At 35.8% G+C, this 41016-nt stretch carries 26 protein-coding genes; 3 read left to right on the forward strand and 23 right to left on the reverse strand.

The annotated features are described in order from the left end of the window. The 15 genes from E7Z81_RS07670 to E7Z81_RS07740 all read right to left on the reverse strand — a co-directional run. A partial coding sequence (locus E7Z81_RS07670; RefSeq protein ID WP_292745989.1) for a hypothetical protein occupies positions 1-4880 on the reverse strand: 4880 nt, incomplete at its 3' end. Positions 4881-5200: 320 nt separating this feature from the next. Further along, on the reverse strand, positions 5201-8380 hold the full coding sequence (locus tag E7Z81_RS07675) for a right-handed parallel beta-helix repeat-containing protein (RefSeq protein ID WP_292745990.1): 3180 nt from the start codon (positions 8378-8380) through the stop codon (positions 5201-5203). A 1039-nt stretch (positions 8381-9419) separates the two neighbouring features. Continuing rightward, positions 9420-11084 carry an AMP-binding protein gene (locus E7Z81_RS07680; RefSeq protein WP_292745991.1) on the reverse strand — a complete coding sequence of 555 codons (1665 nt, stop codon included), beginning with the start codon at positions 11082-11084 and terminating at the stop codon, positions 9420-9422. A gap of 1 nt (position 11085) precedes the next feature. After that, the gene (locus E7Z81_RS07685) at positions 11086-11220 is read right to left on the reverse strand and encodes a hypothetical protein (RefSeq protein WP_292745992.1); all 135 of its coding nucleotides are present in this window, start codon (positions 11218-11220) and stop codon (positions 11086-11088) included. Positions 11221-11243: 23 nt separating this feature from the next. Beyond that, on the reverse strand, positions 11244-11816 hold the full coding sequence (locus E7Z81_RS07690; protein WP_292745994.1) for a helix-turn-helix domain-containing protein: 573 nt from the start codon (positions 11814-11816) through the stop codon (positions 11244-11246). A 179-nt stretch (positions 11817-11995) separates the two neighbouring features. Beyond that, positions 11996-12412, reverse strand: a complete 417-nt coding sequence (locus tag E7Z81_RS07695) for a hypothetical protein (RefSeq protein WP_292745995.1) — start codon at positions 12410-12412, stop codon at positions 11996-11998. A gap of 291 nt (positions 12413-12703) precedes the next feature. Next, positions 12704-13510 carry a tetratricopeptide repeat protein gene (locus E7Z81_RS07700; RefSeq protein ID WP_292745997.1) on the reverse strand — a complete coding sequence of 269 codons (807 nt, stop codon included), beginning with the start codon at positions 13508-13510 and terminating at the stop codon, positions 12704-12706. A 67-nt stretch (positions 13511-13577) separates the two neighbouring features. Continuing rightward, entirely contained in the window at positions 13578-14438 is an 861-nt protein-coding gene (locus E7Z81_RS07705) for a hypothetical protein (protein WP_292745998.1), read from the reverse strand. 280 nt (positions 14439-14718) lie between these two features. Next, entirely contained in the window at positions 14719-15582 is an 864-nt protein-coding gene (locus E7Z81_RS07710) for a hypothetical protein (RefSeq protein WP_292745999.1), read from the reverse strand. Positions 15583-15808: 226 nt separating this feature from the next. Beyond that, the gene (locus E7Z81_RS07715) at positions 15809-18385 is read right to left on the reverse strand and encodes a DUF3344 domain-containing protein (protein ID WP_292746001.1); all 2577 of its coding nucleotides are present in this window, start codon (positions 18383-18385) and stop codon (positions 15809-15811) included. A gap of 250 nt (positions 18386-18635) precedes the next feature. Beyond that, a complete protein-coding gene (locus E7Z81_RS07720; protein ID WP_292746003.1) occupies positions 18636-18971 on the reverse strand; it encodes a DUF2149 domain-containing protein in 336 nt (111 codons plus the stop codon). A gap of 13 nt (positions 18972-18984) precedes the next feature. Further along, positions 18985-19632: a MotA/TolQ/ExbB proton channel family protein gene (locus E7Z81_RS07725; RefSeq protein ID WP_292746005.1), complete on the reverse strand. Its 648-nt coding sequence runs from the start codon at positions 19630-19632 to the stop codon at positions 18985-18987. A gap of 6 nt (positions 19633-19638) precedes the next feature. Continuing rightward, a complete protein-coding gene (locus E7Z81_RS07730) occupies positions 19639-20346 on the reverse strand; it encodes a DUF2162 domain-containing protein (RefSeq protein WP_292746007.1) in 708 nt (235 codons plus the stop codon). A gap of 40 nt (positions 20347-20386) precedes the next feature. Further along, complete coding sequence (locus tag E7Z81_RS07735) at positions 20387-25423, reverse strand: cobaltochelatase subunit CobN (protein ID WP_292746009.1); 5037 nt, start codon at positions 25421-25423, stop codon at positions 20387-20389. Between the two features lie 246 nt (positions 25424-25669). After that, positions 25670-27037, reverse strand: coding sequence for an MATE family efflux transporter (locus E7Z81_RS07740; protein WP_292746011.1), 1368 nt, complete (start codon positions 27035-27037; stop codon positions 25670-25672). Positions 27038-27085: 48 nt separating this feature from the next. Here E7Z81_RS07740 and E7Z81_RS07745 point away from each other — a divergent pair, with 48 nt between their 5' ends. Next, entirely contained in the window at positions 27086-27493 is a 408-nt protein-coding gene (locus E7Z81_RS07745; RefSeq protein WP_292746013.1) for a flavodoxin family protein, read from the forward strand. On the opposite strand, the gene E7Z81_RS07750 is transcribed toward E7Z81_RS07745, so the two are convergent. Both E7Z81_RS07750 and E7Z81_RS07755 read right to left on the reverse strand, forming a co-directional pair. Beyond that, positions 27490-28308, reverse strand: coding sequence for a hypothetical protein (locus E7Z81_RS07750; RefSeq protein WP_292746015.1), 819 nt, complete (start codon positions 28306-28308; stop codon positions 27490-27492). The genes E7Z81_RS07745 and E7Z81_RS07750 overlap by 4 nt on opposite strands. Next, positions 28308-29087 carry a hypothetical protein gene (locus E7Z81_RS07755; RefSeq protein WP_292746017.1) on the reverse strand — a complete coding sequence of 260 codons (780 nt, stop codon included), beginning with the start codon at positions 29085-29087 and terminating at the stop codon, positions 28308-28310. The genes E7Z81_RS07750 and E7Z81_RS07755 overlap by 1 nt, the downstream gene beginning before the upstream one ends. A gap of 103 nt (positions 29088-29190) precedes the next feature. Between E7Z81_RS07755 and E7Z81_RS07760 the strand changes: the two genes are divergently transcribed. Next, entirely contained in the window at positions 29191-31029 is a 1839-nt protein-coding gene (locus tag E7Z81_RS07760) for a subtype A tannase (RefSeq protein WP_292746019.1), read from the forward strand. A gap of 228 nt (positions 31030-31257) precedes the next feature. Here the strand turns inward: E7Z81_RS07760 and E7Z81_RS07765 are convergent, their stop codons facing one another. The 5 genes from E7Z81_RS07765 to E7Z81_RS07785 all read right to left on the reverse strand — a co-directional run bounded on the left by E7Z81_RS07765 (position 31258) and on the right by E7Z81_RS07785 (position 37308). Next, positions 31258-32058 (reverse strand): SIS domain-containing protein, encoded by an 801-nt coding sequence (locus E7Z81_RS07765; protein ID WP_292746021.1) that lies wholly within the window; start codon positions 32056-32058, stop codon positions 31258-31260. Between the two features lie 79 nt (positions 32059-32137). After that, a complete protein-coding gene (locus E7Z81_RS07770; RefSeq protein WP_292746023.1) occupies positions 32138-34699 on the reverse strand; it encodes a BspA family leucine-rich repeat surface protein in 2562 nt (853 codons plus the stop codon). Between the two features lie 69 nt (positions 34700-34768). Next, entirely contained in the window at positions 34769-35269 is a 501-nt protein-coding gene (locus E7Z81_RS07775) for a nitroreductase family protein (protein WP_292746025.1), read from the reverse strand. Next, a complete protein-coding gene (locus E7Z81_RS07780) occupies positions 35270-36826 on the reverse strand; it encodes a ClC family H(+)/Cl(-) exchange transporter (protein ID WP_292746027.1) in 1557 nt (518 codons plus the stop codon). An 11-nt stretch (positions 36827-36837) separates the two neighbouring features. Then, positions 36838-37308, reverse strand: coding sequence for an MGMT family protein (locus E7Z81_RS07785; protein WP_292746029.1), 471 nt, complete (start codon positions 37306-37308; stop codon positions 36838-36840). A gap of 336 nt (positions 37309-37644) precedes the next feature. Between E7Z81_RS07785 and E7Z81_RS07790 the strand changes: the two genes are divergently transcribed. Then, the gene (locus E7Z81_RS07790; protein ID WP_292746031.1) at positions 37645-39060 is read left to right on the forward strand and encodes an alanine/glycine:cation symporter family protein; all 1416 of its coding nucleotides are present in this window, start codon (positions 37645-37647) and stop codon (positions 39058-39060) included. 75 nt (positions 39061-39135) lie between these two features. Here the strand turns inward: E7Z81_RS07790 and E7Z81_RS07795 are convergent. After that, the coding region (locus tag E7Z81_RS07795; protein WP_292746034.1) for an Ig-like domain-containing protein at positions 39136-41016 on the reverse strand (1881 nt) is incomplete at its 5' end.

The raw sequence follows: 41016 nt of genomic DNA on the forward strand, positions 1-41016 counted from the left end.
ACAGTCACATCACCAAGAACACAATCACCTGTATTAGTTACAGTAATATTAAACGCAACAGTGTCATTCACAACAACGAAATCTGTAATGTTCAAACTTACTTTTTCCACAGTCCTATTAGGATTGTACACAGTCACATTAGCAGAACTATTAGTATCATTGGTTACATTAGACCTAGCAGTAACGTTATTTACTAAAGTACCGTTAACTAAAGCTTTGAAGTAAATAGTAAATGTAGCATTAGCACCTTTGACAAGGTCATTTCCATAGAAGAAAGTCATATTGTCATCAGATGCAGTCCAATCAGCACCAACAATCTTGATAAACTCAAATTCGTCAGCATTGAATTGTTCAGTAACATTCATTTTACCTAAAGTACAATCACCAGTGTTGGTTACAGTAATATTAAACGCAACAGTGTTATCCACAACAACAAAGTCAGTAATGTTCAAGCTTACTTTTTCCACAGTCATATTAGGATTGTACACAGTCACATTAGCAGAACTATTAGTATCATTGGTTACATTAGACCTAGCAGTAACGTTATTTACTAAAGTACCGTTAACTAAAGCTTTGAAGTAAATAGTAAATGTAGCATTAGCACCTTTGACAAGGTCATTTCCATAGAAGAAAGTCATATTGTCATCAGATGCAGTCCAATCAGCACCAACAATCTTGATAAACTCAAATTCGTCAGCATTGAATTGTTCAGTAACATTCATTTTACCTAAAGTACAATCACCAGTGTTGGTTACAGTAATATTAAACGCAACAGTGTTATCCACAACAACAAAGTCAGTAATGTTCAAGCTTACTTTTTCCACAGTCATGTTAGGATTGTACACAGTCACATTAGCAGTATCATTAGTATTATTTGTTACATTGGATTTAGCAGTAACATTATTCACTAAAGTACCGTTAGTTAATGCTTTAAAGTAAACAGTGAATGTAGCATTTCCACCTTTGACAAGAGTTCCTTGATAAGTGAATACATCACCTGATTTGACCCAAACAGCCTTATCAGAATGATCAATATAACTCAATTCACCATCATCAAAGATTTCAGTAACAGTAACATTACCTAAATCACAATCACCAGTGTTGATTACAGTAATATTAAACGCAACAGTATCATTAACAATGACAAAGTCAGTAACGTTTAAACTTACTTTCTCAACAGTCATGTTAGGACTGTAAACAGTCACATTAGCAGTGTCATTAGTATCATTTGTTACATTAGATCTTGCAGTAACATTGTTTACTAAAGTACCATTAGTCAATGCTTTAAAGTAAACAGTAAATGTTGCATTTCCACCTTTGACAAGAGTTCCTTGATAAGTGAATACATCACCTGATTTGACCCAAACAGCCTTATCAGAATGATCAATATAACTCAATTCACCATCATCAAAGATTTCAGTAACAGTAACATTACCTAAATCACAATCACCAGTGTTGATTACAGTAATATTAAACGCAACAGTATCATTAACAATGACAAAGTCAGTAACGTTTAAACTTACTTTCTCAACAGTCATGTTAGGCTGATAAACAGTGACATTTGCAGTGTCATTCACAGGGTCAGTGACATTAGATTTAGCAGTTACATTGTTAAGTAAAGTACCGTTCACCTTAGTAATTAAACCGACAGTGAAGTTTGCACTGGAACCATTTGCTAAAACGTCACCATAAGTGAATATCAAGCCATTCATGGACCAGCCGTTAGGTACAACCAAACGTAGTGAGTCGAATTCAGATGAATTGAATATTTCAGTAACAGTTACGTTACTTAAATCACAGTCACCTACGTTTTTAACAACAATTGTAAAGAATGTTTCATTTCCGACATAAACAGTCTTGTTTAAAGCAATCTTTTCAACAGTTAAATTAGGTTGATATACTCTTGTAGTGTTTTCAGAAGTTTTGTTTTTGGTTACATTGGATGTTACGTTAACAGTGTTTAATAATGTTCCGTTAACTAATGTTTTGAATATTACAGTGAAGCTAGCGCTTTCACCAGGGGTTAAAATACCATTATATTCAAAGACATTTGTTGCTGTATTTGACCATTTATCCTTATTTGTGTAGTCTAAGTATTCTAATTCAGTAGAATCGAAGAATTCACGAACGACCACATCGGATAAATTGCAGTCCCCAACGTTTTTAACCACTATCTCGAATGTGACATTTTCTCCGACATAGACAGTCTTGTTCAAAGTAATCTTTTGAATGGTCATGTTCGGAAGATAAACAACAGTGGTATTGTTTGCCTTGTTGTTTGTAGTGTTTGTCTCATTGCTTGTAGTGTTTACAACAGCGACATTCACGAATGTACCATTAGTTAAAGCCTTTGTAATAATGACAATTGATCTTTGCTCTTTAGGCTGCATGGAACCGATATTCCAAATTACATTTTGTCCGTCAGCTGTACAACCTTCAGGCAATTTGGTCAAGTCAATTTCAAGACCATTTGGAACTGTGTCTTTAACATAAACATTTTCAGCAACTTTAGAACCGCTGTTTACTACAGTAATATTCCATGCGACTGAGTCTCCAACATATATTCCTGTTATGTTAACAGTCTTGTTGATAACAAGGTCACATTGATCATCAATAACAATAATGATCGTTTCATTGTTGATTTCTGTGTAGTATAATGTTTCGTTGTACCATGCTTTGATGAGATAAACTCCAACGCCTAAATCAGTAAGGTTAATATCTATGGAACCGTTGATATCGGTTCTTGCTGAACCATTTTTGATTAGCTTACCGGTTTCATTGTCATAAACTTCATAATAGATTACCTGATTGTCTTCCAAATCATCTAAGTAAATATTAGTACCATCGAAGTTTTCATAACCTAAAACTGGAATGAGGTCTTCGTTTGGAGTTGTTCTTATTTCCTCAACGCCATTGTGATAGAATGGGAATGTGATATTTCTTATTGTAATATCACTTGTACCTCCCCTATTATGAATTGCATTAGCTATATTGTCCCCACCAATGTGGCTGAAACTAACAATCTTATCGTCACCAACTTGATATGTTGTTCCGTTTTTAGGAGCAGCAAGCAAGTAGTAAGATTTTGCCTGGTTATCAAAGAAAGTTGAATTGTATACTCTTAATGTAGAATCCTCAACATAAATTGCAGAACCGTTTGTAGCAGTGTTATTGACGAAATCACCTTCAATATCAATATACTCTGTACTTGAAATGTGGAAAGCTCCACCTTCACCTCTATCTATGGATATATCACCAGTAGCACTGTTATTGATGAAAGCAGAGTCTGAAACATGCACATGGTCTGCCATCATAATATGACAGAACCCACCATTTTCTGCAGTGTTGTTAAATGCATATGTTTCATTAAAGTAAATGTCTCCACCCAGAGTAAAGATAAATACTCCACCACCGTTGTCCTGAGCATAATTAGATGAAATATTGTTATTGGTGAAATTCAATTCATTACCAAATAATGTTTGAATATAAATACCACCACCAGCAGGATAGGATGAATCTTCACTATCTATGGCTTTATTGAAGGTAATGTTATTGTTAACGAATGTAGTATAATCACCTTCAATGTTCACACCACCACCAAAAATAGCAGTGTTATTATGTACTGTTGAATTTTGTACAAGTGTGTAATCACCTACAATATATGTGGAACCACCGAAATCTGCAGTGTTGTTTACTGAAGTAACGTTTGTGAATGTGTTATGATTTCCATCAACATATACAGCTCCACCTTGACCATAATCTTCGGTAACATGATTGTTTGAAAGACTAGTATTTACAAAATTACATTCATTTCCTTCAACATACAATCCACCACCTGCAGTAGTAGCATTGTTACCGTCCAAGTCACAATTCTGAACTGTTACATTGTTTCCAGCAACATATGAAGAACCACCATACATAGCAGTGTTGTTGGTTGAGTTTACATTATCGAAGAATGCATGATCACCAACTACATATACTGCTCCACCTTCTTCGGAAGCACGGTTGTTTGACACACTGACATTAATTACCTTACAGTTGTCTCCTCCTCCGATGTTCAATGCTCCACCTCTGATTTCTGCGGTGTTGTTGTCCAGGTTACAGTTCTGAACAGTCACATTTGAACCTCTGATGAATGTGGAACCACCACGATAAGCAGTGTTGTTGTTTGAGTGAACATTGTCAACCAAGATGTTGTCACCGACAATGTCGAATCCACCACCTAAACCGGTGTTATCGGTACCGTTATAGATAGCCTTGTTGTTGTTCAATTCTCCGTTTTTAACAATCACATTAGTACCGTTGACAAATGCAGATCCTCCACGTTGAGCAGTGTTGTTGTCCGCAATGATTCCAGTAATGTTTGTACCGTTGGACATGATGTAGAGACCACCTCCCATGGTACCTGCCTTGTTATTGGATACACTAACATTGTTAACTGTACAGTTGTCACCTGCAATGTTCAAACCACCACCCCTGAGGGTTGCGGTGTTGTTGTCCAGGTTACAGTTATCAATCACTGTGTTGTCACCCCTAATGAATGTTGACCCACCACGGTAAGCGGTGTTGTTGTTGGAGTGTGTATTATTAATGTAACAGTTATTACCTGCAATGTCCAATGCTCCACCGAGACCGGTTGAGTTAGGATTGCTTGCATTGAAGATAGCCTTGTTGTTGTTGAATTCTGAATTCAAAATAGTTACATTGGTACCGTTAACGAAAGCTCCCCCACCACGTTCAGCCTGGTTGTTGTCAGCAGTGATATTTGTAAATTGAGCTCCATCGGAAACTACGTAAATACCACCACCCATAAGACCGGCCTGGTTGTTGATGATTTCAACGTTTGTAACAGTACAGTTTTCACATTCAGCAATGTTCAAACCACCACCCCTGAGGGTAGCGTTGTTACCGTCAAATTTAGAATCTTCAACACAGGTGTTGTTACCCCTAATGAAAGTGGATCCTCCACGGTAAGCACTGTTGTTAAATGATGTTACGTTTGTAACGTTACATCCATTACCTAAAATGTCCAGTGCTCCACCGAGACCTGATGAATTGGTTTGGCTTTCATTGTAGATAGCCCTATTGTTACTTAAGGTACAGTTGTCGATAATTACATTGTCACCATCAATGAATGCTCCACCACCATTTTTAGCAGCATTGTTATCAGCAGTTACATTCCTTAAGAGTGTTCCATCAGCTACAATGTAAATACCTCCACCGAGACCAGAATCTTTCTCATCACTGTCAAATGCATTGTATTGGATACATTAACATTGATGATTTGGCATCCGTCACCAGCAATGTTCAATCCTCCACCCCTGAGGGTAGCGTTGTTGTTGTCGAAACTGGAATCCATAACCAATATGTTGTTACCCCTGATGAATGCTGCTCCACCACGGTAAGCGATGTTGTTGTCTGATGTAACATTGAAAAGATGACAGTCGTTACCTACAATATCCAATGCCCCGCCAACACCTGAGTTCTCTTGTTCTGTTAAAATTGCCTTATTGTTGTTAAAAGTACAATTCTGGACTAAAGTATCATTACCTTCGATGTATGCGGAACCTCCTTTTGCAGCAGTGTTGTTTACTGAAGTCACGTTTTCAAATACAGCACCATTTGCAACAAGACAAATAGCTCCACCTTCAGTACCTGCATGGTTATTGGAGATTTCGGAATTGGTGAATGTACTTGGAGTATCGGTAGTGTTGATGTACAATCCACCACCTTCTGAGGTAGCGGTGTTGTTTTCAATAACGGAATTGTCCACATTAACTGTGTTAATAATATATAAGTCTATTGCTCCACCCCTGTCAGCAGTATTGTTGTAAAATTCACTGTCAAGGATTTCTACATGGTCAATTGAATACATGTGAACAGCTCCACCTTGAGCACGCTCATCGCCACGGTCTCCTTTTGCAGTATTGTTAACAAAAGTAGTGTTAACATATCTGAGAACAGGCGGTTGAACATAAGATGTATCGATAGTCACATCAATAGCACCACCGTTACCGTTGGTAGCCACATTGTCATAGAATTCGGAATCTTCAGTGATGAAAGGTCCTCTTAATGCACCACCATAGGTACCTTTGTTGGCTGTAAATGTAGAGTTATGTATTTCAACTTCACCATAACATGACCAAATAGCTCCTCCACCGTTTTCGATTCCTCTACCGGCATCTTCACCATTACCGTATGCAGTGTTGTTGATAAATGTGGAGTTATATACATTCCATTCATTACCGTTTTGGATTTTGACAGCTCCACCACCGATATCAGCAGTGTTGTTTGTGAAGCTCACATTGCTTATTACACCATTATTGGAACCTCCAGCAACATAAATTGCACCACCGTCACCGCCAGCGCCGTCCGCATGGTTGTTTGTGAAATTTGAATTGAGCACATTGAAGTTATTTGAATTTACCCCAACATAAATTGCTCCACCGTCGCCTTCAGCGACATTACCATTTATGAAATTAATATGGTCGAGAACCACATTATTGACACCACCATTGATTGTGAATATTCTTGATTCTTTTTCCGCATCCAAGACGGTTCCATCAGTACCTATTATTGAAATTGTTTTGTCAATGACCATAGTTCTATCAATATCATTTAGATAAGTGATATTTTTCAGGAAAATGATGTCTCCCGGTTGTGCGTTGTTGATTGCCCTTTGAATATCTGAAAATCCATTACCCTCAACTTCTATTATACCAAAAGTACCCTCTTTTGTTTTACCGCCTAAATAAGTTGCGGTATAAGTGTAGGTATCTTTTGGAAGATGTGAGTAATCATAGGTTATCTGTCCGTTACTGTCAGTTACACCTGAGACAGTGTCAACTAAATCACCATTACTATTACGGATTTCCACTTGAATCTCTTCGTCAGGTAATGGAACTTTAGAGCCGTTGCCACCAGATGCTCCATCAATATTTCCTACAACAATGTTTGAGTAGTCAATTGACAATGTAAATGTTAATTTTGGATATCCTCCACTAACGCTTAAATCAGTTACTCCTCCAAGATCACAGTTTGTTACTTTTCCGTCACCACTACCGTCAGCATAAATAGCCTTTCCAGTAATAGCATTGTTGTCTACAAAATTAGAATCTGTCATTTGCGCATTGTGACAGTCATCAGCAATATAGATAGCTCCACCTTGACTTGTAGCAGAGTTATCTGTAAAATCACAATTTGTTATAGTAGCATCATCATGGTAAACACTAATTGCACCACCAGTAGCAGCGCTATTATCAGTGAAATTACAGTTTTCAATAGCAACACCTGATGCCTCAATATTTACAGCACCACCGTGTCCTGCGCTGTTCTGTTCAAAATTACTGTTGGTAATTGTTGAATCTGAACCGTCGATTTCAACTGCACCACCAAATGCATATCCTGCAGTTACTTCGTTACCGATAAAGTTACAGTTGTCTATTAATGAATTATCCCCACCAGCATATACTGCACCACCATTAGATCGGGTTGCTTTATTACTGGTGAAGTTGGAATTTCTTGCTGTTATAGTTCCTCCACTATAAACTGCACCATAATTACTAGCACTGTTTTGGTTGAAATTGGAATTTGCAATTGCAAGGTTTCCGGCACTATAAACTGCACCATAACTACCTTCTGCAGAGTTTTTTTCAAAATTACAACCATCAATTTCATTATCGGAACCTGCAAAATAAATTGCTCCACCGGATCCGCCCCATCTAGCTTTATTATTTGTAAAGTTACAATCGGTAATCTTTGTATTTGAAGCGGTAGCGGATGCGTAAATAGCACCACCTTGAGCCACTTCACAATTGTCAAATACACAATTGTTTACTGTACAATCTGAAGCACCGATATTTATTGCAGACCCCGGTCCCTGCCCGCCATGGGCATTTATAATTTTAACATTGTTCAATGTTATTCCGGCAGCATTAAAGTTAAACACTTTAGCTGAATTAGCGTCAATTGTTGAAAATCCGTCTGGATTATCACTTGTTCCACCGGAAATAATCACATTAGCCACATTAACATTAATTACTTGGTTTGCATCCCATTCACTCCAACTGGATGAGATACTTTGGTTTCCCAAATATATGGTGTCCCCTTCCTGAACAGTTCCGGAATCAAATAAATTTCTTATGTCCTGAACTGTTGAACCGGACAAATCATGTGTGGCGGACAATTTATCATTATTAATGGATTGCAGCTCGAGCAGTGTTCCATCACCGCCCGTTGTCATCGATATCGTATTATTCATTGCTGAATCCTGAGATGCACTAACTACTCCCACTAAAGATACGAGCAAGAATAATATCAAAATAAACAAAATAGTTTTTTCTATTTTTTTATTGATATTATCTCCTCCTTTGTAATACAATTTTTTACTTACACATATAATAAATCAAATTTATCATACCTGTCTAGAACAAGTCCAGACAATTGTAAATTAACATATAATTTTTTACACAAATATTAACGAAATATATATTATTTGTATATGTTCATAAATATACGGTAAATATTGAATTATTGTCTTATTTTAAATAACATGAATAAAAAATATATATATAAATTTACATATTTTGTATTAGCTTTAACAGTAAATAAGCGTATATATATGACATATTTATTTTACATATATAATAGTCAGTTTTAACACCAACAACCCAAAAAAAATCAGATAAATGCCATATCTAATCCAAAATCAAAAGACAATTAAAATCCCTATTTAAACAAATAAAAACATTCATTAATTTTTTTCATTAAAACATAGTGAAACAGACATTCAAATAGCTTTATAATCTCTTAAATATCATATAATCCCTTATTTTAAAATTAAAGACAGATATTAAACAAAAGTCCAATAAATAAATATTAAAAATATACATTACTACAACATTTTTAAATATTTTAAAGACTGATTCATCAAAAAATAATTTCTCAATCAGATAGAATAAGATCAAAGACAAAAATAGTGATGTATGAAAATATTGGTTTAATGCGTTCCTGATGAAAAAACCTGTGATAAAAAAATTATAATGGAAAATAAATCCTCCAATACAATCATCCATTAAAATGCTTCATATAAATCAAAAAAAAATGCAGAATCACAAAATTAAGGGGATTTTTAAATCTGAAGTGCCATATTCAATTTCAAAAGTTTTTGAAGTGAAGTCAAATTCCTATCCTAATGAAATTTTTAAGGCAATATTCGCCAATATAATGAAATCTTTGCATTAAACACAAGTTAGTACAAACAAATAAAAAAGTAAACATAAACATCAATAATTTTTGAAAAAAAACAAGTTATCCTTTAAAAAAATAAAAATTTTGAATGACTTTCAATTTGGAATTTCAAATCTGAAAAGTCTTCATATTTAGGCTTGTCAAATAAAAAAATAAGAAAAATTAAAGAGCTACAGCTCTCCATTTTCCCTGCGTTTTTCAAGAAGTTCCAGACCTAAATCGCCCAGTTTGTACTTCTGGATTTTACCACTTGTTGTAAGCGGGAACTCATCTACAAAGAAAACGTATTTCGGAACCTTATATCTTGCAATGGAACCTATACAGAAGTCACGTATGTCCGCTTCTGTAACGTCATCAAATCCTTCTTCCTTGATGATGAATGCTCCGACGATTTCACCGTATTTTTCATCCGGAATTCCTGCAACCTGAACGTCCTGAACACATTCGTGAGTGAATAGGAACTCTTCGATTTCACGAGGGTAGATGTTTTCCCCTCCTCTGATAATCATGTCCTTGATACGTCCGACGATTGAGTAGTAACCGTCTTCATCAACTGTTGCAAGGTCTCCTGAGTGAAGCCATCCGTCGGGCTCGATTGTCTCGGCGGTTTTCTCAGGCATGTTGTAGTATCCTTTCATTACGTTGAAACCTCTGCACATTATCTCTCCGGTTTCACCAGGTCCAAGTTCCTCTCCGGTTTCAGGATCTACAATCTTTACTTCAATATTCGGGAACTTGCGCCCTACGGTATTGATTTTTTTCTCGAATGAATCGGAAGCATTTGTCTGTGTAAATCCTGGTGCAGCTTCTGTAAGGCCGTATACGCTTGTAATCTCTTTCATGTTCATCTTTTCGATTGCATCCTTCATTGTTTCAACAGGACATGTTGAACCTGCCATGATTCCAGTTCTAAGTGAGCTCATGTCAAACATCTCAAACATAGGATGGTTCATCATTCCTATAAACATTGTAGGAACTCCGTAGATTGATGTACATTTTTCCTTCTGGATTGAGGAAATGGCTAAAAGAGGGTCATACTCTTCCAGCACAACCATTGTGGAGCCGTGGGTTATGACTGCCATTACTCCTAAAACTGTACCGAAGCAGTGGAAAAGAGGTACCTGCAGTAATAATCTGTCATCAGGAGTGTAGTTCATGTTTTCTCCGATGTAGTAACCGTCGTTTACGATGTTACGGCTTGTAAGCATTACTCCTTTAGGGAATCCTTCTGTTCCTGATGTGTACTGCATGTTGATTACGTCATACTGTGAGACTGAATCCTTAATCTTCTGGTATTCATCGTCATCGTAGTTCATTCCTAATAAGATTAATTCATTTGTATTGTACATTCCCCTGTGCTTTTCCTGACCGACGTGGAAAATGAATTTCAGGCGAGGGAATTTCTCAGCAATAAGATGTCCTCTTGCACAGCTTTTAAGTTCCGGTACAAGTTCGTTTATAATGTCAAAGTAGCTTGTGTCCCTGAAGCCGTCGGTCATTGCCAGTGCCTTCATGTCTGACTGTTTTAGAACGTATTCAAGTTCGTGTGACTGGTATGCTGTGTTTACTGTTACGATTGTTGCACCTATTTTTGCTGTTGCAAACATGTATGTCAGCCATTCCGGAACGTTTTTTGCCCAGATTCCAACGTGGTCTCCTTTTTCAATTCCTATAGCTAGCATTCCTTTTGCAAGATTGTCTATTCTTTCATCAAATTCCTTGTATGTAAATCTTAAGTTTCTGTCTGGATAAACGATAAATTCATGATCTGGCTGTTTTTCAACCATTGATTCGAAAAATTTTCCTAGCGGTAATTCTGTAAATAGTTCACTCATTTTATACTCCTCCGTTAATGTTTGTTGTTTTCAATTCCTGGCCCAATATGTTTAAACGCAACTGCAACAATCCCAACTCATGAGTAAACAGGTTCATTTTGCCAAATACTTCATATTTTAATTCTGATTTAAACATATTATCAAGCCTCTCGTTAATGATTAGTATGGAGTGTAGAGTACTGCTAATATTTTAGCCTTGTCGTTTCCGCTTGCGTGAAGGTGGTGTGGCACTACTGAATCGTAAAAGATAGTGTCTCCTTTACCTATTGTGAATGTGTCCTTTCCGTAAATTACTTCTATTTCTCCTTCAAGTACATAGATGAACTCTTCGCCTTCGTGGGATGAAAGTTCCTTTTCGCCTTCTTCATAGTCAATGTCGATTATGAAAGGATCTATGTTTCTGTCTATTTTTCCCGCACCTAGGGAGTGGAACTCAAGATTTGTTGCGTTGGTTACGTCTTCACGTCCTGAAAAGTAAAGTGAGTTTTCGGTTTTTCCGCCTCTTGTAACTACCGGTCCGAGTTCAGGTGTGTCGTCGAGAAATGTTCCTAAACGGACTCCTAAAGCCCTTGCCATTTTTGTTAATGGTGTAAGTGAAGGGATTACCTCACCGTTTTCCATTGCCTTGAGGACTTCAAGCTTTACTCCGCTTCTCTCGGAAAGCTCTTCGATTGTCATGTCTTGTCTTGCTCTTATGTCTTTAATCTTTTGTGCAAAGTCTTCGTTTGTCATATATTTCACTCATTTTTGGATTGTTACTTAAATTATTTAAGTATTTATAAGTATATTCAAAAAGATATATAAAAGTTACCTTAAAATTGGAATTATTAAAAATTTTTTAATTAAAATTAAAAAACAAATATAGAAAATAGCTTTTCATTCAAAAAAAAATAATGTTAAGAAAAAATTAGTTATAAAAAGTCACTTTTCGGCCTTGATTCAATGTTGAACTGCCTGTAGGTCAAACGGGAGTATCTGTTTGACTCGATGGAGAGCAGCTTTTCAGTATCATCACCGAATCTTGGAATTATTTCCTCTTCAAGCCAGTATTTTTTCAATGCCGGAGGATGACGTCCGAAGTTCCAGTATGCTTCATCAGGTTTATATCCTGTCTTTTCCTTGAGGTGCCTGAGGGCCTTGAATGACTTGGAATACGGACATGCTGAAATTATTATCACATAATTATCCTTGATTAAGTCAATCAAATCGGTATCGTATTCACGCACTTCAATCTCCTTACGTGCATGGTCATCATCATTTTTAATCAATGTGTGAAAAAAATCCAAAAGAATAATCCTGTCTGAGGCAATTTCGATTTTACCGTCCATTTGTTAACACCAGATAACAATCTGTTAGGCATCAGTTAAACTTGTTTTGGATTTGATGAAAAAAACATTTTACAAAATATTGCTTTAACACTGCTTGAATATTGATAAAAGGTTTGATTGAAGTTATTTAAAACAAAAACTTATATAAAATCAGGTTCAAGGTATTATTGTGAAGATTAATCCCCAAATCTTTACATGAATCATGCAGAATTAAAATATAGAATGAATGATCTTTCTAAAAAATTGGAGTATGGGGTTGGACGACCAACCTTATACTTTAAAAAAAATGAATTATCTGTTAAAGCATTCATCCCAAAGCTTTTTGTCATCATCGTCCAGGGCGAATATTGAATTTGCCTTTTCGAAAAATTTTACTGCATCAGCGTATTTTTCCATGTCATAATATGTTAATGCAATTCCTCTGAATGCTTCAAATGAACCGTCATCAACCTTCAATACAGAGTTATAGACATTTATTGCATCTTCAAAGTCCCCGTTTAGCCTGTTTGCATCTGCAATTTCCAGTCTAACATCAAGATTATCCTCATCCAATGCAAGGCATGTTATGAACTCCTCAATAGCTTCATCATAACTTTTGAGATTTACAAGAGCTTTTCCCTTAAGCAGATATGCCTTTGGATTTAATCTGTTCACTTCAATTGCCTTGTTACATAACAGAATGACCCTGCTGTTTACTGTCTGCCTGGATGTATGTTCATTTACAGAATCTGCCCTTTTCAGTTTTCTTTCAGCCCTTCTTACATAATCAGCATCCATGTTCAATGCAACTTTGGCATTCAGAGAAGGTTCGCTTATGAAATTCGGAACATCCTCACCGCTGATGACTTCGTCCTTGAATTCGGAAATGTCACATAAAACATCGTCTATCTGGTCAATGGCTCCTTCACTGAATTCCTCCAAATCCATCTCTTCAATTCGCTCTTTAAATTCGTCACTATCCAATTCCTTTAACACCACATCAGCTTCCTGCTTTAAAAAGTCAATGCTGTCTGAAATGTTTTGAAGAAATGTGGATTCAAAATAAACCTTTTGAGAGCTTTTTCTTGAAACCTTAATATCTTCCCAATCCTTTTTCATCATACCTCTCCGTGTAATGATTGAAAGATATTATTTAAAAAAAAGTATATAAATATTTTCAAATGAGCTATTCGCAGAAATTCTCAGGATATTCCTTTTTGAGCCCCTCAATGATATCTGCTATAAGAATTTCCTTTAAAGGCTTGTTTTCATATTCAAAACCGTCAAGACATCCGTTATAATCATAGCACATGTTCTTTTCATGGGTCTTTATGAACATGCTCAGGTCCATATTGGTCAGCCTGGAGTACTCTTCAGCATATTTTAAAAATACCTCATGCATATCAAGGTCCCTGTTCCAGAATCCCTGATAATATCTTATCCTGATATCTGCATCATCTTTTTTATCGAAATCCCTTTTTACTTCAAAAATCAGATCTTTTGCCTTTGCAATTTCCAGATCATGGACACTTCTGTTGTCTTCATCACACATATTTGTGAAAAACATCTTCTGGGTTTTTGACAAATCATCTGAAAAGTCAAAATCTCTAAAGTAGAACAGTGCATGCTTTACAGGACCCAGTTCAATTGGCTTGTCATTTTCGAATTTGGCAAATGGATGCAGGGCATGCATTATTGACAGTTCGGTTATTGAAACGTTTCCAACATAGTCTACAAGCTCAGGATACTCATCTATTGTCAGCCCGTTGACGTTCATATGGTCCGGCTTCCATCCTAGCTTATGGCCCCTGAAGCATATGAAGAATGTCCTGTCGAAATCGATTGATCTGAAATCATCAAGGATTATGCTTTTGTCTGAGTAATCGTTAAGCAATGAAAAGGCAACATCCCTGTAATATAGATGAATATCATGCTTTGCGCAGTATTCCTTTAGATAAGGAAAGACCTCTTTTATGAAATAGTAATATTCTCCGAACATATCATAGAATGTACTTGTTATCATCAGTGTTACATGTTGTGTTGCCATAGTTTACCCCAGTTATATTTCTAAAATTTTTAGTATAAATAGTTTTAAAATGTTCAGAATAATTGATGTTATAAAGAAAAATTTGAATATTTACAGAAAAAAATAGAATAAACTATATGTTCATAAAAAAATTTTAGAAAAATTAATCAGACCGCCCCTTTAATTTTATAAAAAATAATAAACCATGTTAAAAAACTATTACATATAAAAAAAGTCAATGTAAAATAAACATCACACAAAAATATTGAAAAATTTTAAAAAAAATATAAAAATAATCGAATTATTTGAAATTCTCAGGAAATTCGATTTTCAGTTCATTTAAAATATCCTCATAAATCACATCACCCAGTGGCCTTCCTCCAAAAGCCAGCTCGGACAATGCGCCATCTGCATTTCTGCAGAGATACTCTTCATGAATTTCAATGAAATCATCCAATGGTCTTTTAACTATTTTGGAATACTCATCAACATAGTCCAGAAACATTTGAAAAGTGTTTAAATTTTCATCCCAAGTAGCATCATAATTTCTGATAATCATTCTGGAGGAATTTTCAGAGTTTTTATCCAAATCATGTTTTGTTTCAAAAATCAGATCCTTGGCCTTTGCAACTTCCAAATCAAGTATTTCCTTAAGCTCGCCGTTGGATTTGTTAACATAAAAATGTTTGACCTCACCTGACAAGTCTTTTTCATAGTCCGGCTTTCTGAAATAGAACAGGGAATGTTTGGCAGGTTTTATGTCACATTTTTCGCCGTCAACATATCGGTCAAATGGTGTTAAAGCATGCATGATTGCAAGTTCAGTGATGGAAACGTTTCCAATGTAGCCCACAAGTTCAGGATACTCATCTATTGTAAATCCGTTGATGTTTGTATGCTTTGGTCTCCATCCAAGTTTCTGACCTCTGAAGCATATGAAAAATGTCCTGTCCATATCAATGAATCTGAAATCCTGAAGCAGAATGCCCTTATCTGCTTCATTTCTAGGCACTGAAAAAGCTACATCACGGTAATTTATCTCAATATCATATTTTTGACATTCCTCTTTTAATCTTGGATAGACTTCCTCAATAAAGCATCTGTATTCAGCCATCATATCATAAAAGGTACTATTAATCATCAGGGTTACAGTTTTAGCTACCATTTAACTCACAATAATAGGTTGACATTAATGATATAAAAATATGTTTATAATAAAGATATGCAGAAAAATGTTCATTTATCTACATTTGATGATACAATCATGTGAAGAAAACATTACCCTTTTAAATTATTAATGTTCGATTTGATTAAACTTATGTTAAAATCAAAAAGCAGCAAAATAATTTATCAAAAAGGTAAAATAAAAAAAGAAAAATAGGAAGTGAATCCTATTTTTTAATTGTTATAACACTTTTTGCACTGATGACATATTTGGAATTTCCGGAAGAAACTACAACTTTATGCTTACCGACTTTTAAAGATTTGGTGTTGAGTTTGGCTAAACCTTTAGAGCTGGTTTTTACAGTATATGTTTTGAATTTCTTGCCTGTGTAGACTTTAACTTTTATCTTAATGTTTTTGACTACTTTTTTGGTTGCTTTATTTTTAACAGTAACTTTAAAATATTTGGATTTTTTAACTTTTGCAGTAACTTTTGGAGCTGAAACAGTGGTTTTAGCTTTATCTACCTTAATTGAAGATGTAGTCTTTTTGACATTATAATCTGTACTTGAAGATGTAATTTCCACCTTATGAGTTCCAATAGCCAATTTTGAAGCAAGAGTGAATGTTGCAACACCATTAGATTTTGTGACTACAGAATATGTTTTGGATGATTTTCCTGTGAAAACTTTTAAATTAAGTTTCAAACCTTCCACAGCATTTCCGTCTTCATCTTTAACAGCGATTGTGAACGCTTTTCCTGAATCATAAGTTGTAGACAATATTTTTGGTGTTAAAGTTGTATCAAGAGAAAGTTTCTGGCTTACTGCAAATACCTGTTGTAAAGCCAGGATTGTAGAACCTGTTGCTACAAATGAAACGTTGTTTTTTGAATTTAACTGAATAACATTAGCATTGAATATCTCAACAGAGTTCGAAGATCCATTCCATACATTTTCTACAACTTCACCATTGAAAATTATATTACCTTCACCAGCTTGTGCACTTGCTGCAAAGACAAGCAAATTAGCTTTGACCAATTTTTTAGAACCAAATTCAACATTCAATAATGCATCAGTGCTAACCGCTCTGCTTGCTTTATTATAACTACTTGCAGACAATAAGTCCGCACCATTTCCAATGAATATTGTTGTTAATGTATCACTGCCGGTCATATTTGTCATATATATTAAAGTACTTGGATAAACAGCAGTCAAACCAGGTTCCTTGTTTATTATAAAAGTATTGTTGCCTTCTTTAACAAGGCTTGATACATCATAGACAAATAAACCGTAACCGTATTTTCCATAGGTACCTAAATTGGACTGATCCCTATAATGAGCTTTAGGACTTACTGATACTCCATTAAAAGTAGTGTTGAAAACAGGACCTGATGCACCAGATTTATCCCAGTTATAAGCAACATAGATTAATGCATTTACAAATTGGGAGTTTTCACCAATTGTAATTTCCCAGACATCACTTCTGTTTGTTTTAGCTGCAGACATGTAGGTTGAATCGCTGAGTGTTTCAGCCTCCATTTTTCCAGTAATTCTGTAAATTTCACTATCTTCAATATAGCTTGCATTGTATGCAAAATCCTTGCCCAAATTACCATTGTAGAGAACAGGCACTGTTTTATTAGCTTGAGCCACTACATTTTCGCCATATTTTAAATCAACTGCATAAAGCACTTTAGTATTGTTTGCACCATTTACAGTTGTCTCATCAACAGGCCTGACAGTCTGGTCAGTCAATAACAATGTAGCTGCACCGTCGACATCAATTTCTGTGCTGTTGACTAAAACACCATCAGCAAATAATTCAATTGTGTATCTGCCTGCCTTATTGGAATTTACATTAACTGTTATTGTATTATTTGTTCCTGCATAACATGTGTTTGTATATTCTGTTGCTAAAGATACATCAGCCTGTATTGAAAATGTTTTTAATAATGACAATACATTTTTGACTGAACCGTATGCGCTTGTTCCGGCATACATTGATAAAAATTCAGTATCTTCACCTTTATTTAAATCACCGGTCACATCCCAGCTGTTATATTGATAGTAGTCGCCGGAAGTATGATTTTTTGCATCACCCAAAATGACCTCATTGACTTTATAACTTCCGTCACCGCTTGAAAGCATGATATTGTATAATTCAGCACTGTCTATATTATTTGCATCTTTTGTTGCAAATGTTGTTGAAATATTGGTTTTTGACCATCTTTGAGTAGAATCCACCCAATAATTAATTACATCTGAATCTCCATCATCATATGCAAGAATCAATGCGATTAATTTGATTCTGCCGTCAAAGGTCTTGTTGTCCATTTTAAATGTGTCTACCTTAAGAGTTATTGCAGATCCGTTCAAACCTTTTACTGAATCGGTAATGTCATAATACATCTGATAGTCAGAGTAACATTTTGTTGTGTGGTCGTTTACTGGATAGACAGTTCCGTCACTGCTGCCGTCTTCAATCCATAACTCTTCACTGGCTATTTGTTTTTCTCCGTCTACTGTTTTTATACTAACATTTGCATTTGCTCCATGAGTATTTTTAGCACTTCCACCGTACACGTTTACATAAACGTTGACACTTTTGATATTCTGTGCGTCTGCAGGGATGTCATAGTTAAGCTCACCGCTTGTAGACCAAGGGTTTACAGAAGCCAAATCAACATCTCCTGAAACTTCACCAGAAATACCCTCCTGTGGATTGTCAGCACTTACTGCACTAAGAGAAATTACAATCATGAAAAGCAAAGCAAAAATAAAAATTAATGATTTCCGTTTCATAATATCCCTAACATTTTTTAAAACATTTTATTCATATTAAAACACTTTTTAACTGTTATTTATAAAATGCTTCACTTAAAATTGAGTAGTAATAACAATATAAAGATTATCTTATTACTTTATAAGTCTAAAAGTCCCAAAAAGTATTATTTTAGGCTAAAAGTAATACTAAATGTAATAAAATATAAAAAAAGTAATAAAAATAGAAAATTTTGAAAAAATAAAAGTAATACTTTTTACTTAATTTCTATTAACCTTCAACCATAATCAGCTTGCCCGTTGAAGGATCCTTATAGACCTTGCCCATTTCCATATAACCTTGACCTGAACTTTCAGAAGACTCTGGAGTTTCGTTCAATACCTGCCCTTCTGTAACCTCAGTGATATTAGCCTGGGCATTCTCAACAGCCTGCGATTGCTCATGAGAAGTATCCTGAAATACAACACTTTGCATATTCCAGCTAATCACAACAAAAATTAAAAAACCAACTGCAATAACAAGCATTGCATCCACAAGGTTGGAAGTTCCAGCCATAGGGTCTTCTTCGCCCTCGCTAAATCGTTTTTTGCATTTTCGCCTAACCATAGCATAACTTCCATTAATGTTTCAATTTATCCAGAAGAGCATCGCATAATGCATCCAAATTAGACAAGTCCTCTTCATACCATCTGCGTCTGATTTTTGATACGAAATACCCTACAGCACCTGCTCCTATACCTACAACAGTAGTATCGAATGCAACTATAATCGCATTTGCCAAAGTATTTACATCACCTGCACCCAAAGCCGCAAGACCTGGACCCATCGGAATCAATGTACCCATCAAACCTAAAGTAGGACCAATACGTGTGACAATATCGGTTCTTTCGATTCTTTTGGCAGCATTAGTTTCCTCAAACTCAACCAGTTTTCGTGCAAGAGTTTGCCTGGTTTCTGCTGTCAGGCTTTCAGACCTTAAAATCTTAACCAAAATAACTTTCTGATTTTCATAAATCCCAGAATTTTTAATAATATTCAACAACTCATCACTGGAACCTGCATTGGATATTGCATAAATTATCTTTTCAAGGCCGTCCGGAGACACCTTCCTTCTTGAAGTATACTCTGCAATGAGACTTCCCAGTGTAACTATTGCAAAAAATGCAAAAATTACAAGAAAAATAATTACAGGAATCTGCAGGCTCTGTGCTATCATATTTAATCCGGAAGTTAAAATCTCACTCCCAGGAACAGTAACAGCCACCATAACACCTCAATCTAAATAGCTATTGTTCTTAAAGTAGAATCCGCCTAAAAACATTATCATCAGCATCAATCCTAAAACCGCCAAAATGTATTCCGGTGACTGAATTGAAATTGCATCCATCGGATTTTGCAGCAATGCTGTAATATTCGGCAAGAACAATGCAGATATAAGGAAATAAATTCCTAAAAACAGCATGAAGTTACCGAGCACAATAGGATAAGGCTTCTTGATAAAATTGACCAGATAATTTGAAGCATAATATGTCACAAGAATTGTCAAAACCAAAGCACCTGCAACAATAGCGCTCAAATGCATAAGACCCAAACCTACAGTAGGTGCAACAAGCATTATACTTACAATAATTGAACCAAAACAGCAAGGACATGGTGCAACAACAGCCATACATGTTGCAGCAGTTGTATTTTTCTCAAATACCTTGTATTCTCTGATTGTAAATATACCTGCCAAAATCATTATGACAGCCATGATTAAAAAGAACTCAAAATTATAAGTGTAAATCAAATCTGTGATTTGTGTTGTAAAAAATGATGAAATCTCAGTCAGAATCAAAACTCCGCCACCATAACCTATTGTAACCATTGCCAAATATCTTTTAGACATATTGGCCAGACCTGTTGCAAGGCCTAATTTTATTCCAAATATTAAAACAGCCGACAATATACCCAGCTGCCATAATAAACTAATTACTTCCATTTCATTCCCTCTTTTAAAATAAAAAAATTAAATGAACTGTTCATAATTTATCATTGAACAGATCATCTAAATTGCTTTTTGACTTTTTATCTTTGTCATTATCTCTAAAGTAACCGACTCCAATAATCAATATTAAACAAATAACGCCTAAAACTGCAATAAGGCTCATTCCAACCTCACTTGCAGAGAGTTGTGTTACCGGATTAATCTCAATGGATTTCTTAACATCAGCACCTTCACTGCTTGCTGCCCCAACATCACCCTGAGATGAACTTTCACCAGCATCACTGACTGCCTGACCCTGTGAGTTAGCACTGCTTTGTGAAAACTGATTGCTGTTTGTTGTAGTTGAATTCGCAGCCACTGTTGTTGAGGATGTAGATCCTTTTGTAGGATTAGGGGTTGAAGCTTCCTGACTTGAAGGGTCAGTGTTTTCAGGAATGGCATTATTGGTGTTATTCAAGAATACCGGATTTTGTGTTGCCTGATATAATTTAGGCAGTAACTGAGCCAATATATCCGGATTGACATATTGAACTGCCCATTGCATCATAGCAATATTTCCACAGCTGCAGTCACAGCATGCAACACCGTTCTGGACTGTTGCCTGAGCCCATGTGTTTGCAATATCTTTTAGAGTTGCTTCATCTGCATTCCAGTAATTCTCATGAGCTGCTGTCAACATGGTTCCACTCATTGAAATCAATGAGTATGCATTATTTCCACTCATCAGCCAATCTTTAACACCGATTCCATATTTATCTCGATAATATGTATTGTATACCCTATTCCATAAATCGTCACTCACTGATGCAGGCCTTGTTACCTGCCAACCGTACAGGTTGCTTACAAACTTGTTTGACATGTAACGAGCCCCACTATAACCTTCATTCATCATCCCTTTAATCCAATTAGGATTATCATATCTTGCAGCGATTTCACTATACATGACCTCCTCCAAAGAAGAGATATATGCATTGCTTTTGTCCGCATACATCAGTACTTTCATGTTCGGAGATTTTCCTGAGACATTTTCAACAGCCATTGAAAGACCTCCCCAATAGTCAAAGAAGTCATCGTTGTCCAGAACACCATACTGGTTTGTGTTACGGCTTGTAATGATAGTGTCTGAGTCGGACAATGCTCTTATGAAAACCAGAGGATTTGTATCTCCCCAATAGTTTTTGGAATACATGTTACCCATTCTGCCCAAATAGAACTGGGCCAGCTCATCAGTATCATTCCAAGTCCATGACATGGATACCAGTTTTGATATTCCTGCACCGTAATCACCGTTTGGAGGAGCAAAGATGCGTGTAATAGCACATTCTCCTGCATAAGTGGAATTATATCCTATGCTTAGATAATACAGACAATCTTCAATCCAATGCTGTGCAACATAATTATCACTTAAAGCTTCATTTGAAACACCATAATAATTTATTCCACCGACAACACCTTCCAAAGCTTCCCTTAACTGGTTACCATATTTGCCATTCATCAAAGTTTTGTTATTGATTAAAGTCAGATATGACCTTGCTAGAGTTACTCTGTAAGCATTATCAAGCAGAATTGACTGTGAGGAATATAAATCCCTAAATAATCCGCTGGTAATTACAGTTACATCTATTCTTTTGTTTTCCCATCCGTCAGGCCTGGTCAAATCATTTAGCTTGATTACTTCAGGCATGGACCCTACCTTTTTACCTGTAGGGTTTCCTTCATCGTCAAATCCTGCACTTGAGGAATCTGTCCAAACCGGTTTCATTCCAAGCAGATATAAAACTGTTGATACTAAAGCACCATCATCCCTTGCGGTTTCGACACACCAGATTCCCATTATTATTTTTTCTGTAGTGTCGTTTAAATCAGCAAGAGTTAAAAGAGCAAGTGTTTTAGCGTAATCCCATGCATCCATTGTTGGAAGTTCACTGGACTGGTCCTGAAACATGTTTTTTCCTGTCGGAAGAATTGCAGGCTTTACAACTATTTCACCGCCTTCACCTACAGGAATATATCTGCCGTTTAATCCGTCAAGCATTGCTTCCAACTCAGATGAAATGCTTTCATTAATCAGATTAATGTATGTTTTTCCTAACTCAAGACATCCTAAAACATTGGAATTGTTGAATTTGGTATTCTGATTAATTAAAGTGGAATAAACCGTATTTACATCCCAGTATATCAATGCTTTAGCTATATCATAGGATTTATTCAGAATAAATTCCCTTTCAAATGCTGTCAGCTCACTGTATGATTTGGAATAATAAATGTCGGAAAGCTCTGAAAACAGATTCAAAACTCCCTGATTGTTCTCCAAAACCAAGTCCCTGGACAGTATTGCACTGACAGTACTTGCAAGATCATTTTCATTCCATGCATCACCTAATGCATGAAGACCCAATGGATATAATGTATCCTGAGTTGCTTTTAGGAAAGTATCAACTTTTTCAAGGAGCACCTCCATTGAAATGCTTTTCACTTCACTTTTGTTTAATCCCAAATTGGTTGAAAAATCATTTGTGATTATCAAATCACGAATCTGGGATTCTGTTTTCTGATTTTTATTGTCCTGATAATCATTGATGAGATTAGCCAATTGTGTCAGATTTCCATATAAGTGTGTATATGCCATTGGAGATGTTAAATGTGAAATTATTACTGCAAAACCTCTTCTTTTTGCCTGAATAGCTTCTGCTAAACCATCTGATATATAGAAGTATAGCTGCGGAACATCACCAACTACAACCGAACCGTAATCAGTAGCTGATAAAAGAATTTCTTTGCCGGGCAGCCATTCATGAGTAGCGTGCCTTCCCACAAATATCATTGCATTGGAATATTTAGTCTGCATGTAGTAATATGCAGCCAAATATTGATGTGTCGGAGCAACAGCAGTACAATGGTATAGATTTTCAATGTCGGATTCCCATCCTCTTTGAGGTTCGGGAGCGATGAAAACATTACCGAATGTCAATCCCGGAATAACAAAATAGTCAGTGCCATTTTTATTTACTACCATTACATTTCCAGGAGCTGCACCCCATCCGTTTAATCCAGAAATGTTTAAACTTTTAAATTCATCATAATACTTTAAATATAAATCATAATATTCAACTGATTGAGTTTTTGCATAATTTTTCAAGCTTGAAACAATATTATCCAGAACTTTCTTAGATTCAGCTGACTTTTCATCCGGAAGAAGAGAAACTACCTGATTATACCAGTCGGTAATTGTATCTGCGATTGTTGAAGTGTAGTTCAGCTCAACTGCACGTCTTGTCAACTCTCCAATATATGCAACAGTACCGTTTTCAACCTGTATTTTAACTATATCATCCAAAGAGTTAAACCATGTGGTATACTCATCTACAGGAAGCAGAGTCACTTCAGAGCGATTTGCCAATTTGGCAAGTTCTCCTGGCGCCCAAGTAGCTACATTTATACCGCATGAAATGATTAAATCTTCAAGCTGAGAAACATTTGTTGGAAGTTCACCAACATCATATCCTGCATTTTTTAAGGTGTAAAGCACGTTATAAATACTTTTGATTGTATCAAGGTAACTTGAACCTATATTCTGTTTTCCAGGAGGATAATTATAATAGATTATGGATATCAATTTATCTTCATTTGAAGTGTATTTTAAATCGACCCATGAATCAATCCTATCAGCTAAAAGTTCAATGTTGCCTTTATGAGATATATATGTTGTAATCTGAGCTCCTGTAAGATTTGAAATATAGCTTGAAGCTCCTCCAATAAAGGTTGCATCAATTATTCCCTGGGTTTCTGCTATTGTAATATGCCACCATTTGTCACTTTTTTCAGTGGTGAGGCCAGTTGATCCAAGTTCCCACTGTTCATTTGAAACATAATCAGAGTGAACTGCCCGGAATACAGGGACACCAACCTCTTCAAAAAAGTCTGTTGCCTTGGTGAAGTTTTCACCTCCAACCCCATATGCAACCATGGAAACAATAGCATCGACATAGACATCATATGCAGATGAATCGGTTAAAAATTCTGCAATGTCAGCACCAGCATTTGTCCATGATTCAACCATTACCGCCAACTGTTCAGCAGAACCTCCTGCAGCAAATACAGGAATGACATTATATCCTCTTGATTCTAGAGATTCTATAATTTCATAGCATGTATGTAACTGCTGAGATTCAATATACATGGTACTTTCCAAAACACCAACTGTGCGAGTGTTAGATTTGTTAAAGAAAGTTTCTATGTATTCATCAAGTGAATACCACCTGTCCCTATATATTCCATAAGTTTTACTGCCCGTAAATATTGGCTTTTCATATTTCAAATCAAGACCCAAATAATTCAGGACATACAATATCTGATTTTTCAGATTGTCCTTGTCATTGAGGTCCTTATAGAGAACCATCTGGTTTAAAAATTCATTGAAGTTTGCCGCATCATATGTTATGTAGCTATTTACACTTGAGTATGCAATACCTCTTTTAGTATTTTTAAAGTATTTTATCAGTTCTTCATTAGTAAAACCTGTAAATATCTTATTATAGTTCAAGGTGTTGTTTCTTAACAATTTGATTGAACTGGAATCTGAATTCAGGTTGCCGGAAGGAGCTTCCAATATGAGAAATATTTCTTTGTTTGACAGTTCAGGGTATTTTCCCAAAAGACTTGTTAAAACTGAATCAACATCACTGCTAATCCATTCTCCAATAAAAGCATCACTTCCATTAATTAGAGATGCCAATTCATCTTCACTCATTGTCTTAACCTGGTTTCCATTTCGGACAACTAAATTAACATTTTTAAGGTCATGTTCCTCAAAAAGTTCCTGACCCGATTTGTCCAGAACATTTGTTCCAGGATTATCACTTATTATAAATAAAGTAGTATTCATTGAATTCTTTGAAATATAATTAGAGCCATCAGATTCACTATCCAATACCACATCTACATTATCATCCTGTTTTAAATCATCATCAGTCACATTTGATTGTGCAAATGCAACCTGTGAAAATAAACTTAATGACAATATTACGAGCAATATCACCAGTAAAGTCTGTTTTTTTCTAACAAATTTCATTTTTTAAACTCCTAGTAGCAAAAATTTATAAAAAAATATTACTACAAATAATAATTTTGTAATAAAATCCAATATAAAGATTTCTAAAAAAAGTATTACTAAATCGCTTTAATTCACTAAAAAAGTAATAATAATCATTTATATCAAATAATAGTAATAATAAGTATTTAAATATAATATTAAAAAGTAATACTTGATAATGAAGTATTACTGAAACTAAAAAATTAATAAAAAAAGTAATACTTTTTAAGAATTCAAACAGGAATATTTGAATTTAATGTTGAAAATCCAGATGAAGACAAAACCTATTAAAGAGCCTATGTTCATCCCCACAATTGCACCCAGATACACTCCGAAAACTCCCATATCCAAAACGATGCCCATAAGGTATGCCAAAGCCATGCTCAATATTAATTCGCGAAAAACAGTCAAACCCAATGACTTGAATCCTGAACCGACACCCTGATATGTGTATGCTGCAGTAGCTCCGAAAGGAATCAGAACGTTATAGAAAACCAGAAGCCTGAGTATTTCAGCTGAACGGTTTACCAGATTCAAATCATTTGCCTGGAAATTGAAGGCTCCGCATAATGGATATGCGAAAATGAAAAATACTGCACATATCCCAACCGTTATTGCCAGACCCAATAATGTTGAATACTTTATGGTTTCATTGAAGTTCCGCCAGTTTCTGGCTCCATAGGCCACACCTGAAACGGTTATTGTAGCAATGCCTATTGCCATGCAAGGCAGGAATGCAATGGATATGAATCTCCATGCAATTGTAAATGAGGCAACTTCACCGACCCCTGCTGTCACGATTATGAGGAAATTCAAGATAATCGCCACAAGGGCAAAGATTACCTCCTCCAATGCGGCAGGAAGTGAAACGACCAGAATATTTTTATATATTTCAAATCTGCGCCTGTAATATGAAAGATTGAATTTGAAAAATGTGTCCTTTTTAACGAAAATCCAGTAAAGCATCCACATCCATCCGATGAATGAGGAGACAACTGTTGCAAGCCCCGCACCGAAAATTCCCATATCCGCACCGTAAATGAGAACAGGATCAAGAATCATATTTAGAACTGCTGTCAATATTAACGGATTTGTTGCACGGCCGACATCACCTTCACCTCTGAATATGCTTGCTGTCACATTAGGTGCCAGAAACACTATATTCAGCAAAAATATCACACCGCCATAGCTTAGGCAATATGACTTGACTGATGAAGCCCCAAGAAGAACTACCAAATCATCCAAAAAGAATGTCCCTACAAGCAAAACTATGACTGACACCAAAAGCATAAGAATAATTGAATGGATAACTGCATTATTTGCATCTTCAAAACGTTCCGCACCGACATATCTTGAAATCAGGGAATTCGCTCCCGCACCAACACCGTTTCCAAGACCTATTATGACAAGATACAATGGTAAAATGAACCCCGAAGCGGCAAGGGCCTCTGCACTGATTCCGGAAACCCAAAAACCGTCAATCAGGTTATTGAGAAACATCAAAAACATAGACAGGATGGTTGGAAAAGCAAGCCTGTTGATGGCTTTTCGGGGATTTCCCATAATTGAATCAATGTTAGAATTATTTATCATCAATATTTATATTGTTTAATGTGCTAATTAAAATAATAAGGTGAAAAAATGAAAATCGCAATTAGATACTACACAAAAACAGGAAATACAAAAAAGCTTGCAGAAGCAATTTCCAGTGTTGTAAACGTTGAAGCAAAAACAGTAGATGAACCTTTAACCGAAGATGTGGACATTCTGTTTTTAGGAAGTGCAGTTTATGCAGCAGGAATTGACAAAAAAATAAAAGAGTTCATCCAAAACATTAACGTTAACGTGGGTGAAGTTGTAAACTTCTCATCAGCAGCTCTCATCGAGTCAACCTACAAACAGGTCAAAAAGGAAGTTGAAGCCAAGGGCCTTAAAATGAGCGAAAACGAATTCCACTGCAGAGGAGCATTCAAGCTCGTCCACAGAGGACGTCCAAATGATGAGGATTTAAAAAACGTGAAAGAATTTGCAAAAAGAATAATTAATTAATTTTTCTTATTCTTTTTAATCAAATCTTCAATATGATCAAATCTCTTGTAGAGATTTCTTCTAACGATTGACACCGCCAGTGTAGCCGAACCGACACCAGACAGGATAAAACCTGACCACACCAGAAACAGTGCATCCATCTTACCAATACCTGATGAACCTAAAACTGAATAACCGTTACTTGTAAAGGCATTGGAAACCATCACAATTGAATCCAATGGTGAAACATTCTCAACAATAATTGTAAATAAAAAGCTGAACAGTACTATCAGATACAAAAGCATTATTGTTATTCCCAAACCGTTTGTCTGTGTATATTCCAGAAACTTCTGATAATAGACTTTTATCATATACAGATATGACAGACAGTGCAGCGAATCCAGGACATAGAATAACCTTGACCCGGCAGGATCTCCTCCGATCACTATAAAAAGTGAACCGAATGGAATCAAAAAGAAAAAGAGGAATTTTCTTTTAAGGTCATTTTTATCCATTTCATATGCAAGATATACTGAAAAGATAATATCCATTGCTATAATAACATGTCTTCCGCTTTGCCACCCGAATATGGAGTAGAGAATAATGAATACAAAAATTATAATCATTACCAGATAAAAAACCTGCTTAAGCGTATGTGCTTCCTCAACAGGCAGATATTCCTCAAGGTATAAGAATCTTGAAGATTTAATTTGGGAACTGTTTTTAAGTCTAGGCCATATAAATCTAACAGCGAAAAACATGGCAGTAAAAATTAAAATACAGACTAAAAAACTTATAATTAAACCTAAAATCATCATTGACTCATTCATTACCATTATTCTTCACCCCCATCTTCAAGAAGCCTTTCCAGCTCATCAAGCCGCCTGTTGAATTTTCTAACTAAAATTGCCGCCGTTAATGTAGCCGAACCTGCACCTGATATGATATATCCTCCCCAGACCAGAAAAACACTGTTCAGTTTTCCTAAAGCAGATTGTCCTAAAACTACATAACCGTTACTTGTAAAAGCATTGGAAGCCATTACCAGGGCATCAAGAGGTCCCTTATTCTCAGCAAATTGGGTAACGAAAAAGCTGATGAAAATTATGGCAAATGTCAAAACAACTGTAACACCCAGACCGTTTGAAAATGTGTATTCCTGGAATTTTCCATAGTAATACTTGATGAAATAGATAAATATCAGGAAATGAACGAAATCTACCAAATAAGTTAAAGAAATACCATCGAAAAGTGCGTATGTCAAAGATCCGAAAGGCACTAAAAGCAACAGAATTATTTTATGCATCTTAGATGTTTCAAATGTAACAGCAATATACAGTGAAAGTAAAATATCAAATGCAATAAAATAAATCCAAGAGTTATCAAAGATGGATATGAAATAAAACAGATAAATGAAACATAAAGCCATCAGTATGAGATAGAATACCTGTTTTAAGGTCTGCACTTCTTCAAGTGGAAGGAATTCTTCGGGATTGAGAAATCTGCTTGAACTGTTTTGAATAATATCACGTATCTTCACACCGATAAAAACCAAAACAAAAAACAAAGCAATTACAACAACAAATTCCACAATAGAAGTTACAACTAAATCCACTTAAATTCACCTATATAATATATATACTATTTAGTATATGTAACTTTGCTAAAAATTTTATAATAGGGAATGAATTAAATAATATTACAAAAACGGTGAAAATATGAAAAATATACATAAAATACTCATAGTTGTAATTGTTTTGGCAATAATAATTGCAGGAGCATTCACTTTGTTTGGAAAAACTGCTCCAACAGGGAACAGACCTTCATATAACGTGTCCGCCTTAAGCCAAAAGCTATCCATAAACATGAACAACTGGAGTTACGACAAAGACAATGACATCTACTATCAGATAGGACTCATATACTGCATGAATCCTGAAGATACCAAATATCAGTCATGCGGAATATACGTACCCGGAAAATACTTTGAAGCAACCGAAAACTCAAACGGAACATATTCCTGTAAAATTAAAGATGGGGAACAGGTCGGAAACTACACCTCATCATCAGCACCGATAGTAATGCCCGTAAATACACCAGGATACTCATCATGCACCGCACCTTCCAGCTATAATGCAGGAGAAATCAAGAACTATACTGATGCAGGTTTCATTTACCTGAATGCAGGATGCAGAGGAAGAGACAACGCTGAAGCACCTGATGGAGTTACAGATTTGAAATCAGCAGTAACATACTACAGATTCAACGGCGATGTACTTCCAGGCGATACAGAAAACATATTTACATTCGGCCACAGTGGTGGAGGAGCACAGTCTGCAATAATGGGCGCAAGCGGAAACAGCAAACTCTACACTCCATATCTTGAAGACGTTCAAGCTGCAATGGTTGACAAGGATAGAAACACTTTATCCAATGCAATTGCAGGGGCAATGTGCTGGTGCCCAATTACAAATCTGGATACCGCCGATGAGGCTTATGAATGGAACATGGGCCAATATGCAAGAAGCAATTCATCATTTACCGGTGAACTCAGCAGAGATATGGCAAAAGAGTATGCAACATACATCAATAATCTAGGTCTTAAAGACCCTAACGGCAACACACTGACCCTTGAGGAGAGCTCTTCAGGAGTTTATACTTCAGGATCATACTATGATTACATGTTAAGCGTTACTGAAGAGTCACTGAACAATTTCTTAAATGATACCGCATTCCCTTACACCCCAAGTGCAGGAGGAATGGGCGGAATGCCTTCAGGAGGAGCTCCTTCAGGAGATGCACCAAGTGATTCAGGAAACATGCCATCAGGAGATATGCCCTCAGGTGAAGCGCCAAGTGATGCGGGAAGTGCTCCGGCAGGAAATGCTGCTGGAGAAATGGGTTCATCAGACACATCAGACAATACTACATACAACACTGCCAAGGATTATATCGCATCACTGAACGGCAATGAAACCTGGATTGAATATGATGAAAGCACAAACACCGCTAAAATAACAAGTCTGGAAGCATTTGTAAAACATTGCAAAAATCCGTCAAAATCAGCACCTGCATTTGATGACTTGAATCGTTCACAGGCTGAAAACGGACTCTTTGGACTTGATGCAAACGGTTCATCCCATTTTGATAAAATAGCAAGTGACCTGCTTAAAAACAATAGTGATAAATACTCCAAATTCAGCGATTATTCATCAGATTATGTCAATGAATACAGCAGTGATTTGGAAAAAACAGACAGCCTGAACAATACAATCAAGACCTGTGTTGACATGTACAATCCAATGTATTACCTATGCGATTATTACGACGGTGCAGGAAGTTCAGATGTGGCCAAATACTGGAGAATCAATACAGGTATTGAACAGGGCGACACATCCCAATGTGTTGATGTAAATCTGTATTTAGGTGTTTTAGGTAAAGTAGGATCTGATAATGTTGAATTTTCAACTGTATGGGGTCAAGGACATACTCAGGCTGAAAGAACCGGTGACAGTACAAGCAATTTCATAAACTGGGTCAACAAATGTTTGAATTAAGAAATCAATATTGATTTCTTAAATTTCTTTTATTTAATTAATTAGAAGATTTAATTTCTCTTTCCTACTCTTTAAACTTATTCATAACATAATTCAACAATGCAATCTATTTTTCCCATGAAAATACCCTGTATTTTTTCCTAATCATATCATAAATATCAAAATATATTACTTAACAGCAGCAAAATGCCTGCAAATATTAATATTAATGAATTTAACATAAAAAATTTAAATTGCACTGCTTAAAACATCATGATATGCCTTTAAGTCTTTTTCACGCAAATTCAACTTGTGCATCAGCTCAACGATTAACGCATCAAGCAAAACCAGAGCAGACACTTCAAAAGCAGTTCCCATTAAAATCAGTTCAAGGGGACGGTAAATATTACTTATTCCATAGATTTCATGGGGCAGTTCATACATCTGAGCCATTATTTTTTTATCGGCCATGTCAATGTTTTTCCTTGGAAGGGCATCCAGCTGACGTTTTACTTCATCACTATTTTCAAAATTCATTATTGTTTTAGGTAAAAACTCTATGAAATTGTCGATATCGGAATCCTCAAGGTTTACTAGTATCTGTGGCAGGGAATCGATGACTATTCTTGCATCTGACTTTTGAGCCAGTTCGGATTCAGTGTTGCCGCAAACAGCAAGGAATTTAACATTATCAATTTTAGAATCTTCAACAATCTGAGTAATTGAATTGGATTTGCCTGATTTTGAAATGATTATGATTATATCTCCATCCTGAACCGGAGGGGCGATTGTTTCATTGAATACATATACATAGAAACCCAAATGCATCAGTCTCATGGCAAATGATTTTGCAACAAAACCTGATCTTCCGGCTCCAGCTAGGAAAATTGTTGTTTTCTTTTTAGGTGATGTTCGCTTATTTGAAGCTGTTAGAATAATGTCTCTAAATTTGATAATTGCCTCTTCCTGATTTTCAACTACATTTTTAGTTCTATTCAGATTTTTTAATATTTCATCCAATGATAAATCCATATATTTTAACTCAGACATGTCAATAACCTTTTTTTAATTTTTGAAATTGTTTTACACTTTTCTATATTTAATTGTATCTTTAGAATTAGATAAGGAATTATGAGTCTTGATTCTCTTCTTTTTCTAGTTCATGTTTTTCTTTAAGCTTCTGCTTAATAGCTTCCTTTTCATTGCTTTCAAGCTCTTCTTTCTCTTTAAGCTTCTGCTTAATAGCTTCCTTTTCCTGTTCTTCTTTAAGCTTTTGTCTTATTTCTTCTTCCTGTTCCTGCCTGATTTTTTCCTCTATCAATTTTTGCTGTCTTTCCAGCGCCATTAAAAACCATTTCGGATACTGTTTTAAAGATTTACATCCTTCAAAAATCAGGTCCATATTTTCCAGTTTTTCAACATTCCAATTGTCAAGAACAGACCCATCCTCGAGTTTTTCACAGTCAAAGAACATGTGGTCCATGGAAGTTACATTGCTGACATCCCAATTGGCCATTGGAGAAGCATTTACCAATGCTCTGCAGTGTTCAAACATTCCGGACATGACCTTTACATTAGAAACATTCCAGGCCGCAAGGGATGAGAAGTTTTCTATTGAAATGCATCCGAAAAACATTCCGTTCATGTTTTCAACATTTGAGACATTCCAGCTGCCTAAAGACAGAATATTGACCAGAGATATGCAATTCCAGAACATTGCTCTCATAAACTGCACATTTTCAACGTTCCAATTGCTTAACGGCACATCAACCAGTGACAGGCATCCTAAAAACATCCCATTCATATCCTTAACGTTAGATACATCCCATGATGATATCGGTGCGATATTATTTAGGAATTTGCAGTCATGGAACATGAATTTCATGTCAACAACATTGGAGACATCCCACATTTTTAAAAATGATATATCCTCCAGAGACTGGCATTTGTCAAACATTCCGACCATTTTCTCGGCACTGTCGACACCGTATGCAAATACTGCCTTTAAAGATGTCATTCCAGCATAATGCTCGGTCAAATCAGTTTCACCGGAGAGATCCTCATTAACATATAATATATCCTGTCTGTTTGCTACCTTGTCCCAGCTTGTCAGGTTTGTACCGTCCTTCAGTATGATTAAAACTTTAAAATCGCCCAGATTGAAAATACTGTCGGTGATTTTATTTAATCTGTTGAATTCAAGAAGATTTTTGCTGCTTCCTTTAAACGCACCATTTGGACACCACATCGGATAGATTTTAATGTTTTCACAGTTTTCAAAGACATTGTCAGCATATTGAATTTCACCCATTATCCAGAAGTCAAGAGGATTTGTATTTTCAAGGGCCTTGCAGTCCCTGAACATGTCATTTATGTTTATAACCTTTGATACATCCCATTTTTCAAGTCCAGATATATCAACCAGTGATTTGCATCCGTCAAACAGGCTTTCCATAGTTCTTATATCGGAAGTGTTCCAGCTGAACAGTGATGAGGCGTCAGTCAGTGATTCACATCCTGCAAATATGCCTGTTAAGCTTTTGACATTGGAAATATCCCATGACACTAAAGAAGTAATGTCCTCCAGTGATTCGCATGAGTTGAAAAGATCTTCCATTTCATATACATTACCAATATCCCATGATTTGAGTGAAGATATGTCTGTTAGTGCTGTGCAGCCGCAAAACATTTCAGTAATGTTTTGGACATTGCTTACATCCCAATCCGTTAAAGCAGAGACATCCGTTATGGATTCACAGCCATTAAAAAGACCTTCCATATCAGTCACGTTTGAAACATCCCAATTTTTCAAGGCTGAAATGCTTGTAATTGAACTGCATCCGTCAAAAAGTCTGCTGATTCTTGTGATGTTTGATAAATCCCAGTTTTTCAAAGCAGAAATGTCTTTTAGAGAAGTGCAGTCAGTAAATAAAGATAATAGTGATGAATTATTGTCCATCTTAGATAAATCCCATTTTTTTAATGCTGAAATGTTTTTTAATGATTCACATCCTCTAAACATTGCAGTTATGTTGAATGCACTGGATAAATCCCAGTTTTTCAAAGCAGAAATGTCTTCAAGAGATATGCAGTAATCGAATATGCAGGCCATATCAGATACATTGGATACATCCCATTTTTTCAGGGCTGAAATATCCTTCAGACTGACACAATCTGAGAAAATGTAATGCATATCTTCAACATTGCTTACATCCCAGTCCTTTAAAGCAGAGATGTCTTCAAGACTGGAACAATACCCGAACATATTGCCCATTGATTTAAGATTGGATACATTCCAGTTAGAAAGAGCTGAAATGTCACTTAAAGACTGACATCCTTCAAACATGCTGGTCATGTTGACAACATTTGAGACATCCCATGATTTCAGTGAAGTGATGTCTGATAGAGATTCACATCCCTGAAACATCCCTTCCATATTCTTTACATCACCAAATCCAAAAGGAATTATTGCTTTAAGATTAGTCAGACCAGCATAACGTCTTGCCAAATCAGTTTTACCGAACAAATCTTCAGTAATATAAATAATATCCTCTTTATCATCAACAAAATCCCAACTGGTTAAATTGGAACCGTCCTTAAGGATTATCAATACATTTAACTCATTTAATTCATATATGCTTTGAGTTGTTGTATTCAGCATCTCAAATTCTCTAAGCTCTTTACTAATCATATCATCATCTAAAAATAATTACAAATTATAATTTTGTCCAATGAAATATATAAAATATATTTACTGCAGTCAGTATCTGTCAAAGTGAACCTTTGATTTGTCATATCTTAGTTTAACTTCATTTTCTACTGCAGGATAGCCGACACAGATTACTGAAAATGGAATGCAATAATCAGGAATTTCCAAAAACTCCTTCAATTTTAATGTACGGTCTTCTATTGGATGAAAACCCAGCCATACTGCACCCAGACCTTCATGGGTTGCCTGAAGCAAAATGTTTTCATTGCATGCTCCAAGGTCCTGCTCAATCATTCCAATCACTTTTGCCTCATTCAGGTTTCCCAAAGTAATAATGAGATGTGAAGCGTTTTCTGCAGGCTTTGCAAACTGGTGCATCTGAGAAATTGCCTTTTTATCTTCACTTTTTGAAACAACCACAAACTCCCAAGGCTGTGAATTGCATGATGACGGAGCCTGCATGCCTGCTTTAAGCAAGTTTTCTATCAGTTCATCCGGAACTTTTTCATCTTTGAATTTACGTACACTATGTCTTTTAAAAATTAAACTCATCTAACCACCAAATAGCTCTTCAATCTCTTCTCTAACATAAGGATAGTCATTGCTGTCTGTTAAAATCTGGACCTGATCTGAATACTGGATTTTGAAGTCCTCCGTTGGAATTATATACTTGCCGTTTCTGATAACTGACACAACAATTGCATTTTTAGGAAATGGAATGTCCTTGATTTTAAAGTTAATGTAATTGCAATCCAACGGCACAAGATATTCACTCAGGACATGTTTTGAAGGCTTTTTAACGAACTGCCTGTTTTTGCTTAAAAGCAACCTGTCATAAAGTGACTCATAGATAGGTTCGTTTCCGAGAAGTGTTGGAACAACATATGCAATAAGTGACACGATAATCATTGCCACAAGGGATTCTGTTGAGCCAGACATTTCCGCAAGAAGTACAATACCAGTAATTGGTGAGCGGACGGTTGCTGCAAAAAACCCTGCCATTGAAATTATAACAAACCGATAAATCAAATCATGCTGCCAGCCGAAAGCCGGAACAACAACTGAACCGAATACTGCACCTATATATGCGCCCAGCACAAGGATAGGCAGGAATATGCCTCCAGGAGCTCCTGATGAGAATGAAAACATTGAAAATAGATATTTCAATACAAGAAGCAATACAAGAACTCCAAGTGACGGGATAGCTATGTCAAGCATGTCCATCATGAAATGACCTCCGTCACTAATTTCAGGAATCATGAGAGCTACAACACCTGAAACCATGAATACCAGCACGAACTTGAGCCATGAAGGAATCTTAAGATTTTTTACTATATCGCTTGACTTGATCATTCCAATATTATAGACATAACCCAGAAGGCCAACAATCAAACCTAAAACGATTAAAATCCAGAATGAATCCAAAGGAATGTTCAATACAGGGAAATTCAATATTGTGGACTGGCCGAAAATGCCCTTTGAAATAAAGTCAGATACAATAGCTGAAACCAGAGCTATGAAAACCAGGGTCTTATCAAAACCGTGATTGATTTCCTCAAAGACAAATATCACTCCTGCAAGGGGAGCATTGAATGCTGCAGTGATACCGACAGCAGAACCTACAAGAATCAGGCGAAGCTCATCGGTTTTGGATCCTTTGAAAAGCTTGGCTATTCCCTTTCCGGCCATACCTCCAATCTGAACGGACGGACCTTCAGGACCTAATGACAAACCGCCCAATGCTGTTAAAACACCGGCTACTATTTTAGAGAAAAGTACTTTTGCCCAGTTGGCTTCCATATGGCCTTTTACCTCCGCATAAACCTGAGGTATGCCGCTTCCAGAAGAATCTGCTTCCCATTTAGTTAAAAAATCAATTAAAAGCCCCATTATGGCAAGGGCTATAAAAAATAAAATGATGTAAAATACATTTCCATGTATAATACTTAAATAATCTCTTAAAACACTTTCTGAACCTGCAAGCAGCAAACGGTATAAGCATACCATCAATCCGGCAAATATACCTACCAGTACACCCTGAACAGTTAATCTGAAAATGTACTTTGGATTTTCTGTCACAGATTTTAAAGTTTTTTCAAGAGATTTCATTATTTATTAATTTATTGTAAATCATATAAGTTATTTTCATAGTCTTCGACAAAATATCTTATATTTTTTCTTCCCTTGGTTATGATTGAGTGACCTTCGCACTCCAGTTTGTGTTTTTGGTATTCAATTCCTCCAGGATATTTAGGATTCAGCTCACCGTGGGATTTTAAAGTTCTCCAAAAAGGAATTCTATCAAAATCCCTTTCACAGCTTGCCCTGGCAGACAGGTTTATGAACATTCCAGCAGTCATCGGGCAGGTGAAATCAGCACCACGCCTTTGGGATAAAAATTCCCTGATTTCACGGATGGTAATCACTTTGCCTTCAGGAATTAAAGCCATAATGTCATTGTACTCCAGTGGCGGAGCTATCAGCATGTTTTTTCCGCCATATATCTCGATTGACCTTTCATGGTCAACCACTACTATTTTCGGCATATCTTTAGAGTCTTGTAATTTATCATTGAAAGTTTTGCGTGCCATAATATCACCTTTGAAAAATCAAAGTAAACTTATTTAGACCTTACTGATATTTATACTCAATGAAAACAAAAACAGTTCAAATAAATCTTAACAATTCAAGTAAATTTATACAAATTCACCCAAATACAAAATTAATTAAATAAAATATAAATTTTAAAAGATAAATTATTATTTTTTTATACTTATTGAGTTTTTAAAATTAAAATAAAAATAATTATACAAAGTATATAAAATTTATTATACATTAAAAATATAATATATACTTATTAAAGTTCAAAGAATAATGATTCAAATAATGTTATTAAAATGAACAATTTATTAAAAATGAGGGAATTTATGTTAGATATAGTTTATATTTTAAATCAGATTGACAATTTTTTGTACTTTCCCATACTGATTATTGTTATGGCAGTATCAGGATTGTATTTCACCACCAAAACCAGAGGGGTGCAGATAAGGCTGTTCATTGAATCTGTCAAACTCCTTCTGGAACCTTCAGAAGACAAAAAATCCGTATCCTCACTGCAGGCAATGCTGGTTTCCACCGCTTCAAGGGTAGGGACAGGAAATATCATAGGTGTTTCAACAGCACTCTGTCTCGGAGGACCAGGAGCATGTTTCTGGATGTGGGTTATGTGTATTATCGGAGCATCCTCCGCTTTCATTGAAAGTACACTTGCTCAAATCTTTAAAAGAAAAGATGATGAAGGAAAACCTTATGGGGGACCTGCATATTATATTGAACATGGCCTTGGAAAACCGAAAATAGCTGCACTGTTCTGCATTTTCCTAATCTCAACATATGCTTTGGGATTCAATCTTTTATGTTCATATAACCTCCAGTCAACCTTCATGGACTATTCATTCTATAATGCAACAACACCTCTAATCATAGGTGCAATATTGGCAATAATAGTCGGATACTGTCTGCTTGGAGGAGAAAACAGAATCGTCAAGATTACAAGTACAGTAGTTCCTATTATGGGAGTTTCATATGTTGCAGTGGCATTGATTGTCATATTATTCAATTATCAGAACATTCCATCAATGTTTCTTTTGATTTTCCAGGATGCATTTGATTTCCAATCCATTGCCGGAGGTATTGTCGGATCTTGTCTTGTATACGGAATTAAAAGAGGATTATTCTCAAATGAAGCAGGTGTGGGATCTGCTCCTAACGCTTCAGCTTCCGCTAATGTATCACACCCTGCAAAACAGGGCCTTGTACAAACATTATCAGTTTATATAGATACACTTCTTTTATGTACTGCAACTGCATTGATGTGCTTGTCTACCAGTGTTGCAAGGGACGTGACAGTTTCAGGAGCACCATATGTACAGAATGCAATTTCAACCGTTTTCGGTACAGCAGGACCTATATTCATCACAGTTGCGATGGTGCTGTTTGCATTCACAACATTGCTCGGTAACATATATTATGTGGACAATGCATTGGCGTTCCTAAACAAAAAAAGGGTTCCTTCAAAAAGATTCATGCAGATATTTTACCTGTTATGTGTAGTGGTAATTTTTGTCGGTGCGATAATTCCTATGGATGCCGCCTGGGCAATGGCTGACATTACAATGGGACTAATGACATTGATAAACCTGCCGACATGTGTAATTCTTGGAAAATACGCCATCGGATGTCTGCGCGATTATGAATATCAAAAGAAAGCAGGAAAAAATCCAGTATTTAAGTTAAGTTCAATAGGGCTTAACGAGGAAGAATTCGATTTCTGGAAAGATTAATTTAAAAAAAGTTTCTTTAAAAAATCTGAAATATTATTTTTAAAAATAAAAAAAAGGTAGTGAGATATTATCTCACTATTTTACAGTTAATTTTACACTTTTACTGCTTGATTCATAGGACACATCACCTGCAAATGAAAGTTTTGCAGTGAATTTTCCTTTCTTGTTGAGATTGGTTATTTTAAAGGTAACCTGACCTTTACTGTTAGTTTTACCAGTGTAGGTTTTGCCGTTGACTTTTAAAGTAATCTTTTTACCGGATGCAAGGTAAGTTTTACCGTCAACAGAAGCACCTTTAATGGTTTTTAAAGTAACAGTTAACTTTTTGGTTTTTGTTGCAACTTTGTAGGTTTTTGCAGATGCAGAAATTGATGTAGGTTTCTTGTTGATTTTAACTACATAAACAGACATAGAAGCCTTATATTCATCATCACCTAAGAAAACAACAACAAAGGTGTATAATCCTGCATTCTTAAGGTTGATTTGAACATTAATGAAACCGTTTTCATCAGAAACCCTTTCCAGAGTAACTCCATTATATCCAATATAAACTGTTTTATTTACAAGAGAGTTGCCGTTTTCATCAACAAGACGTGTTGTAAAGTTACTACCCCTTTCACCAACATAATAATCACAGGAGTACTGCTCAAAGTTTTCACCAAGTATGGATGTCGGAATCAATTCAGGAACCAAATTAATTGAAAGACTGCATGGCATGAAAGAACCATTACCTTCATAGATTATTTCTACAAAACTTCCTGAAATGTTTTCAATGACAAACCAACCGTCCCTATCAGTTGTAGTATTGAATTTAACATCATCAACAGTGTAAATGATACTGGTATTAGCTAAAGCATCACCGGTAGATAATGTTAAAAATGCACCCAGACTGTTTTTGTAAACAGTCACATTCTTAAAGCTGGTATCAAATGCTTCAAGATAGATGTTAGTACTATTTTCTGCAGCAGCGTAATCATCATCGCCTTCAAAGACAACAACTACACTGTGATCACCATAATCAAGAGAAGGAAGAGTTAAACTGCCAACACCTTTATCATTCAACTTAACAGTAGATTTAACACCGTCAACAAATACAGATACTTCACCAAGAGCATTGGATTTAACAGTAACAACAGCATCTCTACCATTAATCTCATAGCTTACATCTAAAGTTGTATTGATTTTAGCAGGATTAACATTACTTAAATCAACTTCAAAGCTGGAAGGCATGAAAGAATCTTTACCCTCATATTTAAGCTCAACAACTTTACCAATAACATCTTCTACAGCAACCAAACCATCTTCACCAGTAGTTACATTATACTCTTTTCCATCAACAATAACAGTAACAGTCTCATTAGCCAAAGCATCACCAGTAGCTAAAACCAGATAAGCAGACAAACCATAATTATCAACAGTAACATTGACAAACTTAGTGTCAAACGCTTCACGATAGATGTTAGTACTGTTTTCTGCAGCAGTGTATTCATCATCGCCTTCAAAGACAACAACTACACTGTGATCACCGTAATCAAGAGAAGGAAGAGTTAAACTGCCAACACCTTTATTATCTAACTTAACAGTAGATTTTACACCGTCAACAAATACTGCAACTTCACCAAGAGCATTGGATTTAACAGTAACAACAACATCAGTACCATTAATCTCATAGCTTACATCTAAAGTTGTATTGATTTTAGCAGGATTAACATTACTAAGGTCAACTTCAAAGCTGGAAGGCATGAAAGAATCTTTACCCTCATATTTAAGCTCAACAACTTTACCAATAACATCTTCTACAGCAACCAAACCATCTTCACCAGTAGTTACATTATACTCTTTTCCATCAACAATAACAGTAACAGTCTCATTAGCCAAAGCATCACCAGTAGCTAAAACCAGATAAGCAGACAAACCATAATTATCAACAGTAACATTGACAAACTTAGTGTCAAA

The sequence above is a fragment of the Methanobrevibacter sp. genome, from assembly GCF_015062935.1.
Taxonomy (GTDB): Archaea; Methanobacteriota; Methanobacteria; order Methanobacteriales; family Methanobacteriaceae; genus Methanocatella.

Bases quoted from the DNA above. Each gene is read 5' to 3' on its own strand.
- E7Z81_RS07680 (WP_292745991.1), bottom strand. From the start codon at position 11,084: ATGAGTGAACTATTTACAGAATTACCGCTAGGAAAATTTTTCGAATCA.
- E7Z81_RS07685 (WP_292745992.1), bottom strand. From the start codon at position 11,220: ATGTTTAAATCAGAATTAAAATATGAAGTATTTGGCAAAATGAACCTG.
- E7Z81_RS07690 (WP_292745994.1), bottom strand. From the start codon at position 11,816: ATGACAAACGAAGACTTTGCACAAAAGATTAAAGACATAAGAGCAAGA.
- E7Z81_RS07695 (WP_292745995.1), bottom strand. From the start codon at position 12,412: ATGGACGGTAAAATCGAAATTGCCTCAGACAGGATTATTCTTTTGGAT.
- E7Z81_RS07700 (WP_292745997.1), bottom strand. From the start codon at position 13,510: ATGAAAAAGGATTGGGAAGATATTAAGGTTTCAAGAAAAAGCTCTCAA.
- E7Z81_RS07705 (WP_292745998.1), bottom strand. From the start codon at position 14,438: ATGGCAACACAACATGTAACACTGATGATAACAAGTACATTCTATGAT.
- E7Z81_RS07710 (WP_292745999.1), bottom strand. From the start codon at position 15,582: ATGGTAGCTAAAACTGTAACCCTGATGATTAATAGTACCTTTTATGAT.
- E7Z81_RS07715 (WP_292746001.1), bottom strand. From the start codon at position 18,385: ATGAAACGGAAATCATTAATTTTTATTTTTGCTTTGCTTTTCATGATT.
- E7Z81_RS07720 (WP_292746003.1), bottom strand. From the start codon at position 18,971: ATGGTTAGGCGAAAATGCAAAAAACGATTTAGCGAGGGCGAAGAAGAC.
- E7Z81_RS07725 (WP_292746005.1), bottom strand. From the start codon at position 19,632: ATGGTGGCTGTTACTGTTCCTGGGAGTGAGATTTTAACTTCCGGATTA.
- E7Z81_RS07730 (WP_292746007.1), bottom strand. From the start codon at position 20,346: ATGGAAGTAATTAGTTTATTATGGCAGCTGGGTATATTGTCGGCTGTT.
- E7Z81_RS07735 (WP_292746009.1), bottom strand. From the start codon at position 25,423: ATGAAATTTGTTAGAAAAAAACAGACTTTACTGGTGATATTGCTCGTA.
- E7Z81_RS07740 (WP_292746011.1), bottom strand. From the start codon at position 27,037: ATGATAAATAATTCTAACATTGATTCAATTATGGGAAATCCCCGAAAA.
- E7Z81_RS07745 (WP_292746013.1), top strand. From the start codon at position 27,086: ATGAAAATCGCAATTAGATACTACACAAAAACAGGAAATACAAAAAAG.
- E7Z81_RS07750 (WP_292746015.1), bottom strand. From the start codon at position 28,308: ATGGTAATGAATGAGTCAATGATGATTTTAGGTTTAATTATAAGTTTT.
- E7Z81_RS07760 (WP_292746019.1), top strand. From the start codon at position 29,191: ATGAAAAATATACATAAAATACTCATAGTTGTAATTGTTTTGGCAATA.
- E7Z81_RS07765 (WP_292746021.1), bottom strand. From the start codon at position 32,058: ATGTCTGAGTTAAAATATATGGATTTATCATTGGATGAAATATTAAAA.
- E7Z81_RS07770 (WP_292746023.1), bottom strand. From the start codon at position 34,699: ATGATTAGTAAAGAGCTTAGAGAATTTGAGATGCTGAATACAACAACT.
- E7Z81_RS07775 (WP_292746025.1), bottom strand. From the start codon at position 35,269: ATGAGTTTAATTTTTAAAAGACATAGTGTACGTAAATTCAAAGATGAA.
- E7Z81_RS07780 (WP_292746027.1), bottom strand. From the start codon at position 36,826: ATGAAATCTCTTGAAAAAACTTTAAAATCTGTGACAGAAAATCCAAAG.
- E7Z81_RS07785 (WP_292746029.1), bottom strand. From the start codon at position 37,308: ATGGCACGCAAAACTTTCAATGATAAATTACAAGACTCTAAAGATATG.
- E7Z81_RS07790 (WP_292746031.1), top strand. From the start codon at position 37,645: ATGTTAGATATAGTTTATATTTTAAATCAGATTGACAATTTTTTGTAC.